The organism is Kitasatospora sp. NPDC058048 (assembly GCF_042885555.1).
Classification (GTDB): domain Bacteria; phylum Actinomycetota; class Actinomycetes; order Streptomycetales; family Streptomycetaceae; genus Kitasatospora; species Kitasatospora lactacystinica.
Genome location: NZ_JBHVRT010000009.1, coordinates 1 through 54,253, shown reverse-complemented (window position 1 = coordinate 54,253; position 54,253 = coordinate 1). Strand labels below are relative to the sequence as shown.

The 54,253-nt window shown below is 74.1% G+C and carries 56 protein-coding genes and 1 pseudogene (1 of these 57 cut by a window edge); 39 read left to right on the top strand and 18 right to left on the bottom strand.

The genetic code is table 11. The annotated features are described in order from the left end of the window. Both lnt and fxsA read left to right on the top strand, forming a co-directional pair. A protein-coding gene (lnt, locus tag ACFVVA_RS12060; RefSeq protein WP_387688397.1) for an apolipoprotein N-acyltransferase crosses the window boundary here: on the top strand, window positions 1-641 show its final stretch. The gene continues 958 nt to the left of window position 1, outside the view; the window shows 641 of its 1,599 coding nt (coding positions 959-1,599); the start codon falls outside the window, past its left edge; the stop codon is at window positions 639-641. Between the two features lie 125 nt (window positions 642-766). Continuing rightward, window positions 767-1,345 carry an FxsA family membrane protein gene (gene fxsA / locus ACFVVA_RS12055; RefSeq protein ID WP_387688395.1) on the top strand — a complete coding sequence of 193 codons (579 nt, stop codon included), beginning with the start codon at window positions 767-769 and terminating at the stop codon, window positions 1,343-1,345. 181 nt (window positions 1,346-1,526) lie between these two features. Here fxsA and ACFVVA_RS12050 read toward each other — a convergent pair whose 3' ends face one another. From ACFVVA_RS12050 to ACFVVA_RS12040, 3 genes are all read right to left on the bottom strand, one after another. Beyond that, window positions 1,527-1,901: an RNA polymerase-binding protein RbpA gene (locus tag ACFVVA_RS12050; protein WP_049655293.1), complete on the bottom strand. Its 375-nt coding sequence runs from the start codon at window positions 1,899-1,901 to the stop codon at window positions 1,527-1,529. Between the two features lie 323 nt (window positions 1,902-2,224). After that, a complete protein-coding gene (locus ACFVVA_RS12045; protein ID WP_387688392.1) occupies window positions 2,225-3,832 on the bottom strand; it encodes a hypothetical protein in 1,608 nt (535 codons plus the stop codon). A gap of 110 nt (window positions 3,833-3,942) precedes the next feature. Next, complete coding sequence (locus ACFVVA_RS12040) at window positions 3,943-4,137, bottom strand: hypothetical protein (RefSeq protein WP_359827363.1); 195 nt, start codon at window positions 4,135-4,137, stop codon at window positions 3,943-3,945. A gap of 396 nt (window positions 4,138-4,533) precedes the next feature. Here ACFVVA_RS12040 and ACFVVA_RS12035 point away from each other — a divergent pair, with 396 nt between their 5' ends. The 4 genes from ACFVVA_RS12035 to ACFVVA_RS12020 all read left to right on the top strand — a co-directional run bounded on the left by ACFVVA_RS12035 (window position 4,534) and on the right by ACFVVA_RS12020 (window position 7,220). Continuing rightward, complete coding sequence (locus ACFVVA_RS12035; RefSeq protein ID WP_387688390.1) at window positions 4,534-4,950, top strand: ankyrin repeat domain-containing protein; 417 nt, start codon at window positions 4,534-4,536, stop codon at window positions 4,948-4,950. Window positions 4,951-4,973: 23 nt separating this feature from the next. After that, window positions 4,974-5,489 carry a GNAT family N-acetyltransferase gene (locus tag ACFVVA_RS12030; protein ID WP_387688388.1) on the top strand — a complete coding sequence of 172 codons (516 nt, stop codon included), beginning with the start codon at window positions 4,974-4,976 and terminating at the stop codon, window positions 5,487-5,489. 48 nt (window positions 5,490-5,537) lie between these two features. Continuing rightward, a complete protein-coding gene (locus tag ACFVVA_RS12025) occupies window positions 5,538-6,611 on the top strand; it encodes a serine hydrolase domain-containing protein (RefSeq protein ID WP_387688386.1) in 1,074 nt (357 codons plus the stop codon). Between the two features lie 108 nt (window positions 6,612-6,719). Continuing rightward, a complete protein-coding gene (locus tag ACFVVA_RS12020) occupies window positions 6,720-7,220 on the top strand; it encodes an NUDIX domain-containing protein (protein ID WP_387688384.1) in 501 nt (166 codons plus the stop codon). A 7-nt stretch (window positions 7,221-7,227) separates the two neighbouring features. Here the strand turns inward: ACFVVA_RS12020 and ACFVVA_RS12015 are convergent, their stop codons facing one another. From ACFVVA_RS12015 to ACFVVA_RS12005, 3 genes are all read right to left on the bottom strand, one after another. Then, the gene (locus ACFVVA_RS12015; protein WP_387688382.1) at window positions 7,228-7,884 is read right to left on the bottom strand and encodes a vitamin K epoxide reductase family protein; all 657 of its coding nucleotides are present in this window, start codon (window positions 7,882-7,884) and stop codon (window positions 7,228-7,230) included. A gap of 106 nt (window positions 7,885-7,990) precedes the next feature. Next, window positions 7,991-8,803, bottom strand: coding sequence for a thioredoxin domain-containing protein (locus ACFVVA_RS12010; protein WP_387688380.1), 813 nt, complete (start codon window positions 8,801-8,803; stop codon window positions 7,991-7,993). 152 nt (window positions 8,804-8,955) lie between these two features. Continuing rightward, window positions 8,956-9,630, bottom strand: coding sequence for a hypothetical protein (locus ACFVVA_RS12005; RefSeq protein WP_359909048.1), 675 nt, complete (start codon window positions 9,628-9,630; stop codon window positions 8,956-8,958). Window positions 9,631-9,849: 219 nt separating this feature from the next. Here ACFVVA_RS12005 and ACFVVA_RS12000 point away from each other — a divergent pair, with 219 nt between their 5' ends. Then, a complete protein-coding gene (locus ACFVVA_RS12000) occupies window positions 9,850-10,728 on the top strand; it encodes a CHAD domain-containing protein (RefSeq protein WP_387688377.1) in 879 nt (292 codons plus the stop codon). 68 nt (window positions 10,729-10,796) lie between these two features. Here the strand turns inward: ACFVVA_RS12000 and ACFVVA_RS11995 are convergent, their stop codons facing one another. After that, the gene (locus ACFVVA_RS11995) at window positions 10,797-11,651 is read right to left on the bottom strand and encodes a helix-turn-helix domain-containing protein (protein ID WP_387688375.1); all 855 of its coding nucleotides are present in this window, start codon (window positions 11,649-11,651) and stop codon (window positions 10,797-10,799) included. A 118-nt stretch (window positions 11,652-11,769) separates the two neighbouring features. On the opposite strand from ACFVVA_RS11995, the gene ACFVVA_RS11990 reads away from it, so the two are divergent. Next, window positions 11,770-12,543 carry an SDR family NAD(P)-dependent oxidoreductase gene (locus ACFVVA_RS11990; RefSeq protein WP_387688373.1) on the top strand — a complete coding sequence of 258 codons (774 nt, stop codon included), beginning with the start codon at window positions 11,770-11,772 and terminating at the stop codon, window positions 12,541-12,543. A 50-nt stretch (window positions 12,544-12,593) separates the two neighbouring features. Here the strand turns inward: ACFVVA_RS11990 and ACFVVA_RS11985 are convergent, their stop codons facing one another. Continuing rightward, window positions 12,594-13,394 (bottom strand): uracil-DNA glycosylase, encoded by an 801-nt coding sequence (locus ACFVVA_RS11985; protein ID WP_387688371.1) that lies wholly within the window; start codon window positions 13,392-13,394, stop codon window positions 12,594-12,596. 149 nt (window positions 13,395-13,543) lie between these two features. On the opposite strand from ACFVVA_RS11985, the gene ACFVVA_RS11980 reads away from it, so the two are divergent. Both ACFVVA_RS11980 and ACFVVA_RS11975 read left to right on the top strand, forming a co-directional pair. Then, the gene (locus ACFVVA_RS11980; protein ID WP_387688750.1) at window positions 13,544-14,605 is read left to right on the top strand and encodes a slipin family protein; all 1,062 of its coding nucleotides are present in this window, start codon (window positions 13,544-13,546) and stop codon (window positions 14,603-14,605) included. Between the two features lie 80 nt (window positions 14,606-14,685). Continuing rightward, complete coding sequence (locus ACFVVA_RS11975; protein WP_359909066.1) at window positions 14,686-15,135, top strand: CBS domain-containing protein; 450 nt, start codon at window positions 14,686-14,688, stop codon at window positions 15,133-15,135. Between the two features lie 51 nt (window positions 15,136-15,186). Here ACFVVA_RS11975 and ACFVVA_RS11970 read toward each other — a convergent pair whose 3' ends face one another. After that, entirely contained in the window at window positions 15,187-15,624 is a 438-nt protein-coding gene (locus tag ACFVVA_RS11970; protein WP_387688369.1) for a PaaI family thioesterase, read from the bottom strand. A gap of 32 nt (window positions 15,625-15,656) precedes the next feature. Continuing rightward, the gene (locus tag ACFVVA_RS11965) at window positions 15,657-16,280 is read right to left on the bottom strand and encodes a TetR/AcrR family transcriptional regulator (RefSeq protein ID WP_387688367.1); all 624 of its coding nucleotides are present in this window, start codon (window positions 16,278-16,280) and stop codon (window positions 15,657-15,659) included. A 74-nt stretch (window positions 16,281-16,354) separates the two neighbouring features. Between ACFVVA_RS11965 and ACFVVA_RS11960 the strand changes: the two genes are divergently transcribed. Beyond that, entirely contained in the window at window positions 16,355-16,858 is a 504-nt protein-coding gene (locus tag ACFVVA_RS11960; RefSeq protein ID WP_387688365.1) for a DUF1453 domain-containing protein, read from the top strand. Between the two features lie 42 nt (window positions 16,859-16,900). Then, complete coding sequence (locus ACFVVA_RS11955) at window positions 16,901-17,434, top strand: hypothetical protein (protein WP_387688363.1); 534 nt, start codon at window positions 16,901-16,903, stop codon at window positions 17,432-17,434. A 21-nt stretch (window positions 17,435-17,455) separates the two neighbouring features. Here the strand turns inward: ACFVVA_RS11955 and ACFVVA_RS11950 are convergent, their stop codons facing one another. Beyond that, entirely contained in the window at window positions 17,456-20,347 is a 2,892-nt protein-coding gene (locus ACFVVA_RS11950; RefSeq protein ID WP_387688361.1) for an FAD-binding and (Fe-S)-binding domain-containing protein, read from the bottom strand. A gap of 113 nt (window positions 20,348-20,460) precedes the next feature. Here ACFVVA_RS11950 and ACFVVA_RS11945 point away from each other — a divergent pair, with 113 nt between their 5' ends. After that, window positions 20,461-21,087 carry a hypothetical protein gene (locus ACFVVA_RS11945; RefSeq protein ID WP_387688359.1) on the top strand — a complete coding sequence of 209 codons (627 nt, stop codon included), beginning with the start codon at window positions 20,461-20,463 and terminating at the stop codon, window positions 21,085-21,087. Between the two features lie 6 nt (window positions 21,088-21,093). On the opposite strand, the gene ACFVVA_RS11940 is transcribed toward ACFVVA_RS11945, so the two are convergent. The 3 genes from ACFVVA_RS11940 to ACFVVA_RS11930 all read right to left on the bottom strand — a co-directional run bounded on the left by ACFVVA_RS11940 (window position 21,094) and on the right by ACFVVA_RS11930 (window position 24,343). Further along, window positions 21,094-22,098 (bottom strand): glycosyltransferase family 2 protein, encoded by a 1,005-nt coding sequence (locus ACFVVA_RS11940; protein ID WP_387688357.1) that lies wholly within the window; start codon window positions 22,096-22,098, stop codon window positions 21,094-21,096. A 218-nt stretch (window positions 22,099-22,316) separates the two neighbouring features. Further along, on the bottom strand, window positions 22,317-22,970 hold the full coding sequence (locus ACFVVA_RS11935; RefSeq protein WP_387688355.1) for a transglycosylase SLT domain-containing protein: 654 nt from the start codon (window positions 22,968-22,970) through the stop codon (window positions 22,317-22,319). 536 nt (window positions 22,971-23,506) lie between these two features. After that, a complete protein-coding gene (locus tag ACFVVA_RS11930) occupies window positions 23,507-24,343 on the bottom strand; it encodes an EI24 domain-containing protein (protein WP_387688353.1) in 837 nt (278 codons plus the stop codon). Window positions 24,344-24,483: 140 nt separating this feature from the next. On the opposite strand from ACFVVA_RS11930, the gene ACFVVA_RS11925 reads away from it, so the two are divergent. Continuing rightward, complete coding sequence (locus tag ACFVVA_RS11925; RefSeq protein ID WP_387688351.1) at window positions 24,484-25,272, top strand: S1 family peptidase; 789 nt, start codon at window positions 24,484-24,486, stop codon at window positions 25,270-25,272. A gap of 171 nt (window positions 25,273-25,443) precedes the next feature. Here ACFVVA_RS11925 and ACFVVA_RS11920 read toward each other — a convergent pair whose 3' ends face one another. The 3 genes from ACFVVA_RS11920 to ACFVVA_RS11910 all read right to left on the bottom strand — a co-directional run bounded on the left by ACFVVA_RS11920 (window position 25,444) and on the right by ACFVVA_RS11910 (window position 28,761). After that, a complete protein-coding gene (locus tag ACFVVA_RS11920; protein WP_387688349.1) occupies window positions 25,444-26,637 on the bottom strand; it encodes a helix-turn-helix domain-containing protein in 1,194 nt (397 codons plus the stop codon). Window positions 26,638-26,819: 182 nt separating this feature from the next. Then, entirely contained in the window at window positions 26,820-28,259 is a 1,440-nt protein-coding gene (locus tag ACFVVA_RS11915) for an amino acid permease (protein ID WP_387688347.1), read from the bottom strand. Between the two features lie 265 nt (window positions 28,260-28,524). Beyond that, window positions 28,525-28,761 (bottom strand): hypothetical protein, encoded by a 237-nt coding sequence (locus ACFVVA_RS11910; protein WP_387688345.1) that lies wholly within the window; start codon window positions 28,759-28,761, stop codon window positions 28,525-28,527. 146 nt (window positions 28,762-28,907) lie between these two features. Between ACFVVA_RS11910 and ACFVVA_RS11905 the strand changes: the two genes are divergently transcribed. Continuing rightward, a complete protein-coding gene (locus tag ACFVVA_RS11905; RefSeq protein WP_387688343.1) occupies window positions 28,908-29,933 on the top strand; it encodes a Ku protein in 1,026 nt (341 codons plus the stop codon). Window positions 29,934-29,989: 56 nt separating this feature from the next. Further along, window positions 29,990-30,289 carry a hypothetical protein gene (locus tag ACFVVA_RS11900; protein ID WP_359909114.1) on the top strand — a complete coding sequence of 100 codons (300 nt, stop codon included), beginning with the start codon at window positions 29,990-29,992 and terminating at the stop codon, window positions 30,287-30,289. 36 nt (window positions 30,290-30,325) lie between these two features. On the opposite strand, the pseudogene ACFVVA_RS11895 reads toward ACFVVA_RS11900, so the two are convergent. Further along, window positions 30,326-30,544: pseudogene (locus ACFVVA_RS11895) on the bottom strand (aldehyde dehydrogenase family protein); the annotation flags it as partial. 535 nt (window positions 30,545-31,079) lie between these two features. Here ACFVVA_RS11895 and ACFVVA_RS11890 point away from each other — a divergent pair. The 23 genes from ACFVVA_RS11890 to ACFVVA_RS11780 all read left to right on the top strand — a co-directional run. Continuing rightward, entirely contained in the window at window positions 31,080-32,006 is a 927-nt protein-coding gene (locus tag ACFVVA_RS11890; RefSeq protein WP_387688340.1) for an alpha/beta hydrolase, read from the top strand. A gap of 486 nt (window positions 32,007-32,492) precedes the next feature. After that, on the top strand, window positions 32,493-33,431 hold the full coding sequence (locus ACFVVA_RS11885) for a transcriptional regulator (RefSeq protein WP_387688338.1): 939 nt from the start codon (window positions 32,493-32,495) through the stop codon (window positions 33,429-33,431). A gap of 418 nt (window positions 33,432-33,849) precedes the next feature. Next, window positions 33,850-34,797, top strand: coding sequence for an ACP S-malonyltransferase (locus ACFVVA_RS11880; RefSeq protein ID WP_387688336.1), 948 nt, complete (start codon window positions 33,850-33,852; stop codon window positions 34,795-34,797). Further along, complete coding sequence (locus ACFVVA_RS11875; protein WP_387688334.1) at window positions 34,794-35,546, top strand: thioesterase II family protein; 753 nt, start codon at window positions 34,794-34,796, stop codon at window positions 35,544-35,546. Before ACFVVA_RS11880 ends, ACFVVA_RS11875 begins: the two co-directional genes overlap by 4 nt. Window positions 35,547-35,702: 156 nt before the next feature. Next, window positions 35,703-35,912, top strand: a complete 210-nt coding sequence (locus tag ACFVVA_RS11870; protein WP_387688332.1) for an IclR family transcriptional regulator C-terminal domain-containing protein — start codon at window positions 35,703-35,705, stop codon at window positions 35,910-35,912. Window positions 35,913-36,143: 231 nt separating this feature from the next. Next, window positions 36,144-36,398, top strand: a complete 255-nt coding sequence (locus tag ACFVVA_RS11865) for an acyl carrier protein (protein ID WP_363383345.1) — start codon at window positions 36,144-36,146, stop codon at window positions 36,396-36,398. A gap of 59 nt (window positions 36,399-36,457) precedes the next feature. Continuing rightward, window positions 36,458-37,723: a beta-ketoacyl-[acyl-carrier-protein] synthase family protein gene (locus ACFVVA_RS11860; RefSeq protein ID WP_387688330.1), complete on the top strand. Its 1,266-nt coding sequence runs from the start codon at window positions 36,458-36,460 to the stop codon at window positions 37,721-37,723. Then, on the top strand, window positions 37,720-38,853 hold the full coding sequence (locus ACFVVA_RS11855) for a beta-ketoacyl-[acyl-carrier-protein] synthase family protein (protein ID WP_387688748.1): 1,134 nt from the start codon (window positions 37,720-37,722) through the stop codon (window positions 38,851-38,853). The genes ACFVVA_RS11860 and ACFVVA_RS11855 overlap by 4 nt, the downstream gene beginning before the upstream one ends. Further along, window positions 38,850-39,776, top strand: a complete 927-nt coding sequence (locus ACFVVA_RS11850) for a beta-ketoacyl synthase N-terminal-like domain-containing protein (RefSeq protein ID WP_387688328.1) — start codon at window positions 38,850-38,852, stop codon at window positions 39,774-39,776. Before ACFVVA_RS11855 ends, ACFVVA_RS11850 begins: the two co-directional genes overlap by 4 nt. Next, the gene (locus ACFVVA_RS11845; RefSeq protein ID WP_387688326.1) at window positions 39,776-40,612 is read left to right on the top strand and encodes an alpha/beta fold hydrolase; all 837 of its coding nucleotides are present in this window, start codon (window positions 39,776-39,778) and stop codon (window positions 40,610-40,612) included. The genes ACFVVA_RS11850 and ACFVVA_RS11845 overlap by 1 nt, the downstream gene beginning before the upstream one ends. Next, window positions 40,612-41,583 carry a hypothetical protein gene (locus tag ACFVVA_RS11840; RefSeq protein ID WP_387688324.1) on the top strand — a complete coding sequence of 324 codons (972 nt, stop codon included), beginning with the start codon at window positions 40,612-40,614 and terminating at the stop codon, window positions 41,581-41,583. The genes ACFVVA_RS11845 and ACFVVA_RS11840 overlap by 1 nt, the downstream gene beginning before the upstream one ends. Then, a complete protein-coding gene (locus tag ACFVVA_RS11835; RefSeq protein ID WP_387688322.1) occupies window positions 41,580-41,936 on the top strand; it encodes a hypothetical protein in 357 nt (118 codons plus the stop codon). Before ACFVVA_RS11840 ends, ACFVVA_RS11835 begins: the two co-directional genes overlap by 4 nt. Continuing rightward, window positions 41,936-42,343, top strand: coding sequence for a hypothetical protein (locus tag ACFVVA_RS11830; RefSeq protein ID WP_387688320.1), 408 nt, complete (start codon window positions 41,936-41,938; stop codon window positions 42,341-42,343). Before ACFVVA_RS11835 ends, ACFVVA_RS11830 begins: the two co-directional genes overlap by 1 nt. Further along, complete coding sequence (locus ACFVVA_RS11825; protein WP_387688318.1) at window positions 42,343-42,756, top strand: hypothetical protein; 414 nt, start codon at window positions 42,343-42,345, stop codon at window positions 42,754-42,756. The genes ACFVVA_RS11830 and ACFVVA_RS11825 overlap by 1 nt, the downstream gene beginning before the upstream one ends. 76 nt (window positions 42,757-42,832) lie before the next feature. Beyond that, window positions 42,833-43,936, top strand: coding sequence for a beta-ketoacyl synthase N-terminal-like domain-containing protein (locus ACFVVA_RS11820; protein WP_387688316.1), 1,104 nt, complete (start codon window positions 42,833-42,835; stop codon window positions 43,934-43,936). 61 nt (window positions 43,937-43,997) lie between these two features. Then, window positions 43,998-44,258 carry an acyl carrier protein gene (locus ACFVVA_RS11815; RefSeq protein WP_387688314.1) on the top strand — a complete coding sequence of 87 codons (261 nt, stop codon included), beginning with the start codon at window positions 43,998-44,000 and terminating at the stop codon, window positions 44,256-44,258. Beyond that, window positions 44,258-44,668, top strand: coding sequence for a hypothetical protein (locus ACFVVA_RS11810; RefSeq protein WP_387688312.1), 411 nt, complete (start codon window positions 44,258-44,260; stop codon window positions 44,666-44,668). The genes ACFVVA_RS11815 and ACFVVA_RS11810 overlap by 1 nt, the downstream gene beginning before the upstream one ends. After that, a complete protein-coding gene (locus tag ACFVVA_RS11805) occupies window positions 44,665-45,153 on the top strand; it encodes a beta-hydroxyacyl-ACP dehydratase (RefSeq protein WP_363383330.1) in 489 nt (162 codons plus the stop codon). Before ACFVVA_RS11810 ends, ACFVVA_RS11805 begins: the two co-directional genes overlap by 4 nt. Before the next feature lie 29 nt (window positions 45,154-45,182). After that, window positions 45,183-45,929 carry a 3-oxoacyl-[acyl-carrier-protein] reductase gene (fabG, locus tag ACFVVA_RS11800; protein WP_387688310.1) on the top strand — a complete coding sequence of 249 codons (747 nt, stop codon included), beginning with the start codon at window positions 45,183-45,185 and terminating at the stop codon, window positions 45,927-45,929. A 29-nt stretch (window positions 45,930-45,958) separates the two neighbouring features. After that, the gene (locus ACFVVA_RS11795) at window positions 45,959-46,594 is read left to right on the top strand and encodes a DsbA family protein (protein ID WP_363383327.1); all 636 of its coding nucleotides are present in this window, start codon (window positions 45,959-45,961) and stop codon (window positions 46,592-46,594) included. Window positions 46,595-46,644: 50 nt separating this feature from the next. Further along, window positions 46,645-46,857, top strand: coding sequence for an MbtH family protein (locus ACFVVA_RS11790; RefSeq protein WP_363383325.1), 213 nt, complete (start codon window positions 46,645-46,647; stop codon window positions 46,855-46,857). A gap of 314 nt (window positions 46,858-47,171) precedes the next feature. Beyond that, window positions 47,172-51,095: an amino acid adenylation domain-containing protein gene (locus ACFVVA_RS11785; RefSeq protein ID WP_387688307.1), complete on the top strand. Its 3,924-nt coding sequence runs from the start codon at window positions 47,172-47,174 to the stop codon at window positions 51,093-51,095. Between the two features lie 81 nt (window positions 51,096-51,176). Further along, a partial coding sequence (locus ACFVVA_RS11780; protein ID WP_387688305.1) for an amino acid adenylation domain-containing protein occupies window positions 51,177-54,253 on the top strand: 3,077 nt, incomplete at its 3' end.

The following is a 54,253-nucleotide window of genomic DNA, read 5'->3' as shown; positions in this document are numbered from 1 at the left end:
CGACCCTGGTCGGCACCCTGGTGGACGGCCCGGACGCGCAGCACGTCCAGAACGAGGGCATCGTCTGGGACCCGGTCACCGGCCCCGGCGCCTCCTACACCAAGCAGCACCCCGTCCCGTTCGGCGAGTACGTGCCCTTCCGCGCCCAGCTGATGACGGTGATCACCCGCCTCCAGCGGGTCGCCCGGGACTTCTACCCCGGCGACCACAACGGTGTGATGCAGCTCGGCCCGGCCAGGATCGGCGACGTGATCTGCTTCGAGGTCGCGTACGACGAGATCGTCCGCGACACCGTGGACAGCGGCGCCCGGGTCCTGGTCGTCCAGACCAACAACGCGACCTACGCGAAGACCGGGCAGCCCGAGCAGCAGCTGGCGATGAGCCGGCTGCGGGCCGTCGAGCACGGCCGGGCGGTGCTGATCGCCGCCACCAGCGGCATCAGCGCGGTGATCGCCCCGGACGGCAGCGTCCAGCAGCGCACCGAGGAGCTGACCGCGGCCGAGCTGTCGGCGACCGTCCCGCTGCGCGACGGCACCACCGTCGCCGACCGGGTCGGCGCCGCCCCGGAGTGGACGCTGGCCGTCGGCGGCCTGCTGGCCTGCGGCGCGGCCCTGCTGGCCGGACGGCGCCGGAAGGCGTAGGGCGCGCCACCCGGGCCCGGCCGCCGGAACACCGGCGGCGCGGGAATCGTTGAAGCAGGTGGTGCCGTAGCCGGCCCGGACCTCCCGTGCGGCGCGCAGAGCACCGCTTGGAGTGGATTCGTACCGTGACCCAGCAAGCTACCCCCACCCGTCCGGCCCCGCGCAGCAGGCTCCGCCGGGTGCTGCCGCTGCTGATCACCGCCTGGCTGGTGCTGGAGATCTGGCTGCTGGTCCAGGTCGGCTCCTGGCTGGGCGGCTTCACCGTCGTGCTGCTGCTCGTCGCGGGCGTCCTGATCGGCGGCTCGCTGATCAAGCGGGCCGGGCTGAAGGCGCTGTCGGCGGCGATCGAGCAGAGCAAGAATCCGCAGTCCCAGCAGCCGCAGACCGGCACCAGCATGACCGTGCTGGGCGGCCTGCTGCTGATCGTCCCCGGCTTCCTGTCCGACCTGCTGGCCCTGACCCTGCTCTTCCCGCCCACCCGGGCCCTGTGGCGGGTGCTCGGCCGCCGGGTCGCGGACAAGGCGCTGCGCAGCGCCTCGGTAGCCGGCGCCGACCCGTTCGCGGACGCGATGCGGCTGCAGGAGCAGCTGCGCATCCACCGTCCGGACGGCAAGGTGATCCAGGGCGAGGTCGTGGACCCGGAGGCCGGTCCGCGCGGCCCGCAGGGCCCGGACACCACCTACCGCCCGCCGATCGCCGGCTGACCCGCCCGTTCCGACGGGAGCCCCCGGGGCGTGGAGAACCCGCCCCCGGGGGCTCCTCGCGTGCACGGCACGGCCCGGCGGACGGCTCCGGGAAGGCGGGCGCGGCGCCGGACAACGCGAAAGGGACCCTGGTGACCAGGGTCCCTTTTCGCGTCCTCCCGCTCGGGGCGGGAGAGAGGTGTCAGGCGCTCTTACGGGTGTCTCGCGGGTGCACCGCGAGGTTCATCCCACCGGAGCGGAGCACGGCCAGCCGTTCGGCCAGCACCTCCTCCAACTCCTCGCGCGTCCGGCGCTCCATCAGCATGTCCCAATGGGTGCGCGTCGGCTTGATCTTCTTCTCCTCCGGCTCGTCGCCGTCGAGAAGTGCCGCCTCCTGGCCGCAGAAGCGGCATTCCCAGGTCGCGGGGATCTCCGCCTCGACCGAGAAAGGAACCTCGAAACGGTGTCCGTTCTGACATGCGTACTCGACGGTCTGGCGGGGAGCCAGATCGATACCACGGTCGGTCTCGTAGCTAGTGGCCCCGAGTCGCGTGCCGCGGAGAGCTCGCTCGCTCATGAATCGTGCCTCCCGGGCTTATGGCCCACAGGACTAGTGGTCGCTGTTCTTCGTCGTTCGGTCAACGCTCGGCTTCCGACGAAGATTCCCGTCCCGGGACATGCGTCGTCTTGTAGTGCCGCCCCTGTTTGTACCCACCCGCGCCCGATTTGTCACATCTGGCCGGTGATATCACCCCAGGTGTCACCTATTTCACATCTGGTGATCGAGCGGACTTTCCGTGACGAGCGTACCGGGACGGGATTCGGAGCCGGGCGCCGACCCCTGCCGGGAGCCGAGAACCGGCCGGGGAGGAGGCCCAGGGAGGCGGCCCGGCCCGGCCGTCAGGAGATCGGCCGTGAACGGATCATCGGCTCGCCCTTGGCCAGGTCGACCGGACGGGCCGGATCGGCCGCGGGCACCACCGGCGGGCGGTCCGGGCGCGGCGGCTCGGCGGCGGCCGCCTCGGTGCGGGTGTCCCGGTGCGGCAGCAGTGCGATCACCGCGTCCCGCAGCGCGGCCGGGGCCTCGTCGTCCAGCGGATCGACGGTGGCGGGCACCTGGAGCCGGACCGGGGCGCCGTTGCCGATCCGGGCGTAGCCGCGCCCGATCGGGGCGCGGGCGGCGGGCACGATGTCCAGCGGCGCGCCGAGCGCTTCGCGCCCCTCGTCCGGGCCGGCCGGGCCGAGCACCACGCGGGCCCGGGTGGTGGCGCGGACGGTGGCGGTGATCCGGTCCCGGGCCTCCAGGTCGTCGGCGACCACCACGGTGACCCGGGCGGCCCGGCCGTGGCGCAGCGGGAGCTCCAGGAGGTCCTGCGGGTCGGGGCGGCCCTCGGCCCGGGCGAGCTCGCTCAGCTCGGTGGGGTGGTCCAGCAGCAGCCACAGCGGCCGGGTGACGTCCTCGGGCGGGGCGGTCCCGGCGTGCCGGGCGGCGTTGAGCGCGGCGAGCCTGCGCTCGGTCTCGCCGACGGCCCAGTCCAGGGCGGCCAGCGCGCCGTGCAGGCTGGTCTCCACGGTGTGCACGCCGGGCCGGTTCACCAGGCAGGCGTGCTCGCCGGTGCCCGCACCGTCGACCACCACCAGGTCGGCGTACGGGAGGGCCTGGAGCGCCACCGAGCGCAGCAGGCTGGAGGTGCCGTAGCCGGTGACGCCGAGCACCAGCAGGTGCGGCTCGGCGGAGCGCGGGCCGGTGCGCCAGACCACCGGCGGCTGCTGGACGGTGGTGCCGCCCCGGACGACCGGGATGGTCCGGGCGGTGCCGTCCTCGTCGGTGAAGCCCAGCACGATCTCGCCGGGGGCCGCCACGAAGCGCTGGGCGGCGATGTCGGCGGCCAGCGGGGCGAGGGCGGTGATCCGCAGCCGGTTGGACTCCTCGTCCCAGTCGAAGCGGTACTCGCGGGCCCGGCCGGCCTTGCCCTGGACGACCTGCTCGATCCGGGCCCGGGCGGCCGGCTCGGTGTCGGTGAAGTAGGCGGGGTAGGTCATCTCCAGCCGGGAGAGCCGGCCCTCGCCGTCGAAGTCCCACGCGCTGAAGGCGTTCTTGTGGCTGCCCTCGAAGTGGTACAGCGGGTTGGCGTCCTCGGGTCCGCACAGGTACGGGGTGAGCGCCGAGTAGAGGGCGGCGAGCTTGACGTCGGCGACGTCCGGGGCGGGCGGTGCGGGCGTCGCCCTGGGGGTCCGGCCGGCCCAGGCGGCGCTGGCCATCAGGGTGATCAGGGCGAACAGCAGGCCGTGCGGCAGCAGGTAGACGCCGATCAGCAGGGCGGCGGTCAGGAACAGCGTCGGCCCGCGGCGGTCCTTGGGGGTGGCCTGCCAGCGGGACTTGGCCCAGTCCACGTGGTGGCGCAGGCCGCGGCCGATCACGGAGAGCGGGGCGAACATGTCGGAGGCGTGGTCCCCGGCGGTCCGGGCGATCGTGCGGCCCTTGGTGAGGTGGCGGTGGAGCGGCATTCCTTGACTCCCCGAACGGCGGGACGGGTGGGGTGGCGGGGGTGGGCAACGACGGGGCCCGGGGCGGTGGGATCCGCGCCCGGGCCGGTACGGAGGAGATCTGGACGCGGTCAGAACTTGATGCCGCTGAGCAGGCTGGCGAGGCTCGCGCCGCCCGCGGTGATGCTCGGTGCGATCGAGGAGCCCGCGATGTAGAAGCCGAAGAGGGCGCAGACGATGGCGTGGGAGACCTTTAGTCCGTCCCGGCGGAAGAAGAGAAAGGCGATGGTGCCGAACAGGACGATGCCGGAAATCGAGAGGATCACGTTCCGCTCCTCAGGAAGGGGGACAAGCAGGGGCGTTACAGAAAGTGCACCAATCGTGACAAAAAGTAATAGATGATGGAACGGTGCAAATGGGTGGTTCTGCCGTCCAATACCGTTCCGGTGGCCGGGTGGCGGTATGCGGCCCGGCCGGGGTGGGGCCGGGTGCCGAGGGGATTCGATGTGCCGAGGCATTCCCGGGCGGAGGGCGGGAAGTTTCCGGGGGGTCCGGGAAGTTCGCTCGAATGGCTGCGCAACGCGCGCGGCCGTGTGTCGTGGCGGGCGCGGGCCGTCATCCGGATTCCGGACGCCCGCTGGCCCGTTCCGGCGCCGGCCGCTACCGTGCCCTGGGCGCAGCCCCGAGACCGCCCGACGACCCGACCGGAAAGGCCGCCCGCCATGACCGACGCCGCCAGCCAGCAGCCCGCCGACGCCCCCGACGCCGAGGTGATCGCGCTCGCCGGGAAGCTCTTCGACGCCGCCCGGGCCGGGGAGACCGAGACCCTGTCCGCCTACCTGGACGCCGGGGCCCCGGCCGACCTCACCAACGGCCGCGGCGACACCCTGGTGATGCTCGCCGCGTACCACGGCCACGCCGCGACGGTGGCGGAGCTGCTCCGGTACGGCGCCGACCCGAACCTCGCCAACGACCACGGGCAGACCCCGCTGGCCGGGGCCGTCTTCAAGGGCGCCACGGACGTGCTGGACGTCCTGCTGGCCGGCGGCGCCGACCCGCGGGCCGGCGCCCCGAGCGCCGTGGACACCGCCCGGATGTTCGGCAAGGACGACCTGGTCGCCCGGTTCGAGGCCCGCTGAGCGGGGATCGTAGGCTTTTCGACATGAGCACCAGCACCGCCCGGGACACCGGCACCGTCGAGTTCCGCATCACCGGCTACGCCCACCCCGACGCCCAGACCCTGTCGGCCGAGGTGCAGCAGGAGTACGTGCGCCGCTACGGCGACCCGGACGAGACCGTCATGCGCTCCGAGGACTTCGAGGCACCGGCCGGCCTGTTCATGATCGCCTACCTGGACGGCCGTCCGGTCGCCTGCGGCGGCTGGCGGGCCAAGCAGGCCGGCCCGGACGGCCTGCGCGACGGCGACGCGGAGCTGAAGCGGATGTTCGTGGTCCCCGCGGCCCGCGGCCGCGGCCTGGCCCGCGCGGTGCTGGGCCGCCTGGAGCGGACCGCGATCGAGGCCGGGCGGACCCGCTTCATCCTGGAGACCGGCACCGAGCAGCCCGAGGCCGTCGCGCTGTACCGCTCCGAGGGCTACGACGCGATCCGGAAGTTCGGCATCTACAAGGAGCACGCGCAGAGCATCTGCCTCGGCAAGGAGCTGGCCGCGGCGGTCTGAGCGACCGCTGCGCGGGGAAGGCTCCCGTCGGCCCGAAGGGGGAGACGGATGAGTCACCGAGCACCCGGAGCCGACCGGCTCCCCGACCCGGCCGCGCCCGGCGGGGAGCTGGACCGGCTGGTCGGGGAGGGCGCGCGCGCCGTCGGGGCGGGAGCCGTCTGGGCCGTCGGCGACGCCGGCGGCACGCTCGGCGGCGGCAGCCACGGTGTGCTCGGGCAGGGGCCGTACGCGCGGCTGCGGCCCGGACCCGACACGCTGTACGACCTCGCCAGCCTCACCAAGGTCGTCGCGCTCTGGCCCTGCGCGGGGGTGCTGCGGCAATCCGGGCGGCTCCCGCTGGACGAGCCGCTCGGCCGCTGGTGGCCGCCGGCCGCCGGACACCCCGCCGGCGAGGTGACGATCCGTCAACTCCTCGCCCACACCGCGGGGATGCTCCCGTACACCCGCTTCGAGCAGCTCTACGGACGCGACCCCGCGGCGATCCGGGCCGGAGTGCTCGCCGCCCCGCTGCACCGCCCGCCGGGCACGGTCGTCGAGTACACCGACCGCGCCGCCGTCCTGCTCGCCCACCTGGTCGAGGACCTCGGCGGCGCGCCGCTGGACGAGCTCGCCGCGCGCTGGGTCTGGGGGCCGCTCGGCATGACCGACACCCGGTACGGCCCGCTCGGCGGCGCGCTCGCCGCCCGCACCGCGCCCACCGAGTACGAGGAGGGCGCCGGCACCCACCTGTGCGGCGTCGTCCACGACCCCTCCGCCCGGCTGCTCGGCGGGGTCTCCGGCAACGCCGGGGCCTTCTCCACCGCCCGCGACCTCGCCCGCTTCCTCACCGCGCTGCTCGCCCCGCCGCCCGGGGCGCCCTGGGGCGAGCCGTGGATCGACGAATCGCTGCGCGAGCACACCGGCGGCCTCGCCCCCGCCCGCGGCCTGTCCTGGCTGCACGCTCCCGGCACCGACCCGGCCGAGGGCACCTTCGTCCACTACGGCTTCACCGGCACCGGCTTCTGGGTCTCCCGCAGGCTCGGCCGCTGGGCCCTGCTGCTCACCAACAAGGTGCACTACGACCGGGGGATCCAGCAGCTCACCGACCTGCGCAACGCCTTCCGGCGGGCCGTGTTCGGATAGGCGTCCCCACCGGCACTCATTCGGGTGGATTAGGAGCCGACCGGCTTTCCCGGGGCCGCGATCGCGGCAGAGTGGCCGCGAGGACGGGAACCCGGCGGAGGAGGCGCGATGACGGACACCTGGGCACTCTCGGAGGAGGAGTGGCTCGCCGGGATGGTGCGCGCCTACGTCGGCTGCAGCGTCCTGCTCACCGACGGGGCGGGCCGGGTCCTGCTGCTGAAGGCCAGCTACCGCGACCAGTGGCAGTTCCCCGGCGGCGGGATGGACCGGGGGGAGGGGCCCGCCGAGTGCGCGGCCCGCGAACTGTACGAGGAGACCGGGCTGTTGGCCGGGCCGCTGCGGCTGCTCGTCGTGGAGTGGCGCGACTCGATCCCCGACCAGGGCGAACACGCCCACCCCGCCGTGCAGTTCATGTTCGACGGCGGGACGGTCGCGGACGGCACGGCGGTCCGGGCGCAGGCCGAGGAGGTCGCCGACCACGGCTGGGTCACCCCGGCCCGGGCGGCCGTCCTGCTGCAGCCCGGTGCGGCGCGCCGGCTCACCGCGGCCCTGGAGGCCCGGCGGACCGGCGCCGCCGCACTGCTGCACTCGGACGGGTACGTGGGGTGACGGGCGGTCAGAGCAGCGTGCTCCAGTAGGACCAGAACCGGTTGAGGACCAGCAGCGCGATCACCGCCGCCCACAGCACCGGCAGCGCCCAGTGGTAGCGCGCCGCCTCCCGGACGACCACCCCCGCCCGCGGGCCCGCCGGGATCACGCCCGTGCGCAGGTTGTGCAGCGTCGTGTACCAGAACAGCACCACCACCGTGGCCCACACCACCATGCAGTACGGGCACAGCGCGCCGATGTCGTACAGCGCCTGGTAGATCAGCCAGTGCGCGAACACCACGCCCAGCGCGGTGCCCGCGTTCAGGCCCAGCCAGAACCAGCGCCGGTACCCGGCACCGGCGAGCAGCCCCGCGCCGATCGCCGTCAGCGCGCCGAAGGCGGCCAGCCCGAGCAGCGGGTTCGGGAAGCCGAAGACCTCCGCCTGCTCGGTGCGCATCACCGAACCGCAGCTGATGATCGGGTTGATGTTGCAGCTGGGGACGTAGGAGGGGTTCTCCAGGATGCGGAGCTTGTCGAAGGTCAGGACGGCCGAGGCGGCCAGCCCGACCAGGCCGCCCAGGAACAGCAGGAGGGCGTAGGCCCGGCTCGCGCCGATCGGGGCCCGGGCGGCGGCGGCGGAGTCGGGAGCGGAGCGGGACGGGTGCACGGTGGTAGCGGCGGTCATGACAGCACACTCCGGTGGCTGGCTGGGAGGAGCCGGCCCGGCCGGGAGTTCGGCCGGGCCGGGTGGTGCCGTACGGTGCGGTGGTGCGCGGGGGCGGAGGCGCGGCCTACTGGAGGCCGGCGGCCTGCTTCACCTGCGCGGTGAACTGCTCGGCCGGGACCACGGCGTTGCCGGCGAACAGGGTGATCTGCTTGCCGTCCACCTTGACGGTCGGCGTGCCGGTCACCCCGCTGCCGTTGAACGCGTCGGAGACCTTGGCCGCCCACGGGGCGTAGGTCTTGTCGGTCACCGCCTTCACGAAGGCGTCCGTCTTCAGCCCGGGCACCTGGCCGGCCAGGTCCAGGATGTGGTCGACGTCGCCGAAGCCGTCCTCGCGCTCGTCCGGCTGGTTGGCGTACAGCACGTCGTGGAAGGCCTTGAACTTGTCCACGCCCTCGTTCAGCGCGGCGCCGGCCGCGGCCAGCGCGGTGCGCGAGCCCTTGCCGCCGAGGTTCTTGTCCAGGAACGCCGCCAGGTGGAACTCCACCTTGATCCGGCCGTCCTCGGTGAGCTTCTTGACGGTCTCGCCGTTGGCCACCTCGAAGTGCTTGCAGACCGGGCAGCGGAAGTCCTCGTAGATCTCCATGGTGTGCGGGGCGTCGGCCTTGCCGTAGGTGATCACCGTGCCGTTCGGGCCGGAGGCGTTGGCGGGGGTGACCAGCGGGGCCGACGCGGCGGCGGAGGACTTGTCGTTCTTGTCCGAGGCCGAGTTGATCGCGACGGCGACACCGCCCGCGAGGGCCAGCACGACGACCGCGGAGACCGTCACGACGATCCGCTGACGGCGCTTGGCGGCCTGCTGCTCGCGGCGCTGCGCCTCCTGGATCCGCTCACGGGCACTGATGCGCTTGGCCTGCTGCTTGCTGGGGGCCTGAGCCATGGGGAAGTCAACTCCTGTACGCGGCGCGCGGGTGCGCGCGGGGAGCCGCACCGGGTGCGGCGGGGTCGGTGAACGCGGGAGTCGTGCGCACTGCCTGCGGGCGTACCGGGGCCGTCCGGCCGGGTACGGGGGTGATCAGATCGGGACGGTGATCAGCAGGCAGGCGCGAAGGCGGGCGGGCCGCGCCGGGGCGCCGGGCTCAGCACCACGTCCTCGCGGCGCGGCCGGGCACGGTCCGACACCGGCAGCGGCACCCGCAGCACCGGACGCACCGGCGCGGGGAGCAGCAGGACGACCAGGGCGCGCAGCGGGCCGGCCAGCGACTGGCGCAGCGCGCACAGCGCCCGGGCCAGGCCGGACAGGGCGGCGTCGCCCATCCGCAGCCAGGCCGAGGCGGCGAGGGCGATCACCACGTGCACCAGCAGGAGCAGCAGCTGGGTCGCGGCGGGGGCCAACTGCCCGGCGTGGCCCAGCGGGCCGCTCAGCAGCGAGCCGTCCACCGAACCGCCGCCGCAGACCAGCAGGTTCACCCCGCGGGCGGGCACCTGACCGGCCAGCACCGGCGAACAGCCGGCCTGGCCCAGGTTGAACGTGGTGTTGAGCAGCAGCTCGACCGGCACCATCACGCCGGAGATGTGCAGCATCCGCCGTTCCCCGCCGGCCAGGACGGCCGCGACCAGGAAGACGACGGCACCGGCCGAGGCCACCAGCGACAGCGGCAGCGGGCGGCCCGTGATGACGACCTGGCCCAACGCGGCCATCGGCACGGCGAGCGCGGTGAACACCGCGGCCCGCAGGGCCCTGGTCGCACGGGAGGAGGTCGTCACGCTCCGGAGTATGTCATGGCGCTCGTATCCGGCACGAGGGCCCGTAGGTCCCTGGTCCGGCTGACGCGCGATCAGTAGCCTGCGGGGTTCGACAGCGGGCTCGACGGCGGGCCCGGCCGCCCGCGGGGTCGCCCGCCCGGCTGCCGCGCGGTCGACAGCGGCCCGACGCGGATTAGCCTGGAAGGCGTTCCCGCTGACCCGACGAGGGGGCGAGCGTCCATGGCGAGACCCGACACCACGGTGGGGCAGGTGCTGCTGGCCCGCCTGGAGACGCAGGCGGCAGTGCTGGCCGGCCTGGACGACGCCGTCCGGGCGGACGAGCCGGACGCCGTGCACCGGATGCGGGTCGCCTGCCGGCGGCTGCGCAGCGCCCTGCAGACCTTCCGGCGGCTGGTCGCCCCCGGAGCGACCGACGAGCTGGTCGCCGAGCTGCGCTGGCTCGGCGGCGTCCTGGGCAGGGCGCGGGACCGCGAGGTGCTGGCCGCACGGCTGGCCGCCGAGGCCCGCGAGCTGCCCGCCGGGTGCGGCCCGCAGCGGGTCGCCGCAGCGCTGGACCGGTGGGGCGAGGCCGAGTACCGCGCCATCTGGCCCGAGGTGGTCGCCGCCCTGGACAGCCCCCGCCGCCGGGCGCTCGGCGAGGCTCTCGCCGGCTTCCTCGCGGACCCGCCGCTGCGCCGGCGTGCCGCCCGCAGCGCCGTCCCGGAGCTCTCCCGCATCGCCGCCCGCGAGCAGCGGCGTACGGCCGGGCGGGTCGGGGCGGCCCTTGCCGCCGCCCCCGACGAGCGGACCCGCGCGCTCCACGAGGCCCGCAAGGCGGCCAAGCGCGCCCGCTACGCCGGCGAGGCCGCCGCCCCGGCGGCCGGCGCCCGGGCCGAGCGCTACGCGAAGCGGATGAAGGCCGTCCAGGAGGTGCTGGGCGAGCACCAGGACGCCGTGGTGGCCGCGACCGCCCTCGCGACCCACGCGGTCACCGGTGGCGAGCCGTTCGGGTACGGCGCCCTGTACGGGCGTCAGCTGGCGTCGGCCGAGGCCGCCCGGCGGCGGCTGCCGGACGTCTGGCGGCGGGCGGGCAAGCGGAAGCTGGCCCGGTTCGGGTAGGGCGTGTCCCGCGGATCTCCGCTCGCCGCCGGGTGCGCGAAGAGTCGCGGCCACCCACGGGGCGGCGGCTACCCCGGGGCGGCGGCGGTCCGGGGCCGGTCCCCGCCGGCCGCCGCGAAGGCGTGCCGGGTGGGGCTGTCGGGCGGGGCGAGGAAGGCGAAGAGGTGGCGGCCGTCCTCGGGGAGGGGCAGGACGGTGTAGTCGAGGACGGTGGCGGCGAGGGCCGGGTGGCGGACGTGGAGGCGGCCGGGACGGGGCGGGGCGGCGCGGTGGCGGTCCCAGAGCTCGGCGAAGACGGGGCTGTCGGCCGACAGCCGGTGGACCAGGGCGAGCAGGGCGCGGTCGCGGGGACGGTCGGCGTGCTGGGCGCGCAGTGAGGCGACCAGGTCGGCGCCGATCGAGCCCTCGGCGGCCGTGTTGCCTTGCGAGCGGTCCCGGTACGGGCAGCAGAACACCTGCCAGAGCAGGTTCCGTTCACGGGCCGGCCGTCGTTCCGGCCCGGCCAGCAGCAGGGCGGCGGGCCGGTTCCAGGCCAGCAGGTCGAAGGTGGGGCCGGTGACGAAGGCGGGCGCGGCGTCCAGGGTGTCCAGCAGGGCGAGGGTGGTCGCGGGGAGCGCCGGGGCTTCGGCGGGCGGCGGAGCCGGGCGGTGCGGGCGGGCGGCCAGCCGGTGCAGGTAGCCGCGCTCGGGGGCGGTCAGTTGCAGGGCCTCGGCGAGGCCGTCGAGGACCGGGCCGGTCGGCACCCGCTGGCGGCCCTGTTCCAGGCGGGCGTAGTAGTCGGCCGAGATCCCGGCGCGGGCGGCGACCTCCTCGCGGCGCAGTCCGGGGGTACGGCGGCGTCCGGAGGCGGGCAGGCCGGCGTCGGCGGGCGCGAGTCGGGCGCGGCGGGCGCGGAGGAAGGCGCCCAGCGGGGTCTCGGGCATGCGCGTCAGGCTGCCACAGCTCGCCCGGGACAGCCAGGACCTGGCTGTCCCAGGAAGCCGGTTCCCGGGGAGCGCCCGGCCGCTGGTGGGCCGGCGGGTACGGCGGCAGGCTCGCCGCATGGGACTTCTCGACGACAAGGTCACGATCGTCACCGGCGCCGGGCGGGGCATTGGCGCGGCCGCCGCCCGGCTGTTCGCCCGGGAGGGCGCGCTGCTGGTGCTCGCCGCCCGCTCCGGCACCGAGGTGGAGGAGCTGGCCACCGAGTTGCGTGCCACCGGGGCCGAAGCGGTGGCGGTCGCCGCCGATCTGACCACGGCCGCCGGTGCGCAGCGGACGGTGGACACCGCGCTGCAGGCCTTCGGCCGGCTGGACGCGGCCTTCGACAATGCGGGCAACGGCCTGCCGCCGGCCCCGCTCACCGAGCGTTCGGAGTCGGAGTGGGACGACACCCACGCGCTCAACCTGCGCGGCACCTGGCTCTGCCTGCGGGCCCAGCTGCGGGCGATGACGGAGGCCGGGCGCGGCGGCGCGGTGGTGCTCAACTCCGGTGTGGGGGCGCTGGTCGGGGGCTTCGGCGACGGCGCCCAGCAGGCCGCCAAGCACGGCCTGAGCGGTCTGGTGAAGGCGGCCACCGCCGATCTCGCCCGGCACGGCATCAGGGTCAACGCCGTCGCGCCAGGGGTGGTGCGCACGCCGGGCACCGAGCCGTTCTTCGGGTCCGGGCCGGAGTTCGCCGCGCTGGTGGAGCGCTCCACGCCGCTGGGCCGGCCGGGTACGGACGAGGAGGTGGCGCAGGCGGCCGCCTGGCTGCTGAGCGACCGGGCCTCGTACGTCGCGGGTGTGACGCTGCCGGTGGACGGCGGGATCACGGCCACCCGGCGGTTCGACTGACCGGGCCGCGCGAGCGCGGTTGAGCGGGCGAGGCCATCGATGGGGGCGGGCTACCGGGGGTCGAGCCCCGCCGAGCGGGCCGCCTCGCGCAGCAGGTCCCGGAGCATCGCGGTGGTCAGCCGGCCGGTGTTCGTGTTGCGCGGGCTCACGTGGTAGCAGCCGTACATCCGCAGGTCCGGGCCGCCGTCGAGGGCCGGGAAGACGGCCAGGGCGGCGTGGCCGAAGGCGGGGCGGGGGCGGGGGACCCGCCAGCCGGCGTCCGCGATCACCGGCAGCATCGCCTGCCAGGCGAAGCCGCCGAGGGCGACGACGGTGCGCACGGTGGGGCGCATCAGCTCCAGCTCCCGGGTGATCCAGGGCCGGCAGGTGTCGCGTTCGGCCGTGCTGGGCCTGTTGTCCGGCGGGGCGCAGCGGACCGGGTCGGTGATCCGGACGCCGGACAGCTCCAGGCCGTCGCCGTGGCGGACGGACTCGGGGCGGTTGGCGAACCCGAGCTCGTACAGGGCGGCGTAGAGCAGGTCGCCGGAGGGGTCGCCGGTGAAGATCCGGCCGGTGCGGTTGGCGCCGTGGGCGGCTGGGGCGAGGCCGACCAGGACGAGCGGGGCGTCCGGCGGCCCGAAGCCCGGGACGGGGCGGGCCCAGTAGTCCCAGTCCCGGTAGGCGCGGCGCTTGGTCCGGGCGGTCTCCTCGCGCCACTGGACCAGGCGCGGGCAGGCCCGGCAGCCGGTGACGACGCGGTCCAGCGCGGCGAGTCCGCCGGCCCGGACGGCCGCCCCGGCGGGATGGCGGGGATCGTCGGGATCGAAGGCGGGGTCGTCGGCGGGCGAGGAGGACGCGGCCACGGTCGGCATGGCCAGGATCCTAGGGCGTGGGACGTTCGCTCCGGCGCGGACCGGGCAGGCGTAGCGTGGAATCAGTTGCTCCGGCGGTCCCCGGCCGGTCAGGGTCGGCGCAGGCCGGACACGCCGGTGTGCGCGCAGGCCGCGAGGAGGCCGCCATGATCGTCGATGCGGTGCTGGGGGCCCTCGGAGCGCTGGCCGGGCTGGGGGCGATCTGGGCGGGCCTGAGCATCAGGGTCGTCCAGCAGTTCCAGAAGGGCGTGGTGTTCCGCTTCGGGAAGGTGCGCGACGAGGTGCGCGATCCCGGGCTGGTGGCGCTGATGCCGATCGCGGACCGGCTGCGCAAGGTGAACGTGCAGATCGTGACGATGCCGATCCCGGCGCAGGAGGGCATCACCCGGGACAACGTGACCGTGCGGGTGGACGCGGTGGTCTACTTCCGGGTGGAGGACCCGGTGAAGGCCACGGTCAACGTGCAGGACTACAACTTCGCGATCTCCCAGGTCGCGCAGACCTCGCTGCGCTCGATCATCGGCAAGAGCGAGCTGGACGACCTGCTGGCCAACCGGGAACCGATCAACCAGGGGCTGGAGTTGATGATCGACAGTCCGGCGCTGGGCTGGGGCATCGAGATCGACCGGGTGGAGATCAAGGACGTCGCGCTGCCGGAGTCGATGAAGCGCTCGATCGCCCGGCAGGCGGAGGCTGAGCGGGAGCGGCGGGCCCGGATCATCACGGCGGACGGCGAGTACCAGGCCTCGGAGCGGCTGTCGGACGCCGCGGCGGTGATGAGCAAGACCCCGGCCGCGCTCCAACTGCGGCTGTTGCAGACCGTGGTGGAGGTGGCCGCGGAGAAGAACTCGACGCTGGTGCTGCCCTTCCCGGTGGAGCTGCTGCGCTTCCTGGACAGTGCGACGGAGGTCCAGCAGCGGAACCTGCTGACGGCTGCCGCGGTCGCGGCCGGGGCGAAGGCCGTGGAGGAGGCGGTGGAGAGCGGCGAGGTGTCGGAGGAGGAGCTCGAACCGGAGCAGACCAGGCACGAACCCCCGCCCCTGGAGGAGGTGTTGGAGAAGTCGCCGCTGATCGGTCCGGAGTCGCCGGACGGCCGGGTCGGGCAGGGCGGCCGGGTCGAGGAGAGCGGCCGGGTCGAGCAGGGCAGCGGGGTCGAGCAGGGCAGCGGGGCCGAGCAGGGTGGCCGTACCGGCCCGGCCGGGGGCGGCTGAGCGCGCCGGCCCCGGTGGCGTCGGTCACCGGCCCGGACCACGATGGACGGGGGAAGGGAAGCCAGGCCAGGAGGCGGACCATGACCATAGCCAGCGACATCATGCACCCGGGCGCCGAGTGCATCCGCGAGCACGAGACGCTCGCGGCCGCCGCCCGGATCATGCGGGAACGCCATGTGGGCGCCCTGCCCATCTGCGGGCCGGGCGACAAGCTGCTGGGGATCGTGACCGACCGCGACATCGTGCTGCGCTGCGTCGCCGAGGGCCGTGACCCGGCGTCGGTGACGGCGGGCGAGCTGGCGCAGGGGCGCCCGATGACGGTGGAGGCGGACGAGGACTGCGAACAGGTGCTGCGGGTGATGGAGCAGTACCAGGTGCGCCGGCTGCCGGTGATCAACCACCCCGAGCACAAGCTGGTCGGCATGATCAGCGAGGCGGACATCGCGCGCGGTCTGCCGCGGGCGCGGGTCGCCGAGTTCGTCTCGGCGGTGTGCGCGGAGCAGGAGCCCGCGGGGGCCGCCCAGGGCTGACACCGTCGAGCGCCCGCGGGCGCGGAAGCCGGATGCCGGATGCCGGGCGGGTCATCCCAGGGCGTAGACGGCGGTGGCGTGCGCGGCGGGATCCTCGGTGCCCCCGGTGCCCCCGGCGCCTTCGGTGCCCTCGGTGACGAGGGTGATGTCGAGGAAGGCGAGCCGGCGGCCGAGCCTGGTGATCCTGGCGTGCACCAGGACGTCCCGGGCGAGGACCGCGCGCTGGAAGGTGGTGGACTGCTGGACGGTGGTCATCGGGCCGAATCCGCCGCGGGCCGCGCACAGCGCGATCACGCAGGCCGTGTCGGCGGCGGCCATCAGTACCTGGCCGGACAGCGCGCCGCCCTCGCGGGCGAGCCGGTCGGACCAGGGCAGCCGCAGGACGGCGTGCTGCTCGCCGGCCTCGACGGTCGACAGGCCCAGGTCCTGCACCCAGGGCGCGAAGTGGTCGGCCAGAATCCTGTCCGCCTCGGCGGTGGTGAGGGTCATCGCGCCATTGTGCCGGGGGTGTTGGCGCGGTGTCAGGAGGCCGGAGCGGCCAGGGTGTCGAGGTGGCGGCGCAGCACCGCGCGCAGCTCGTCCGGGCCGATCAGGTCGGGGTGCTGGACGGCCTGGAGGGTGAGGCCGTCCAGCAGGGCGGAGAGCCGGCGGGTCTCTACGTCGAGGTCGAGGCCGGGGGCCAGGCCGCCGGAGCGCTCGGACTCGGTGAGGACGCGGCGGACCAGGCCGTCGAGTCCGGCCTGCATCTCGGCGGCGCGGGGCCGCAGGTCGGGCCGGGTCCGGGCGGCGGTGACGAAGGAGAGCCAGAGCGCGGACTCCTCCCGGCGTCCGGCGTCCAGGGGGAGGGTCTCGGCGAGCAGCCGGACGGTCCGTTCGCGCCGGTCGGTGCCGGCGGTGGCCGGGTTGAGCAGGACGGCGGCGTGGGTCCCGATGCGGGCCTCGATCCGGTGGGCCAGCTCGCCCATCGCGAAGATCATCAGCTCCGAGCCGCCGGCGAAGTAGTGCCGTACCGAGCCGATGGCCAGTCCGGCCTCCTCGGCGACGTTGCGCAGGGAGGCGTGCTCCAGCCCTTCCCGGGCCGCGACGCGCAGGACGGCGTCGGCGACGGCCTGGCGGCGCTCGGCGGGGTCGACGATCTTCGGCATGTTGCCGTTATAGCACGGGCGAGCTAAATTGCTGATTTAGCACGGTCGAGCTACAAAACTTCGGGGGAGTGGGAATGGACAACTGGGTCTACGTGGGGCTGGTCGCCGCCGTGGTCGTGGTGGTGGTGATCAGGCGGCTGCGCGGCGAGCCGCTCAACGCCCGCGACCTCTTCGCGGCGCCGGTGATCCTCACCGGCCTCGGCGTGTGGGCGCTCGCCCAGCGGCGCGGCCTCGGCGCGGCCGACTACGGCTGGATCGCGGCGGGTGCCGCGCTCGGCCTCGCGCTGGGGGCGGTGCGCGGCGCCACCATCCAGGTCCACGAGCGGGAGGGCGTGCTGTGGCAGCGCTACACCGGGCGGACCTTGCTGGTCGCGGCGCTCTCGCTCGCCGTGATGGCCTGCTTCGCCGCGCTCGCCGGGCACTTCGGCCTGGCCCCGGATGCCAGGCCGGTCCAGCTGTCGATCGGTGTGGGCTTCCTGGGGGAAGCCCTGGTGGTGGGCTGGCGCGGGGTCTCCTCAGGCACTCCGTTCGCGCCCGAGCGGCGGGGTTCGAGCCCCCTCGATCGACTCCGGCGGTAACTTTGGTTGTCAGAATGGGACTTGGTAACTAAAGTTGTCGGCATGACGATCGCGGAGATCACCCATGAGGAACAGGCCGAGCTGGCCAAGGCCCTTCTCGACGCCCTCGGCCCCCTTGCCGCCGCCGTGCGCGCCCGCGCGACCGGCCTGCCCGCGGAGCGGATGTGGGACGCCGAGCCGGTCGAGGCCGCCCTCTCGGTGCTGTCCGCCTGGAAGCTGGTGGACGCCGAGGTCAAGCGGCTCACCGCGGGCGCGGCCGCCACCGCGGGCTCCTACGGCGCCGGGTACGAACAGCTCGGCGCGGCCTGGGGCATCACCCGGCAGGGTGCCCGGAAGAAGTGGCCGGAGGCCGTCAGCCGTCCGGTGGCGCGCCCGGGATCGCTTCGACTGTTCGGCGGAACAGCCGAGTTGATCGAGGACGCGGCCGCCGGCGGCTGGCGCTGGACGGCCACCGGCGCCGACGGCACGACCGGCGGGGCCGCCGTCGGCCACCCGACCCGGGAGGAGGCCGCGGCGCACGCCGGGGCCTTCCTCGCGGCGCACGCACCCGGCAAGGAGCCGCAGGGCACCCGATAGGGCGTGCCGGAGGCGCCCTCGTCACCTCCCGGGCCGCAGCTCCCGGGCGATCAGCTCCGCCAGGTGCAGAGCCTGCCGCCCGTCGGCGAGTTGGGAGATCTGGGTACGGCAGCTGAAGCCGTCCGCGAGGACCACCGTTCGCGGCCCGGCGGCCCGCACCTCGGGCAGCAGCACCCGCTCCGCGATGGCCTCGGACACCTCGAAGTGGCCCCGCGCGAAGCCGAAGTCGCCCGCCAGGCCGCAGCAGCCGGAGTCCAGCACCCGGTTGTTCAGGCCGAGCCGGGCCTCCACCCGGCGGTCGGCGGCGCTGCCGAGCACCGCGTGCTGGTGGCAGTGCGTCTGGGTGACGGCGTCCAGCGGGATCCGGGGGAGCGGGGCGTCCGGGGCGTACTCGTCGAGGAACTCGGCGAAGGTGCGGGTGCGGTCGGCGAGCGGGCGGCCCTGTGCGCCGAGCAGCCGGGGCAGGTCCTCGCGCAGCATCGCGGTGCAGCTGGGGTCCAGGCCGACCACGGGGGTGTCGGCCTGGATCCCGGCTCCCGTCAGCGCCCGCAGGCTGCGCCGCAACACCCGGCGGGCGGTTCCGAGTTGGCCGGTGGAGTACCAGGTGAGGCCGCAGCAGACCGGTCCTGCGGGCAGCCGGACGTCGAAGCCCAGGTGCTCCAGCACCTCCACGGCCGAGCGCAGCACGTTCGGCTGGAGGTGGTCGGAGAAGGTGTCCGGCCACAGCAGCACCGGCCGGGCGCCCGCCGGGGCCGGGTGGGCGGCGCGGTGCCGCCGGTACCAGGCGGTGAAGGTCTCCGGCGGGAGGACGGGCAGCACCCGGCGCGGGTCGATCCCGCCGAGCCGTTTGATCGGCCCGCCGGCCCGGGAGCGGGCGAGCGTGTTGGCCGCCCCGGGGGCGAGCGCGACGGCCCGCAGCCAGAGCGGCAGCCAGCCCATCGAGTAGTGCGCGAGCGGCCGCGGCCGGTGCCGGTAGTGCTGGTACAGGAACTCGGACTTGTAGGTCGCCATGTCGACGTGGACCGGGCAGTCGCTCGCGCAGCCCTTGCAGCTCAGACAGAGGTCCAGCGCCTCCCGGACCTCCTCCGAACGCCAGCCGTCCGGGACGGCGTCCCCGCGCAGCATCTCGGCGAGCAGCCGGGCCCGCCCCCGGGTGGAGTGCCGCTCCTCGCCGGTGGCCAGGTAGCTCGGGCACATCACCCCGCTGCCCGGGGCCACGCACTTGGCGACGCCCACGCAGCGGTGCACCGCCTTGACCAGGCTGCCGCCGTCCTGTTCGTACGGGAGGGCCAGCGGCAGCGTGCGGCGCGGGGCGGTGACGAAGCGCAGGTCGGCGTCGAGCGGGCGGGGATCGACCAGGGCGCCCGGGTTGAGCAGGTTCTCCGGGTCCCAGATCCGCTTGAACTCGCCGAAGAGGCCGATGACTTCGGGTGGGTACATGCGTGGCAGCAGCTCGGCCCGGGCCTGGCCGTCGCCGTGCTCGCCGGAGAGCGAACCGCCGTACGAGACCGCCAGATCGGCCGCCTGCTCCAGGAACTCCCGGAAGACCAGCACCCCTTGGGGTTCGTCCAGCGGGAAATCGATCCGCAGGTGCACGCAGCCGTCGCCGAAGTGCCCGTACGGGACGCCGCGCAGGCTGTGCCGGCGCAGCAGGGCGCGCAGGTCCCGCAGGTAGTCGCCGAGCCGCTCGGGCGGGACGGCGGAGTCCTCCCAGCCGGGCCAGGCCTCGCCGCCCCCGGGCAGCCGGGTGACGATTCCCGCGCCGGCCTCCCGGACGGCCCACAGCTGGCGCTGCTCGACCGGGTCGGTGACCAGGGCGACGGAGGCCGAGCGCTCGCGGCGCACCGCGTCGCCCAGCCGGCGGGCGGCCTGGTAGGCGGCCAACGGGGTGTCGCCGCCGGTCTCCAGGAACAGCCAGCACTCGCCGGCGGGCAACCGGTCCAGGGCGGGCGGGCGCGGGCCGGCGGCGAGCAGCGCGGCGATCAGGTCGGCCGCCATGCCCTCGGCGGTCAGCGGACCGTACGGGAGCAGCGCCGGGACGGCGTCGGCGGCGGCGCCCTCGTCGGGGTAGCCGGCCACCACCAGGGCCCGCGCGGGCGGGTCCTCGACCAGGCGGACGGTGGCGCCGAGCAGCAGCGCGCAGGTGCCCTCGGTGCCGGTGAGCGCCCGGGCCAGGTCGTGGCCGTGCTCGGGCAGCAGCGCGTCCAGCGGGTAGCCGGAGGTGCGGCGGGGCAGTTGCGGCATGCCCTGCCGGATGACGGCGAGGTTGCGGTCGGTGAACTCCTGCAGCTCGGTGTGGAGTTCGCCGATCCGCCCGGGCCGTGCGGCGAGCGCGGCGCGCTCCGCGGCGGTGAGCCGCCCGCCGACGGTCAGCTCGGTGCCGTCCGCGAGCAGCAACTCCAGCCGCTCGACGTTGTCGGCGGTGCGCCCCCAGGCCAGCGAGTGCGAGCCGCAGGAGTCGTTGCCGATCATGCCGCCGAGGGTGCAGCGGCTGTGCGTGGACGGGTCGGGGCCGAAGCGCAGCCCGTGGGGCCGGGCGGCGCGCTGGAGGTCGTCCAGCACGGTGCCGGGCTGGACGCGCGCGGTGCGGGCCCGCGGGTCGAGCTCCAGCACCGCGCCGAGGTGGCGGCGGAAGTCCAGCACCACCGCCCCCGGGCCGATCGCCTGCCCGCCGATGCTGGTCCCGGCCCCGCGCGCCACCACCGGCACCCGGTGCTCGCGGCAGAGCGCCAGCGCGGTGCGCACGTCGTCGAGGTCGGCGGGCTTGACCACGCCGAGCGGCAACTGCCGGTAGTTGGAGGCGTCCTGACTGTAGACGGTGCGTTCGGCGGCGCCGAAGCGGACCTCGCCGCGCAGTACGGCGGACAGCGCGCGGGCCAGCTCGGCCCCGGGGGCGGCGGACGGACGGCTCACCAGGGACCTCCCAGGAGTACGGCTCCGCCGATGATCGCAGCCGTACCGCCGCACCGGTACCGGGCACGACGGGGGTACCGCCGACAGGGTGTCCTGTGGCACGCTCGGCGGTCATGATCGAAGAACCCGCGGCCGCGGACCCGGCCGGCCCCGACGCCTACCTCGCCCGCCTCCCGATCGGCGAGCCGCTGCCCTTCCCGGCGGACGGCGCGCCCTCCTGGGAGATCTTCCCGTACGAGGGCGAGCTGACCGTCCGGGAACTCCGGGCGCCGGAGCTGCCCGAACCGCCCCGGAACGGCGAGGACGGCCCGGAGAGCTGCCCGGACTGTGCCCGGCCGGACACCGACTTCCTGTGGACGGACGAGCACTGGCGGCTCGGCACCACCGACGAGCCGGACGGGCTGCCCGCCACGCTGCTCCTGTGGCCGCGCGCCCACCACGACCTGCTGGACCTGCCGGCCGAACTCTCCGCGGGGCTGGGCCCGATGCTCCAGAGGGTGGAGCGGGCCGTACGGTCGCTCGGCGGCATCGGCCGGGTCCACGTGAACCGCTGGGGCGACGGTTCCGCGCACCTGCACCTGTGGCTGCTCGCCCGGCCGGAGGGGATGTCGCAGCTGCGCGGCTCGACCCTGCCGCTGTGGATGGACGTGCTGCCGCCGATGCCCGCCGGGGTCCGGGCCGAGCGGGCCCGCCGGATCGCCGCCGCGATGGCCGCCGAGGGCGGCGTGGCGCAGATCTGAGCGGGGTCATTTCCGCCCGGTGAGCGTGCCCCGCGCGATGTGGGAGAGCTTGGCCACCTCGAAGGCCGGGTAGGCGCCGCCCGCCAGCAGCGAGAACTTGATCCCCTCGCGGCCGCCCGGCCGGCGGTGGCCGGGCGGCTGGAAGCGGCGGTGGTGCTCGGCGGCGCGGTGGAAGAACTGCGGCCGCTCGGCACGGGTGACGCAGCCGGCCAGGTCGAAGACGAACAGGTAGTGCCGGATCATCCGGACGAACAGCGCGTCGCGCACCGCGTACAGGTGCGGCTGCTCCTCCAGCAGGGCGAAGCTGCGCTCGTACTGCTCGAACAGGTCGAAGACGCTGCTGCCCGGGCCGCCCGCCGGGTGGACGGTCTCCCGGCGGCGCAGCTGCACGCACTCGCGTGCCAGCACGGCGGCCTTCCGGGCGCCGAGCAGCGCGGCGTGGGCGACCGGGACCTCCTCGTAGCGGCCGGGCGGGAAGGCCAGGCCCAGTTCGGCCCAGTGGCCGCGGCGGATCAGCCGGTCCCAGATCAGCGGCGGCGCGCCGAACAGGGCGGGCCGGTCGAAGGGGGCGAACGGTTCGGGGCCGGCCTCGGCGAGCAGGGCCTCGGCCCCGCCCGGCCAGTCCCGGTCCTGGTGCCGGCGGGAGTGGCCGAACAGCAGCACGTCCACCGGGCCGGTCTGCTCGAGCCGGTCGGCGAGCGTCCGGAGCGCGTCCCGGGGCAGCAGGTGGTCGGCGTCCAGAAACAGCAGGTACTCGCCGCTCGCCCGGGCCGCGCCCGCGTTCCGGGCGGCCCCGACCCCGACCGCCGCGGTCAGGTGCAGCACCGACACCCGTGGGTACCGGGCCGCGTACGCGTCGGCGAGCCCGCCGGCCGCCCCGGGGGACCGGTCGGCGACGACGATCACCTCGACGTCGGCCAGGGACTGGGCGAGCAGCGAGTCCAGGCAGTCGGCGAGCTGTTCGTGCTGGTCGTAGGCGGGGAGCACGACGCTGATCAGGGGTGAGGGCATGACGCCGGAGCGTAAGAGGGCCTGCGGACCGTCGCAAAGCCCTGACGGTCCGTAATTCCGATCAATCAGTGGCAAACCGTACGAGTGCGCGCCATATCTTCACGCCGCCTTCCGGACGTGTCCACGCCCGTACCGGCTCCCGGCCTGCGGGAACGCGCGCCGGGGCCCGCGACGCGGGGTGCGTCACGGGCCCGGGGGAGCCGAACCGGTGGTCCGGTCTAGTACCAGTGGTGGGCCTGCCAGAACGACCAGGCGGCGCAGGGGCTGCCGTAGCGGGTGTTCATGTAGTTCAGGCCCCACTTGATCTGGGTGGCCGGGTTGGTGCGCCAGTCGGCGCCCGCGGAGGCCATCTTGGAGCCGGGCAGGGCCTGGACCAGGCCGTAGGCGCCGGAGGAGGCGTTGACCGCGAGCGGGTTCCAGCTGCTCTCGCGGAACACGATGTTGCTGAAGCACTGGAGCTGGCCGGCGGGGACGATCTGCGCGGCGATCTGCTGCGGGGTGCCGGAGTAGGCGGCCGGGGCGCTGGTGAGGTCCTGGCGCTCCTGGGAGCGGGAGGCGGCGGCCTCGGCGTCGGCCTTGGCCTTGGCGTCCGCCTGGGCCTGCGCCTCGGCCTGGGCCTGGGCGGCGGCGTCCGCCGCGGCCTTGGCCTGGGCCTCCTGGGCGGCCTGTTCGGCGGCAGCGGCAGTGGCGGCGGCGTCGGCCGGGACCTGGTCGGCGACCGGCTGGCTGTCCACCGAGACGGCGGCCACGGGGGCGGCCCCGATCGCGTTCCCGGCCTGCGGGATGGCGAGGGCGGCGGTGGCGGCGCTCGCGACCACGAGGGTGGCGACACCGGTGATCAGGGAGTTGCGGCGGGCATGGCTGAGCTGCATGGGGCGGGCGATCCTTCTCCGTCGGGGGCCGTGCCGGTGGCACCGGGGGCGGGGCGTCGCACGGGCTCCGGGCGGGCGGGGCTCGTGCGGCCGCCCTGGGCGGCCGTGGCGCCCCGGCGGCGGGGGCGGGCGGGCCGTGCGGCGGCGGAGGTGGTCGGCTGCGCTGCCTGGCGACGGGCCATTCTTGGCAGGGCCGAGGACGGGTGGCAAAGGCGTTCGCTACTACGCGGCATCGTGGTTGCGGGGCGGCCGCGGCGGGCTTCGATGATGGCTTTGGTGGTAATTGTCCGAATTGCACACCTGAGGTGGAGGCCGGGTCGGCGGCGACGGATCGCAGGGCCGGCAGCCGTGGTGGCCTGTGTTCTTCAGGCGGGGCGGGGTCGTGGGCGGTCCGGCCCGGGTGCCCCGGCGGCGCCGGGCGGGGCGTTCGAGGGGGCCCGTCCACTATCGGGGATCGTGGATGGCGATCCTCCTGTGGGCGGGCTCACACGCGGGCGGGGGCGAGGTCGGCGCAGCGTGACCGGCCGGTGACGGCCTCAGGGGGTCGCGTACGGGTTGCCCGGAACGGGCCGCGCGGTGGCGGTGGGGACGTCGGGGGCCGGGCCCGGCGGCTCCTCCTCCTTCTCCTCCTCCGGTGCGGTCGGGACGAGGTCGCGGGCCAGCAGGGTGGCCCCGGCGACGGCCCCCGGCATGGCGAACACGGTGACCAGCGGCACCAGGAAGGCCAGCACCAGCGGCGTGCCGAAGCCCAGCGCCAGCCCGAGCCGGGCGCGCAGCAGCCGGATCCGCTCCGGCTGCGGCACCCGGCGCCGCTGCAGGGCGACGGCCGTCAGCTCGACGGTCAGGAAGAAGCCGGACACCAGGAAGCCGAGCGCGGGGACCACCGTCTGCCCGACCAGGGGGATGAATCCGCAGGCGAACAGTGCCACGCCGAACGCGGCCACCCGCGCCAGCACGTACACGCTGTCGCGCACCGCGATCAGCAGCTCCCGCCAGAGCGCGGTGTCCGGCGGGGTGGGCGCGCCGCCCTCGGTCTCGTCGACCGCGGCGCAGAGCGCCTCGTAGAAGGGCTGTCCGACCAGCAGGGTGACGGCTGTGAAGGTGAGCAGGGAGAACAGCAGGCCGCCGCCGAAGACGACCGCCGCGAGCGCGTCGCGCAGCAGGCCCCGCCAGGGAGTGCCCCAGTGGTCGGCGAACGGGGTGGCCCAGTCCGCGAGGTCCCGGGACCAGGCGCCGAGGAAGGCGAGCGCGACGACGTAGCCGACCAGCGCGAGCAGGGCCGGCAGCATGCCGAAGCCCCACCAGCGGCCGTGCCGGCCCACCCACTTCTGGCCCTCGACCAGGTACTTCATCCCCGCCGCAAGATCTCGCATGGGCGATCACCCTAGGGCTTCCGTACCCGGAACCGCGCATTGCCGTGTTCCTGCCAGTTCCGACCGGCAAGGGCCACCCCCTCCTGCCGCGCCGCCCGCCGGGCCACTCTCGGTCTTCCCCCACCTGCAAGGAGGATCTGATGAAGCGTCAATTCGGCAGAGTCGTCGGCCTGCTGGCCGGCCTGGTGCTCGGCGCCGGCATGCTCGTGCTGCCCGCCGCCGCCTCGCCCGCGCCGTCGCCGAGCGTGGTCGGCGGCACGCGGGCGACGCAGGGCGAGTTCCCGTTCATGGTGCGGCTCTCGATGGGCTGCGGCGGCGCGCTGTACACCTCGCAGATCGTGCTCACCGCCGCCCACTGCGTCGACGGCACCGGTGCCGACAGCAGCATCACCGTCACCGCGGGAGCGGTCGACCTGAACAGCGGCAGCGCGATCAAGGTCCGCTCCTCGTACGTGTACCAGTCGCCCTCCTTCACCGGCGCCGAGAACGGCGACGACTGGGCGCTGATCAAGCTGGCCTCACCGGTGAACAGCAGCCTGGTCAGCACCCTGCCGATCGCCACCTCCACCGCCTACGACACGGGCACCTTCACCATCATGGGGTGGGGTGCCGCGCGCGAGGGCGGCGGCCAGCAGCGGTACCTGCTCAAGGCCTCCGTGCCGTTCGTCGACGACGCCACCTGCGCCCGCGCCTATCCGGGCCTGAACACCGCCGGCTCGCTCTGCGCGGGGTACGTCGCCCAGGGCGGCGTCGACACCTGCCAGGGTGACTCCGGTGGCCCGATGGTCCGCAAGGACGCGGCGGGCCGCTGGGTCCAGGTCGGCATCGTCAGCTGGGGCAACGGCTGCGCCCGCGCGGGCTACCCGGGTGTCTACAGCCAGGTGAGCACGTACGCGGCCGACATCGCGGCGGCGGCGGCCGGCCTCTGAGCCGACCCGCCGGGCCCGGTCCGACCGGTGCGGCAGGGCCGGCCACCACTCCCGCAGGTGGTGGCCGGTCCTGCTGTTCCGCGGCGGACCGGGCGCCGCCGTGTCAGGGCAGGCGCAGCCGTGTCCCGGCCGGGGCCGCCGGGTCCGGGCCGGGGGGCTCGGTCCGGGCGTTCACCTGCGCAGCCACTCCCCGGCCCGCCGCTGCTCGCGGGCGATGCGGCCGGTGGTGGTCGGAGGCAGCCGGGCGAGCAGGGCGAGGGCGGCGTCGGCGTGACCGGCGAGGGCGTGGGCGCCGGCGAGGCGGGCGGTGACCAGGGCGTGGTCGCGCGGGTGGGCGGCCCGGTCGAGGAGCCGCAGGGCCGCCTCCAGCCGGGCCGCCGCGGTGCGGGCGTGGGCGGTGCGGCCGGTGCGAAGGGCGAGGTCCCGGTGGCAGGTGCCGTGGGCGACGGCCAGGACCAGCTCGGCGCGCACCGTCCAGGGCGTCGGCACGCCGGTGAGCAGTGCGGCGCCGGTCAGCCGCCGGGCGTCGGCCAGCGTCCGGTCGGCCTGCGCCGCCCGGCCGGCCAGTGCGTGGGCGTGGGCCTGGACGAGGGCGGCCCAGGCCCGCAGCCCCGGCAGGGGAGGGGCGGTGGTTCGGGCGGCCTCGGCCAGGGCGAGTGCGGTGGCCGGGTCGCCGAGCCACCAGTACAGGGCGCTCTGGCGGACGAGCAGGCAGGCCGCGGTGGCCCGGTCGCCGGTCGCGCGGGCCCACTCCAGCCCGGTGGCGTACCAGCCGAGCGCGCGAGCGGGGCGGTCGCCCTCGAAGTGGGCCCAGCCGGCGAGCTCGGCGTACTGGGCGGCGAGCGAACGGTCGGCGGCGGGGGCCTCGCGGGGGCCGGGGCGCCGCCCGCCGAGCAGGGTGTGGGCGTGGTGCTCCAGGACGGCGGCCAGCTCCTCGCCACCGATCCGGCCCGCGGCGGCGCGGTAGGCGGCGAGCAGGTGGGCGAGCACCTCGACGGTGGCGGCGTCCGGTGGTGCGGCGCGGGCGGCGGGCGGTGTCCGGGCGGAGGCGCGTTCGCCGAGGCGTTCGCGCTCCTGCCGGACGGTCTGCCAGAGTTCGGCCAGCTCGCCGTCGGCGAGCAGGAGTTCGTCGGCCCGGGCGGGCATCCCCGGCGGCGGCCAGCGGCGGGCGTTCTCCACCCGGCTGATCAGCGAGTCGTGGTAGCCGAGCAGCCGGCCGAACTCGGCCTGGCTGAGGCCGCGGGCCTCGCGCCAGTGGCGCAGCCGGCGGCCGAAGCGCAGGCGGGCGGACTCGGGTTCCGTACGGGGCGGCGGCGGCGGGGGTGGCGGGGCCGGGGGCGGTGGGGGCGGCGCGGGAGTGGGCAAGGGCGGCACGGGGTCTCCCGGAGGGGGCGGGGGAGCGCTCGTGGGGGAGCGTCATGCCCTGGTATCCCCGTTGACGTGCCTTGGTCAAACGAGAGGGGCGGGTGGCGGGCCGGGAACGGCGCCGGGCCCGGGAGCCTCCGCAACGGCTCCCGGGCCCGGCGTTCCCGCGCGGGGCGGACGGGTCAGGAGCCCGCCGCCACCGCGGCCCGCCGCCGTCGGCCCACCACGGCCGAGGCCGCCAGCACGATGGCTGCGGCGACCAGCGACAGGTACATCTGCTTGCGCCCGTCGGCGTCGGTGAACATGTACGCCATGACGAACCCGATCATGCCCATGGCCGTCCAGGTCAGGTACGGGTACAGCCACATCCGGACGGTGTGCCGCTCGGGCATCTCGCGCTCGATGATCTTTCGCATCCGCAGCTGGGTGGCGCAGATCACCAGCCAGACGAAGAGCGCCACGGCGCCGGAGGAGTTGAGCAGGAAGGCGAACACGGTGTCCGGCGAGGTGTAGTTGAAGAAGACCGCGACGAAGCCGAAGACCACCGAGGAGAGGATGGCCACCCGCGGCACGCCGCGCGAGGTCACGGTGGCGAAGGCCTTGGGCGCGTCCCCGCGCTGGCCGAGCGAGAAGGCCATCCGGGAGGCCGTGTACATCCCGGAGTTGAGGCAGGACAGCACCGCCGTCAGCACGATCACGTCCATCACCTGGCCGGCGCCCGGGATGCCGATGTGGTCCAGCACCGCCACGTACGGGCTGGACTTGACGTCGGCGGAGTCCCACGGGAGCAGGGTGACCACGAGCAGGATCGAGCCCAGGTAGAAGATCCCGATGCGCCAGATGACGCTGTTGGTGGCCTTGCTGACCGCCTTCTCCGGGTCCTCCGACTCGCCGGCGGCCAGGGTGACGATCTCGCTGCCCATGAAGGCGAAGACCACGGTGAGCATGCCGGTGAACACCGCGCCCACCCCGTGCGGCAGGAAGCCGCCGTGACCGGTGAGGTTGCTGGCGCCGACCGCGTGGGTGCCCGGCAGCAGACCGAAGGCGGCGAGGGTGCCGATCACCAGGAACGCGGCGATCGCGACCACCTTGATCCCGGCGAACCAGAACTCGAACTCGCCGTAGGAGGCGACCGAGAAGAGGTTGGTGGCGGTCAGCACCGCCATCACTATCAGCGCCCAGCCCCACTGCGGCACGCCGGGCACCCAGTTGTTGAGGATCTTCGCGCCGGCGGTCGCCTCGACCGCGAGCACCACGACCCAGAAGAACCAGTACAGCCAGCCGATGGAGAAGCCGGCCCAGCGGCCGAGCGCGCGGTCCGCGTACGCCGAGAAGGAGCCGCTCTGCGGGTCGGCCGCGGCCATCTCGCCGAGCATCCGCATCACGAGCACGACCAGCGCGCCGGCCAGCGCGTACGAGAGCAGGATGCCCGGGCCGGTGGTCGCGATGCCCGCGCCGGAGCCGACGAAGAGGCCGGCGCCGATCACGCCGCCGATGGCGATCATCGACAGGTGGCGGTTCTTGAGTCCGGCCTTCAGGTGGTTGTCGCCGCCCTCTCCGGTCGGACCCGGCTGGTGGGGGAGCCTGGTGGCCGTCGTGGGCTTGGTGGTGTCCGCACTCATCAAGGTGCCCTGTGCCTTTCCAGCGCGGTGTGACCCTCGACTCGTCTCGCCGGAGGGTGGGGGACTTGCCCGCGCATTGCGTCGCAACCTAACTTCTACGCCCGAGTATCGGAACAATGCTTTGATAACTGTTCGCTTACCGGACGTAAAAAGCCTGGTCAGGGTGGGTGGAAAGGTGGCGTGGAAACCTCAGATCTGACGCATCGTCAGTATTCGAAAAGGTTGCCAAGCCCTGTTGGGGCTCAAATCGCCCGCACCTGCGCGGTCAGATCGGCCGCGCGTCGAGGACGGTGATCGCGGCCCCGTCCGCCGGTCGCCCGGTCAGCCGGGCGGCCAGGATCCGGGGGATGTCCTCCTCCTGCGAGTATCCGGGCAGGACGGTCACCTCCGCGCGCCGTGTGCCGGGCTCGCCCCGCACCGCGTACGTCACCAGGTAGCCGTACCGCTCCGGCGGCGGCGCCTGGTCCGGGTCCTGCCGGTCCTGCCGGCTCCGGACGGTCATCCGCATCGACCTCCTCGGCCCATTGTCGGCGCGGTGTGGACGATCCGCGCGAATCCGGGCAGAGTGGGACTCTCGGGACATGCCGCAGGAGCATCCCGAGCGTGCTCGGCGCCGGCCGGTTCCGGGCGCCGGTCAGGAGCGACCCCATGCAGACCACCTGGAAGGGGACGATCAGCTTCGGGCTGGTCAGCATCCCCGTCCACCTGTACTCCGCGACCCAGGAGCACGACGTCCCGCTGCACCAGGTGCACGCCAAGGACGGCGGCCGGGTGCGGATGAAGCGGTACTGCGAGCAGGAGGAGAAGGAGGTCCCGTACGCGGAGATCGCCAAGGGCTACGAGTCCCCCGACGGGCGGACCGTCACGCTCTCCGACGAGGACCTCGCCGACCTGCCGCTGCCCAGCAAGAAGATCATCGACGTGCTGGCCTTCGTGGACGAGGGCGAGATCGATCCGCTGATGTTCTCCAAGGCCTACTACGTGGGCGTCGCCGACAAGGCCGCCGCCAAGCCGTACGCGCTGCTGCGCGACGCGCTCACCGAGTCCGGGCAGATCGCCGTCACCAAGATCGCGCTGCGCACCCGGGAGTCGCCCGCGGTGCTGCGGGTGCACGACAACACCCTGGTGCTCCAGACCTGCATCTGGCCCGACGAGGTCCGCCCGGTGGCCGGCATCGCGCCCGAGGGGGACGTCACCGTCCGGCCGCAGGAGCTCAAGATGGCGCGGTCGCTGATGGACACCCTCTCCGAGGACTTCGACCTGGCCCAGCTCCACGACGACTACCAGCAGGCGCTGCAGCAGGTGATCACCGCGCGGCTGGACGGCGTGGAGGTCCCGCACGAGGAGGAGCCGGGCGAGGCGCCGGACAACGTGATCGACCTGATGGAGGCGCTGCGCAGCAGCCTCAAGCAGGCCAAGGGCGGGCGGGGCGCCGAGGGCGCCGGAGCCGGGGAGGCCGGCGCCGAGGAGGAGCCCGCGCCGCGCAAGCGCGCCCCGGCGAGGAAGACCGCCCCGAAGGCGGGCCCGAAGTCCTCCGAGAAGTCCTCCGAGAAGACCGCCGAGAAAGCCGCCGCGAAAGCCGCCGCGAAGACCTCCGGGACGGGCGCCACGAGGAGCCCGGCGGCGAAGAGGGCCACCACCCGGAAGTCCTCGGCCCCCCGCAAGGCCTCCTGACCCTCCCGGGTCAGGCGTTCCTCCCATCCAGCCGTCCAGCCTTGGAGGCGATCCCGATGGACCTGCTGACGTACCAGGAAGTCGAAGCCCAGGCCGACGCCGCCGAGGGCCCCGAAGCCCGCAGGGCCCGGGGTTTCGGGCACCGCGTCTGGCACTGGCTGCTCAGCCTCAGCCCCACCGTGGTGACGTTCATGATCGCGCTCTCGATCGGCCTCTGCATGGTGGCCGTCCAGGTGAGCCTGCTGCCGGTGCTGGTGCCGATGGCGATCTTCTGGGGCCTGACGCTCATCGCGATGGGCGGCGTGATCGCCCGCTGGATGACCCCCGGGCCGGGCCGGCACCGCATGGCGTCCTGACCCGGCCGGGACGGGCACGGGGCCGGGTGGTCCGGCTCAGCCGATCCACACCGTGGTGACGTTGCAGAACTCCCGGATCCCGTGCCCGGACAGCTCCCGCCCGAACCCGGAGCGCTTGACGCCGCCGAACGGCAGCGCCGGGTGGGAGGCCGTCATGCCGTTGAAGAACACCCCGCCGGCCTGGATGTCCCGGACGAAGCGCTCCCGCTCGGCCTCGTTGGTGGTCCAGACGTTGGAGCTGAGCCCGAACGGGGTTCGGTGCCCTCGTCCGCCGGGTCGCCAGCCCTCAGCGCGCGCATCGCGTCGGCGAAGGCGGCGGGGGGTGGTCGGGACAGCGGGGGCCCGCGGCGTGCGGACGCCCGGCGTGCCGAGGCTGTGCATTGAGTCCTCCCGGTCCGGGGGCCCGCCCGGTCCCCGGTTTCCGACCTTACGGAACGCAGGTATCGCACCGATCGATGAGTCCACCCGATTGACAGCAATGTGCCGAAACCAACCGGACGGTCGGCAATCTGCTGCAGGATCCGGCAATTCTGCCGTTCCGGCCCCGGGCCGGGGCGTGGTGTCAGCTTCATGCCCGGTTCTCGTCCGGTCGGCGACGCGCGGCGGGCCCGCTGCTCTACTGGTCGGCACTTCGAATCGCCGGCTCCCGTACCGGGTGATCCGCCACCGTCGACCGCGACGGTGCCGATCGCCTCGGGAGGGTCAATCTGTCGTGACCACGTCCGAAATCTGGTGCGCATTCCGGAGCGGATTCCGGCAATCACCCGCGACCGGATGGGGACTTTCGCCGATGGCGACCACTGACGCTGCCCGTGTGTACCGGGAATTCGACCGGGTCGAACTGGCCGTGGCCTATTCCCCGAGTTCCCGCATTGAGGACCTGCCCGGCGAGCTGGCGGCCTATGCCAGGCACAGCGCCGCCGCCCGCGCGCGGCTGACCGTCCGTCGGGACCTGCGGTACGGGCCCGAGGCACCCGAACTGCTGGACTTCTTCCCGGCGGCCGTCCCGGGTGCGCCGCTGCAGGTGTTCGTCCACGGCGGCTACTGGCAGGAGCTCGGCAAGGCGGACGCGGCGTTCGCCGCGCCGGACTTCGTGGACCGGGGAGCCGCCTTCGCCGCCGTGGGCTACGGGCTGGCGCCTGCTCACCCGCTGGACGACATCGTCGCGATGGTGCGCCGCGCGGTGCGCTGGCTGGCCGTCAACGCGCCCGCGCTGGGCGTCGATCCGCGCCGCATCCACCTCAGCGGCAGCTCGGCCGGGGCGCACCTGGCGGTGATGGCGCTGCTGGACCCGGCGGGCGGGGTGGACGGGCGGATCGCCGGCGCGAGCCTGCTCAGCGGCGTCTACGACCTTGAGCCGATCCGGCTGACGTACGTCAACGACGCGCTCGGCCTGGACGCGTCCGACGCGTACCGCAACAGCCCGTTGCACCACCTCCGACCCGGCCTGCCACCGCTGGTGATCGCCCGGGGTGACAACGAGACGGGGGAGTTCGGCCGTCAGCACGAGGACTTCGCCGAGGTGGCGCGCCGGGTGGGTGCGCCGGTGGTCAGCATCGTGGAGCCGGCGCGGCACCACTTCGACCTGCCCTTCGACCTGGGCCGCCCGGAGTCCCGGCTGGGGGCCGCGGTGTTGGCGCAGATGGGGCTGCCGAGATACCCGGCGGGGCGACGGGCGGGGGGGTCGGGGGTGTCGACGATTTCCCGGACCGAGTGATTCGGCCACGATGGCTGGAACAGTACCGTCCGGACATCGTATGTTGCCCCGGAAGCCACTACCAGGGAGGTTGACGTTCTGTTAGCGGTCTTATCCGGAGAAATTTTTGTTGATCGTTCACCGACCGCGAGTGCGTTGACGGAGCATCGGCGTGAGCGTTAGCGTTCGCCTCGAATTCGGGATGATCACCCCGGTTCACCTCCCGTCGTCTTTTCGTCGCCCAATCACGGGATCGCCGCCCGCGCGCGTGGCCGGCGGGGGGAGAGCGATACGCTCCGTAGTCAAATGATCTGACTGGGGAGTTTTTCGGGGCGGAGGATCCCAACGTGACCGGGATCACCTGGACGACGCGTTCGTCGAGCCGGGGAGCACCGGAGTTCAGCCGGACATGACGGGGATGTCAATGAGCAGCTTGTTAGTCGTATTCGGATCTCCAGATGACGGTCAGCCGGAATTCCGGAGCCCGCTGTGGAGGCTGGTGCGTTGATGGATTTGATACTGCCTCGGGACGAGCAACCGCCGACGGCCGGTGCTGCAGTAGTGGGGGACGAGGTCGTCCAGGCGTTGCTGGAGGTCCGCACCCTCGTCGAAGCGACCGTGGCCAGGCACCGCGACCGCAGGGCGAGCCAGTCGCCGGTGGTGCTGGTGCCGGCGGACGACGGCACGGTGCTGGACACGGTCGGGGAGATGATCGCGGGGGCCGAGCGGTCGGTCGACGTGATCTTCGCGAGCGACGTGGTGCACGCCAGGGCGATCCACCGTGCGCTGCACGGGCTGTTGTCCGCCAAGGGCGACGGGGTGAAGCTCCGGCTGCTCTGTCCGCCCGCGACGTTCGACCGCGAGTTCCTGCGGGTCCACTCGGCGCGCGGGCGGCAGCTGGAGGTGCGGCTGGCCAGGATGCCGATGCTGGAGGCCGTCCTGGTCGACGACAGGTCGGCGCTGGTGTGCGTGGAGTCGACGGCGGGCACGCGCGAGGCTTCGGTGATTCGGGCCGCCTCGTTGCTGTGCACGCTGTACACCCTGTTCACCGGGGTGTGGCGGCACGCCGTACCGGCCAGCGAGCACGTCGACTTCGGCGACCGGGCCCGGACGGAGTTCGCGGTCCGCATCCTGGGCTGGCTGAACGCGGGGGTCACCGACGAGGTGGCGGCCCGCGAGTTGTCGGTCTCGGTGCGCACCTACCGCCGGTACGTCGCCGAGATCATGGAGCTGCTGCGCGCCAACTCCCGGTTCCAGGCCGGGGCCAGGGCCTTCGAACTGGGCCTGCTCCCGGTCAACTCGCAACACCCGGGCCACCCCGGGCCGCCGGCAGCGAAGAGCAGTCGGCCGGCGGAACGGCCGTGGGAGATCACGGGCCGCCCGGTGGAGGACGCCGGCCGCCACGCCACGGGCGGCCTGCCCGCGGCGCCGCGCCTGCTCCGGTAGATCCCGGGCGTCACGACCCCCCGGTGCCCCGGCACTGGGGGGTCGGTCGCGTTTTCGCCGGGTCCCGGAACATTGTCGGGCAACAACCCCCGGCCCGGAATTCCGGCCCGGCCCCTGGCAGCTTCCTGTAGCCGCCGTTGCGGCCCGCCACCGGCGGCGGTTAGAAATGGTCCGGGAATTCCGCCCGACGCCGTGCCCCGGCGAATTTCGGGCACCCGGGAGCGGAATTCCCCGTCGGTGTCGCCCGGGTCCCTGACGGGGCCCCACCCCGGCCCCGCCGTGCAGGACGCGAGCGGCCCGACGGAACCGATGGCGGAGGCCCGCGGCCCCGATTCCCCGTGAGGGGTCCGGGCCTCCGCCCGGGCACGCGCCGGTCCGGTCCGGTCCGGCGCCGACACAGGGTGTGGAGGGTGGATCCGTGAGTCCGGAACCGATCGGTTTGGTGTTCCCCGGGCAGGGGACGCAACGGCAGGCGATGGGCGCGCCGTGGCGCGACACCGAGTCCTGGGCGCTGGTGGAGGAGATCTCCCGGCACGCCGGCGAGGACGTCGAGGAACTGCTGCTGCGCACCGACGCCGAGCGGCTGCGCCGCACCGACCTGGCCCAGCTGGCGGTCTTCGGGGTGACGATGGTGGCCCACGACCAGGCCCGCCGGGCCGGCCTGCTGACCGGCGTGGCCGGCTGCGCCGGACACAGCCTGGGTGAGTACTCCGCGCTGGTCGCCGCCGGCGCGCTCAGCCTGGCGGACGGCGCCGCTCTGGTGGCCGCGCGCGGACGGGCGATGCGCGCGGCGGCCGAGGCGGCGGACGGCACCATGGGCGCGCTGGTCGCCGCCCCGCTGGAGCGGGTGACCGAGTTGGTCGACGGGCTGCGCGCGGCCGGGGTGCCGATCTGGGTGGCGAACGTCAACGCCCCGGGCCAGGTGGTGCTGTCCGGCTCGCGCGCGGGCGTGGAGCGGGCCGCGCTGGAGGCGCCGGGCATCGGCGGCAAGCTGATCACCCTGCCGGTCGGCGGCGCCTTCCACAGCCCGTTCATGGCGCCCGCCGCCGAGCGGCTGGCCGACGCCCTGGCCGACGTCCGGTTCGCGGCCCGGCACACGCCGGTGGTCGCCAACACCGACGCCCGGCCGTACCACGGGGACGGCGACTGGCGGGAGCTGGCGGTGCGCCAGCTGACCTCCCCGGTGCGCTGGGAGGAGAGCGTGCGCACCCTCACCGATCGGCTGGGCTGCGCCCGGCTGATCGAGCTCGGCCCGGGCCGCACGCTCACCGGGATGATCCGCCGGATCCGCCCGGACACCGAGGTGATTGCGGTGGACGGCCCGGAGGCCCTGACCGCCCTGGCCGCCCGGGAGGCGCTGGCATGACCGGCCCCGACGCCCGCCCCGGCAGCTGGTTCCGCCGTCATCCGGCGCCGGACGGCCGGCCCGCCCGGCGCCTGGTCTGCCTGCCGCACGCGGGCGGTTCGGCCGGCCTGTTCCACCCCTGGGCCGGCCGGCTCGGCCCCGGCGTCGAGCTGCTGGCCGCCCGCTACCCCGGCCGCCAGGAGCGGATCGCCGAACCCTGCGCGCAGAGCATGCCGGAGCTCGCGGACGCCCTGACCGCCGCCCTGCTGCCCGAACTCGACCTGCCGATCGCCCTGTTCGGCCACAGCATGGGCGCCTCGCTGGCGTACGAGGTCGCGCTGCGGCTGGAGCGGCTGCATGGTGTGCGCCCGTACGGCCTCTACGTCTCGGCCCGCCGGGCGCCGCACCTGGTCCGGCCGAAGCCGGTTTACCTGGGCGGTGACCGGGCGATCGTCGAGGAGGTTCGCCGACTGGGCGGCACCGACGCGGAGCTGTTGGCCGATCCCGACCTGTACGAGCTGGTGATGCCCGCCATCCGGGCAGACTTCCGGATCGTCGGCACCTACCACCCGCAGCCCGGGCATCCGGTGCACTGCCCGGTGGCCGGCTACCTGGGCGACGGTGACCCGGAGGTCGGGCCGGAGGACCTGCGGGGCTGGTCGGAGGTGACCGCCGGCGGGTTCGAGCTGGTGGTGCTGCCCGGCGACCACTTCTACCTGAACCGGCAGCGGGACGCGCTGGTGCGCGACCTGGCCGAAAGACTGGCCTGAACCGATGACCGGCACGACGGCGGGCCGAGCGGCGGCCGGACCGGACACCAGCGGGGTCGGCGTCCTCGACAAGACCTCGCAGCTGCTCGGCGCGCCGGCCCGCGGCCCGGCCTCACTGCGGACCCTGACCGAGATCACCGGCCTGACCCGCCCGGGGTGCCCCGGCAGGGCTGGGCGCAGAGCCTGGCGGCGGGCGAGGCCGGGGTCGCCTCGCTGGCCGCGCCGGTGCGCGGGCTCGGCGACCGGGTGGTCGCCGCGGTGACCTTGGACGGGCCGGTGGCGACCCTGACCCGGACCCCGGCCCTGCGCTTCGCCGGCGCCCTGACGGACGCCGCCGTCCGGCTCTCCGAGGGCCTGGTCCGGTAAGTTCCGGCCCCCGCCGGACCGGGGCCGGGCGGCCCTGGCAGCTTGCTGCAGCGGTTCTTGCGGGCACTCGAACAGGATTGTTAGAAATTGTCCTGCGGAGCCCCGGCGGAATCCCGGCGCGAATTCGACCCGTCCGGCCGGCAGGCCCGGTGCATTCGAATTCACCGGCGCATCCGATTTCATCCGACTTAATTTCGCGTTCATTCGCGTCACTCGAGAGGTAGCGGAATCATGACCACCAGCACGCGTGCCGACCGCCTTGCGACCATCAAGGAAATCGTCTGCGACATCCTGGAGATCGAGGAGGACGAGGTCACCGAGACCAGCCTCTTCAAGGAGGACCACGGCGCGGACTCGCTGCGCGCGATCGAGATCCTGGCCGCGCTGGAGAAGGAGTTCGGCGTCGTCATCAACCAGACCGAGCTGCCCCGCATGGTCAACCTGGACGGCGTCTACGCGGTCGTGGCGGAGCCGGCCGGCTGGTAGCCGTCGGCCCGTGCGGGCACGGGCGGCAGGCCAGCAGTCAGGCGGATCGGGAGGTCGGAATGTCGGCACAAAACGGCGTTGACCCGGAGGGGGAAGGGCCGCACCGGGTGGTCCTCACCGGGCTCGGTGTGGTCTCCAGCATCGGGCTGGGGGCGGCGGAGTTCCTGCGGGGGCTGCGCGAAGGACGGAGCGGGGCCAAGCCCATCACGGTGTTCGACACCGAGGGGTACGCCCACGCCAATGGTTGCGAGGTGGTGGGCTTCGACCCGAAGGAGTGGGTCCGCCGCCTCGACGCCGAACAGCTCGGCCGGGCCACCCAGTTCTCGGTGGCCGCCGCCCGGATGGCGCTGGAGGACGCCGGCCTGGACGCGGGCGAACTGCGCGAACGGCGCGGGCTGATCTCCATCGGCACCACCGACGGCGAGTCCTACGACCTGGACCAACTCGTCCAGGCCGAACTGGAGTCGGGCCCGGAACAGATCGACCCGGCGGCCGCCCGCCGGGTGCCGGCCGGCCGCCTGTCGGCCGCCGTCGCCCAGGAACTGGGCCTGGAGAACGTCGAGGCGGTGACCGTCCCCACCGCCTGCGGGGCGGGCAACTACGCGATCGGCAACGGCTTCGACGCGGTGCGCTCCGGCGAGGCGGAGTTCGCCTTCTGCGGCGGCGCCGACGCGATGTGCCGCAAGACCTTCACCGGCTTCTACCGGCTGGGCACCATCGCTCCGGACCGCTGCCAGCCCTTCGACGTCGACCGCAAGGGCATCCTCACCGGTGAGGGCGCGGGCGTGCTCGTCCTGGAGCGCCTGGAGTCCGCGCTCGCCCGCGGGGCGCGGATCTACGCCGAGGTGCTCGGCTACGGGCTCAACTGCGACGCGTACCACCAGGTCGCGCCGAACCAGGCGAGCCTGGCCCGGTGCATGGAACTGGCCCTGGAGAACGCCGGGGTGAAGCGCGAGGAGGTCGACCTGATCTCCGCGCACGGCACCGGCACCAAGGCCAACGACGTCACCGAGGTCGCCGCCATCCGGGAGGTGTTCGGCGCGCAGGCGCCGCGCACCGTCTCGATGAAGTCGATGCTCGGCCACTCGATGGGCGCCGCCAGCGCGCTCGCCGCGATCGGCTGCGCGCTGGCTATCGCCAACCGCTTCGTCCCACCGACCATCAACCACGTCACCACCGACCCGGAGTGCGACGTGGACTGCGTGCCCAACGAGGCCGTCGAGGCCGACCTGCGGATCGTCCAGAACAACGGCCTGGCCTTCGGGGGCAACAACGCGGTGGTGCTCCTCGGCAAGTACGACGGACAGGAGGAGAGCCCGTGCTGAGCCACGCCATCACCGGCATGGGCGCGGTGGCCAGCACCGGCCGCGGCGTCGACGAGCTCTTCGAGAGCCTGTGCGCGGGCCGCACCGGCCGGGCCGAACTGCGCGGCTTCGACCGCAGCCGGTTCCGCGCCCAGTACGCCTACGAGGTCGACGACCGCCCGGAGCCCGGGCAGGACGAGCCGGGCCGGGCCACCGAGCTGCTGAGCGCGGCGATCGCCGAGGCCGTGCGGGACGCGGGCCTCGACGAGGACCTGAGCGGCGTGCCGGTGCTGATCGGCACCGGCCTGCGCGAACTGCGCTCGGCCGAACTCTGGTGGCGCGAGGACACCAAGTTCTCCGACGCCGGGCTGCACTTCGGCACCGCGCTGCGCGAGCGGTTCGGAGCCGACCACACCCACACCTTCTCCAACGCCTGCTCCGCCTCGCTGTACGCGCTCGCGCTCGGCTCCGACCTGCTCGAGCAGGGCGGGGCGGACACCGTCGTGGTGGCCGGCGTGGACGTGCTCACCGAGAGCATGTACGGCCTGCTGGAGCGCGTCCACCCGGCCCCGCCGGACCGGGTGCGGCCCTTCGACCGCAACCGCACCGGGGTGCTGATGGGAGACGGTGCCGGCGCCGTGGTGCTGCGCCGCACGGACGGCGGGCGCCCGGCGCACGGCCGGCTGCGCGGCGTGGCCGTCAACTGCGACGCCTACCACGTCACCGCGCCCGACGCGGCCGGCATCGCCGAGGCGATGCGCACCGCCCACCGTCTCGCCGGGGTCGGGCCCGCCGACGTCGACCTGGTGATGGCGCACGGCACCGGCACCCTGCTCAACGACGAGGCCGAGGCGACCGCGCTGGCCGAGGTGTTCGGTGCGGACGCCGGCCGGCCGCTGGTCACCGCCGTCAAGTCGATGACCGGGCACACCTCCGGCGCGTCCGGTCTGCTCAACCTGATCATCGGCCTGCGGGCCCTGAACGAGGGTCGGGTCCCGCCGACCGTGGGACTGGAGGACCCGGTGGACGAGGCCGCGGAGTTCCGCTTCGTGATCGGCGAGGCCGCCACCGAAGAGCTGCGGGTGGCCCAGCTGAACGCCTTCGGCTTCGGCGGGATCAACGCCGTCGCGATCGTGGAGGCCGGCCGGTGAGCGCGACCGTCGTGGTGAGCGGCGCCGCCGTCCTGCTGCCCGGCGCGGACTCCGTGCGGGCGCTGCTGGCCGGCCCCGAGCAGGGCGCGCCCGCCGTCGTCCCGGCCGACCTGGTCGGCCGCAAGGGACTGCGCTACAAGGACCGCGCCACCCAACTCGGGTACGCGCTGGCAGCCCTCGTGCTGGCCGACGCCGGGCTCACCGGCGAGGACGGCACCGCGGCCGGCACCGGCGTGGTCGCCAGCTCCAACTTCGGCAACCTGGACACCGTCACCCGCGCCCTGGACACCATCCGCGCGGAGACCGTCACCGGTACCAGCCCGATGGACCTGCCGAACGCCTCCAGCAATGTCATCGCCTCCTCGGTGGCGATCCGGCACGGGCTGCGCGGCCCCAACCTGATGGTTTGCAACGGCCCGACCTCCGGCCTGGACGCCGTGCACTGGGCGGCCACCCTGCTGCGGGCCGGCCGGGCGGAGCGGATGCTGGTGCTCGGCGTCGAACCGGACAGCGAGGTGGTCCGCCGGCTCACTGGCGGCCACCCCGGCATCGACGGCGGCGCGGCCCTGCTGCTCGAGCGGGAGGACGCCGTCCACGCGCGGGGCGGCACCGTCCGCGCGGTGCTCGGCGGCTACGCCCGCGCCGGCGCCGTCCGGGACGTCCTGGACCGGCTCGCCGCCGAGGGCGAGCCCGCCCGCTGCGAGGCACCGGCCGGGCTCGACGCCGCCCTGCTGCCCGGGGTTCCCCGGGCCGGGCTGCCCGAGCACTGCGGCGAGGCCTCCGGCGCGCTCGGCGTGGTGCAGTGCGCGGCCGCCGTCGGCTGGTTCGAGGACGGCGGCAGCGGTCCGGTGTACGCGCTGACCGGCGGCGCCGGCGCCGACGCCGGCGCCGGGTTGGCGCTGCTGGCCCCCGGGACGCCCTGATGCCCACCGACGGCAACGCGCCCGTCGTGGTCCGGAAGCTGGCGGGCAGCGGGCGGCGCACCCTGCTGGTGCACGGCCTCGGTGCCAACGCCAGCGTCTGGGACACCTGCGCCGGCCCGCTGGCGGCCGGCCACGAACTCTGGACCGCCCAACTCCCCTGGCGGGGCGAGGGCGTGGACGACTGGGCGCGCGGCCCCGAGCTCGGCCACTGGCTGGCCGAGGCGCTGCGGCTGGTGCCGGGCGGCGCCGAGGTCGTCGTCGCCCACTCGATGTCGGCCAACGTGCTGCTCGACCTGCTCGACCGGGAGAGCCGCCGGGGCACGGACCCCTTCACCCGCTTCGGGATCCGTGCCCTGGTCCTGGTCTCCCCGTTCTACCGGGGCTCGGCCGAGGACTTCGACTGGCCGACCATCAGCTACTACCTGAACGACTTCCACCTGATCCTGGAGGAAGGCCTCAGGGCCCACTCGGGGGGCCGGCTCGGCGCGGACATCCAGCGCGCCATGGCCCACCGGGTGCGCGACCGGATCGGGCCGTACGGCTGGCTCCGGTTCTTCGACCTCTACCTGGGCACCCCCGGCCTGCAGACCGGCCGGATCGCCGTCCCGTGCCTGGTGTTCGGCGGCGGGCGCGACTTCGCCGCGCCGCCCGGTGAGGCCCGGGCACTGGCGGCCGCACTGCCCGACGCCCGGCTGCGCGTCCTGCCCACCGGGCACTTCCCGATGATCGAGCGGCCCGAGGAATTCGCCGCCGAGATCCGGGAGTTCCTCAACTCGATCCCGGCCGGAGACCCGCAGCACGGGCCCGGCCCCCGGACAGTCCTGGAGCACCACTGATGACCATCGTGACCGACACCACCGTCAAGGAGCTGCTGACCACCGTCAGCACCACGCAGGTCCGCCCCCGCTACGAGGGGTCCAACATCTGCACCTGGATCGGCTTCAAGCACGTCAACTACCTCGTCGAGGAGGCCGTGCTGGACCACTTCCGGCAGGCCGGCCTGCCGGCCCGCGCGCTGTACGAGGAGTACGGCCTCGGCCTGGACCTGGTCACCATCGACACCCGCATCCTGCACGCCTTCCACATGGACGATGTGGCCGAGGCCGAGGTCGTGCCGTGGACCAAGGACGAGGACGGCACGATCGGCTTCAAGGTCACCATCCGCTTCGAGCGGAACGGCGAGGTCCACAAGGCCGTCACGTCCAAGGTCCGGGTCTCGCTGCGGATCGACACCTACCTGGAGGCCGCCGGCGACGTCCCGGAGCAGCTGGCCCGCTTCGCCGTCGCCAAGCTCGGCGACGACCTGGAGCGGCAGGAGCCGGCCGCCGCGCCCGCCGAGGAGGAGATCCTGGCCGCGCTCACCGAGGGCCGCAACGCCTACGCGTGGAAGTGGAACATCCCGTACCCGTACTGCCACTTCACCGAGCGCATCCAGATGTCCGGCTACCTGCGTCTGATGGAGGAGGGCAAGGACCGCTTCGTCGCCGACCGCGGCATCTCCATCAAGACCCTGCTGGACGACCGCAAGTGGATCCCGGTCGTGCCGCGCTCCGACATCCGCATCCTCGACGAGGCGCTGATGGAGGAGGACCTCTACATCGTCTACTCCGTCGAGGACGTCTTCAAGGATTTCACCTACACCTCGCGGATGGACTTCTACGTGCTGCGCGACGGCGCGCTGGTCAAGACCGCGACCGGCAGCATCGTGCACGGCTACGCGGTGATCGAGAACCGCCGTGACTGGAGCCTGGTCAACTTCGACCAGCGCGTCGTGGACGCGATCAACGGCGAGGTGCGGGAGTCGTGACCGACGCCTGGGCCACCGTCGGGCCGGGCACGCCGTGGTACCTGCTGGTCGAGAGCCAGGGCCACAGCGCCCCGCAGGAGGCGGGCTTCCGCCGCGACGCGCTCGCCCAGGCCGAGGCGGGCCGACCCGTTCTGATGTTCCTCGTCCAGGACGGCGTCGCGCTCGCCCTGCCGGGCAGCGACGCCACCCTGGACGACTTCCAGCGGGCCGGCGGCCGACTGGTCGCCGACGACTTCTCGCTCACCCAGCGCGGCCTGGACGGGCGCGCGCTGCGCCCGACCGTCCGGGTCACCGGGATGGGCGAGATGGCGGAGTGGATGCTGGACCCGGACGTCAAGGTGGTGTGGCACTGATGGCCCGCCGCATCCCGCCCACCGACCTGCTCATCACCCTGATGGGCACCCCGCACACGGACGACAAGGTCACCACCGTGCTGCGCCTCGCCCAGGCCGTGCTGGAGCGCGGAGCCAGCGTCCAGATCTGGACCTGCGGCTACGCGACCCTGATCACCCAGCAGGGCCTGGGCGAGGACAAGCCGCGCAACCTCGCCGACTGGAACACCTCGTACCCCAGCACGGTGGGGCTGGTCCGGAGCATGCTCCGCGCGTACCCGGACCGGCTGTACTGGTACGGCTGCCGTTTCTGCAGCGACGACCGGGGCGCCGTCGACCACCTGCCCGAAGTCGTCCTCAGGCCCCCGGCCGGCTACGCCGCGAACGTGGCGGCGGCCGACAAGACCGTCATGGTCGGAGTGATCTGATGGACAGTCAGTCATCGGCCGAGGGTCGGACCCTGGCCGTCGTCGAACGCGCCCACCGGGGCGCGCTGGAGAAGCAGTTCTTCGACGCGCTCTACCTCGCCACCGAACTGAACCGCCAACTCGGCGGCCTGGACGTGCTGTTGCGCGGCCAGGCGGCCACCCATGCGGTGCGGGCCCGGCCGCTGCCGGAGCTGCGGCTCGGCGACACCACCGTCACCACCCTCGCCGACCCGCGGAGCGGCCTGCGCACGCTCATCGAGGCCGGGGTACGGGTCTGGGTCGAGGAGTCGGCGCTGGCCGCCTTCGGCTTCACCGGCCCGCTGGACGGCGTGCTGTTGGACGGCGTGCGGATCGCGGCGGACGGCGAACTCGCCCTGCGCTGGCCGGAGTACCGGATGGTCTGCTTCCTGTGAGCGCGGGGCCCGAGCGCGGGCCCCGCTCACCCCACCGAAACCGCACTGAACCAAACCGAAAGGAGTCGGAGCGGGTATGACTAGCACCCGGACCGGCGCGCGACGCCCGGTCATCACCGCCTGGTCGGCGGTGTCGCCGTTCGGGATCGGCCGGGCCGCCTTCGCCCAGGGCCTGCGCGAACGGCGCGCCACCGCGACCGCCCTGGCACCGGAACTCGCCCGGACCTCCGACGGCACCGCCTGCGTCGTCCCCGGCTTCGACCCGCGCACCGTGCTCGGCCGCAAGGGCACCCGGTCGATGGACCGGGTCACCGGCCTCGCCGTCACCGCGGTCGGCGCGCTGCTCGACGACGGCGGGCGCAACCGCGCGGTCGGCACCGGCGAGCGCGCCGCGCTCGCCCTCGGCACCACCACCGGCAGCGCCCAGAGCATGCTGGACTTCACCCGGGACTCCTTCACCGGCGAGATGCCGTTCTTCGTCGACCCGGCCAAGTTCCCCAACACCGTGATGAACTGCGCCGCCGGCCAGTGTGCCATCTGGTACCAGCTCAAGGGCCCCAACGCGACCATCGCCGGCGGCCGGGTGGCCGGCCTGCACGCACTCAGCTACTCCCGCCGCCTGCTCGGCGCCGGGCGGGCGCAGACCGTGTTGTGCGGCGCGGCCGAGGAGTTCTCCGCGGCCCGCGCCTGGCTGGAGCACCACGCCGCCGAGGGCGCCGGCGCGGCCGCGCTCGGCGAGGGCTGCGCCGTCCTGCTCGTCGAACCGCCGGCCGACGAGGGCGCCGAACAGCCGGTGCTGGCCGAGGTGCTGGCCGTCGAACTCGGCGTGGCCCTGGATGGCGACGTCCGGCCCGCGCTGGCCCGGACGCTGCGCCGGGCGCTGGACCAGGCCGGGATCGAGCCCGGCCGGGTGGCCGTGGTCGCCCGTTCCGGGGCCCCCGGGCCGGAGGGCGACGCGGAGTGCGCCGCTCTGCACGAGGTGCTGGGCGGCGCGGATGCCGTCGACCTCACCCCGGCCGAGCTGATCGGCGACACCGGCGCGGCCGCCGCCGCCTTCCAGGCAGCCGCGCTGCTCGCGTACGCCGAGGACCGGGCGGGCGCCGCGGCCGGGCAGATCGGCCTGATCACCTCGGTGGACCGCGCCGGGTCGGTCGGCTGCGCCGTGCTGGGCCTGCGCTGACGATTCCCGTCAGCCGAACGAACGCCAACAACGCATCAACGGAAAGAAAGAGGGCCGACCGATGACGAGCGCACCGCTCGCTGTGCTGGACCTGGAGGAGCTGCGCGAGGTGGTCGCGAAGGTCCTCGACATCGAGGTGGACGAACTCACCGACGACGCCGACTTCATGGACGACCTGGAGGTCGACTCGCTGATGGCCCTGGAGGTCGTCGTGGTGCTGGAGAAGAAGTACGGCGTGAAGATCCCCGAGACCGAGCTGAAGCAGTTCACCTGCCTCGCCAAGGCGTACGAACTGCTGCTGGCGAAGGTGCGGGCGAGCTGATGGTGCTCGCCACCGCACGCCCGGTGCCGGCGCGGGCCACACCGCTGGCCGGTCCGGTCGAGGTGGTCGCGGCGGACTGGCCGCGCGCCGCCGTCCGGTTCACCGTCGCGGCCGGGGAGCCGGTGCTGCCCGGCCACTACCCGGGCTTCCCGATCTTCCCCGGGGTCTGCCTGCTCGATCTCACCCACGCCGCGGTGCTCGCCACCGCCGCCGACACGGACCCGGTACCCGAGCTCGCCGAGGTGGAGTCGACCCGGTTCACCGGCCCGGTCTACCCCGGCGACGTCCTCGGCGTCGAGCTCGACTGGCGCGAGAAGGACGGCGGCCGGCAGTGCCGCGCGGTGATCCGCTCGCCCCGCGGTGACGCCGCCAAGCTGCGGCTGCGCTACACCGGCGAGGTGACCCGATGACCGGACAGGCGCAGATCCGCGCCCGGCTGCCGCACCGCTTCCCGATGCTGCTGGTCGACCGGGTGCTCGAGCTCGAACCCGGCCGGCACCTCACCGCGGTCAAGGCGGTGACCTGCAACGAGCCCTGGTACGCCGAGCTCGGCCCGGACACCCCCGAGGAAGGCTTCGGCTACCCGCAGTCGCTGCTGGTCGAGTCCTGGTGTCAGAGCGCCGGGCTGCTCGCCACCTGGGACGACCCCAACCCCGACGTGCTCACCGGGCAGGTGATGCTGTTCGGCAGCATGTCCGGGGTGGTCTTCCACCACCCGGTGCTGCCTGGGGACGTCCTGGAGCACCGGGTGCGGATCTCCCGCGCGGTCGGCGACACCGTGATCTTCGAGGGCGAGAGCCTGGTCGCCGGCCGGCCGGTTCTGACCGTGGGCTCCGTGGTGGTCGCGATGCGACCGGCCGAGGTGCTGCGCCCGAACCCGGGGGCAGAGGCGTGAAGTCGACCCACGACACCGATGGAGGAGCGATGGAGGAGAACACCTCGCGGGTGGCGCTGGTCACCGGGGGATCGCGCGGGATCGGCCGCGCCACCGTGCTGGCGCTGGCCCGGGACGGCTTCGACGTGGCGTTCTGCTACCGGGCCGACGAGGAGGCCGCGCGCCGGCTGGAGGAGGAGGCCGCGCAGACCGGCGTCCGGGTGCTGGCCCGGAAGACGGACGTGACCGCCGCCGCCCCGGTGCGCGAGCTGGTCGCCGAGGTCGAGGAGAACCTCGGCCCGGTCGACGCGCTGGTCACCGCGGCCGGCATCACCCGGGACAACCCCCTGGTGCTGATGACCGACGAGCAGTGGCAGGAGGTCATCGACACCAACCTGGGCGGCGTCTACCACGTCTGCCGCGCCGTGGTGTTCGGCATGATGAAGCGCAAGTCCGGCGCCATCGTGAACATCTCCTCGGTCGCCGGGGTGTACGGGCACGCCACCCAGTCCAACTACTCGGCGTCCAAGGCCGGGATCATCGGCTTCTCCCGCGCGCTGGCCAAGGAGACCGGCCGGTACGGGATCCGGGTCAACACCGTCGCGCCGGGCTTCATCGAGACCGACATGACGGCGGCCATCGAGGGCCGGGCGCTCAAGGACGTCATGGCGTCCATCCCGCTCAAGCGGATGGGCCGGGCCGAGGAGGTCGCCGACCTGGTCGGCTACCTGGTCTCGGACCGAGCGCAGTACGTCACCGGCGCCGTGCTGCAGATCGACGGCGGCATCACCATCTGACCAGCCGAACCACCGAGAGAGGCGGCACCATGGCGCGCAAACCGCCGCGCTGGTACTTCTCGTTCCGCAGCCCGTACTCCTGGATGGCCTACCGCGACCTGATCGGGCGCTACCCGGACGTCGCCGAGGCGGTCCAGTGGCTGCCGTTCTGGGAGCCGGACGAGCAGCACCACGAGCACCTGGAACACAGCGGCGTGCGGCTGCCGTACGTCCCGATGTCCCGGGAGAAGCACCTGTACATCCTTCAGGACGTCCGGCGGCTCGCCCGTGAGCGCGAGCTGGAGATGGTCTGGCCGGTGGACCGCGAACCCCGCTGGGAGGTCTCCCACCTGGCCTACCTGGTGGCCGAGGAGCACGGCCGGGGCCGGGAGTTCATCGACCGGGTCTACCGCGCCCGCTGGCAGGACGGCCTGGACATCTCCGACCCTGCCGTGATCGCCGCCCTCGGCCCCGAGCTCGGCCTCGACCCCGACCTGCTCGGCGGCGCGAGCGCCGACCCGGCCGTCCGCGAGCGCGGCCTGACCGCGCTGGCCGCGGTGCACCGCGACGGCGTCTTCGGCGTGCCGTACTTCATCGACGGCTTCGAGAAGTTCTGGGGTGTGGACCGGCTGCCCGGCTTCGTCGCCTCGGTGCGGGCCCGCACCGCCACCGGCGTCACCGCCTGACCGCACCGCACCACCACCAGCCCGCATCAACGGAAGAGGAACCCGACACCATGGCCACCAACCCCTTCGAGGACGACAGCGCCTCCTACTACGTCCTCGTCAACGAGGAGAACCAGCACTCGCTGTGGCCGGTCTTCGCCGAGGTGCCGGCCGGCTGGACGGTCGTGCACGGTCAGGCGGGCCGGCAGGAGTGCCTGGACTACGTCAACGAGAACTGGATCGACATGCGCCCCCGCAGCCTGGTCACGGCGATGGGGGAATGATCCCCGGCGAACTCGTGCCCGGCCCGTGCATTTCGCGCGGGCCGGGCGTCGTCGTGCATGGGAATGCCGGATCCGGACGCGCGCCGGGGGCCGTTCGGCCCCCCGTTGGCAGCTTGATGCACCGAGGATTGTGACCCCCCCTCGTGAGTGCCACAGTGGTCCGTAGCTGCCCCGAACGGACCTGTCGGCTTCCTGCGAGACATTGCCGGGCCGTCCCGGGGCCTATGACGAATCTCCCAAGAATTCGATTTCCGGGATTCCGCGACAGCGGTTCGATCCCGCTCGAAACGACGGCCAGGGGTGGAACGAAAAGCATGTTCGGCGGAGACAGGACAGCCCTGACAGCCGCTCAGGCGGGAATTTGGTTCGCCCAGCAACTGGACCCCGACAATCCGGTCTTCAACGCCGCCGAATACCTGGAGATCCGGGGCGGCGTCGACGCGGCGCTGCTGGAGACCGCGCTGCGGCAGGTGGTCACCGAGGCCGAGACCCTGCGGGTGCGGATCGAGCAGGACGGCGAGCAGCTGTGGCAGACGGTCGGGCCGGTGCCCGGCCGGGTGCTGGAGGTCGTCGACCTCACCGGCGAGCCGGATCCCGAGGCCGCCGCCCTCGCCCGGATGCGCCAGGCCATGGCCGTCCCCGTCGATCCCGGCCGCGACCCGCTGTTCCGTTTCGAACTGCTGAAGGTCGCCGCCGAACGGCACCTGTGGTTCTACTGCTACCACCACGTGGTGGTGGACGGTTTCACCGTCGCCCTGCTCGCCCGGCGCGCCGCGGAGGTCTACACCGCGCTCGCCACCGGTGAGCCCTGCCCGGCGAACCCGTTCGGCCCGCTGGCCGACCTGGTCGCCGCCGACCAGGAGTACCGGGCCTCCGCGCTGTTCACCGAGGACCGCGACTGGTGGGCCGACAAGCTCGCCGACTGCCCGGAGCCGGCCGGCCTGGCCGCGCGCAAGCCCGTCCTTGCGCACGGACTGGTGCGCCGCACCGCCTTCCTGCCCGCCGAGCACCTGGACGCGCTGCGCGACACCGCCCGCGAGGCCGGAGCCACCTGGCCCGCCGTCGTCGCCACCGCCGCCGCTCTCTACCTCCAGCGCGCCACCGGTGCCGCCGAGGTGGTGCTCGGCCTGCCGGTCGCCACCCGGCTCGGCCGGGCCGCCCGCACCCTGCCCGGCATGGTCTCCAACGTCGTGCCGGTGCGGATCGTGATCGACCCCGCCACCACCCACGCCGAGGCCCTGCGGCAGGTCAGCGCCGAACTGCGCGGCGCGCTCAAGCACCAGCGTTACCGCTACGAGGACCTGCGCCGCGACCGCCGGCTGCTCGCCGACGACCAGCGGCTCACCGGGCCCGAGATCAACATCATGATGTTCGACTACGACCTGTGCTTCGGGCCGCACCGAGCCGTCGTGCACAACCTGTCGATCGGCCCCTCCGACGACCTCTCGATGATCGTCTACGACCGCTCGGACGGCCGCGGCCTCCAAGTCGACTTCGACGCCAACCCCGAGCTGTACACCGAGGCCGAACTCGCCGCCCACCAGGACCGCTTCCTCGGCTTCCTGGCCAACCTTGCCGCCACCGGTCCGGAGCAGCCGGTCGGCCGCACCGACCTGCTCGGCGCCGCCGAGCGCGAGCTCGTCCTCGACACCCACAACGACACCGCCCACGACGTCCCGCCGGCCACCCTGACCGACCTGCTGGCCGACCGGGCCGCCGCCTGCCCCGAGGCCGTCGCGCTCGCCTTCGAGGGCCGCACCCTCAGCTACCGCGAACTGCACGAACGTGCCGACCGGCTCGCCCACCTGCTGGCCGGGCGCGGCGCCGGTCCCGAGCGGCGGGTCGCCCTCGCCGTGCCCCGCTCCGAGGAGCTGGTCGTCGCGTTGCTCGCCGTGCTCAAGACCGGCGCCGCCTACCTGCCCGTCGACCCGGACTACCCCGCCGAGCGGATCAACCTGCTGCTGACGGACGCCCGGCCCACCCTGCTGCTCACCACCACGGCCGTCCACGACCGGCTCCCGGCCGACCTTCCCGTCCCGCACCTGCTGCTGGACGACCCCGGCCTTGCCCCGCGGCTCGCCGAGTGCCCCGCCGGGCCGCCGGCCGTCCGCCGGCACCCGGACCACCCGGCGTACGTCATCTACACCTCCGGCTCCACCGGCCGCCCCAAGGGCGTCCTGGTCCCGCACCGGGGCATCGTCAACCGACTGCTCTGGATGCAGGACGCGTACGGGCTGCGCGCCGACGACCGGGTGCTGCAGAAGACCCCGTCCGGCTTCGACGTCTCCGTCTGGGAGTTCTTCTGGCCGCTGATCCAGGGCGCCACCCTGGTGCTGGCCCGGCCCGAGGGCCACAAGGACCCGGCCTACCTCGCCGAGCTGATCCGTGAGCAGGGCGTCACCACCGCGCACTTCGTGCCGTCCATGCTCCAGGTCTTCCTCCAGGAGCCGGCCGCAGCCCGGTGCACCGGCCTGCGCCGGGTGATCACCAGTGGCGAGGCGCTGCCCGAGGAGACCCAGCGCCGGCTCCTGGGCCTGCTCCCCGGCACCGAACTGCACAACCTGTACGGCCCCACCGAAGCCTCCGTCGACGTCACCGCCTGGCCGTGCGCCGACCGTCCCGGCCCGGTGCCGATCGGCCGTCCGGTCTGGAACACCCGCGTCTACGTCCTGGACGCCGGCCTGCGCCCGGCAGCCCCCGGCGCGCCCGGCGAGCTGTACCTGGCCGGTGTCCAGCTGGCCCGTGGCTACCTCGACCGTCAGGGCCTGACCGCCGAGCGCTTCGTCGCCGACCCGTACGGCCCGCCCTGCTCCCGGATGTACCGCACCGGCGACCTCGCGAGCTGGGGCGAGGACGGCGCGCTGCGCTACCTCGGCCGCACCGACGACCAGGTGAAGATCCGCGGCTTCCGGATCGAACTCGGCGAGATCGAGGCCGTGCTGGCCCAGCACCCGCAGCTCGCGGCGGTCGCCGTACTGGCCCGCGAGGACCGCCCCGGTGACCGCCGGCTGGTCGGCTACCTGGTGCCCGTCCCCGGCACCGCCCCCGACCACGCCGAGGTCCGCGCCCACCTGGCCGCCCGGCTGCCCGACCACCAGGTGCCCGCCGCCCTCGTCACCCTCGACCGGCTGCCCGTCACCCCCAACGGCAAGCTCGACCGCAAGGCCCTGCCCGCACCCGACCTCGCCGCCGCCGTCTCCTCGCGCGGCCCGCGCACCCCGCGCGAGGAGATCGTCTGCGAGCTGTTCGCCGAAGTGCTCGGCCTGCCCCGGATCGGCGTCGACGACAACTTCTTCGACCTCGGCGGACACTCCCTGCTCGCCACCCGCCTGATCAACCGCGTCCGCGAGACCTTCGGCGTCCAGCTCACCATCCGCAGCCTCTTCGAGGCCCCCACCCCGGCGCTGTACGGCGCACGGCTCGACGACGACAGCCGCAGCGAGGACCCGCTCGACGTCCTGCTGCCGCTGCGGCCGTACGGCGAACGCCCCGCGCTGTTCTGCGTGCACCCGGCCGGCGGGCTCAGCTGGTGCTACGCCGGGCTGATCAAGCACCTCGGCGCCGGGCACCCGGTCTACGGCCTGCAGGCGCGCGGCCTCGACGGCGGCGGCGAACTGCCGGGCAGCTTCGAGGAGATGGCGCAGGATTACCTGCGGCAGATCCGCAAGGTCCAGCCGACCGGGCCGTACCACCTGCTCGGCTACTCCTCCGGCGGCATCGCGGCCCACGTGATCGCCTCCCAGCTGGAGCGCGAGGGCGAACAGGTCGGGCTGCTCGCCATCCTGGACACCTATCCCGGCCAGACCCTGGCCGAGCTCGGCGAGCAGGAGATCCTGGCCGACCTGCTGCGCTGGGTCGGCTACGACCGGCGCCGACTCGGCCGCAAGCCGCTGGAGTTCGACCAGGTGGTCGAGCTGCTGCGCAAGCTCGGCAGCTCGCTGGCCAGCCTGGAGCGGCACCACATCGAGGCGATCGGCCGGGTCTACGCCAACAACCGCGAGCTGGTGCACGAGTTCGAGCCCGCGCGGTACGGCGGGGACGCGGTGGTGATCGTCGCCTCGCGCGACAAGGTCGACATCTCGCCCACCCCGGACACCTGGAGCCCGTACGTGGCCGGGCGGATCACCCCGTACTACCTGGAGCGCAACCACAACGACCTGATGAAGCCCGGTGCGCTCGCCGAGATCGGCCGGATCCTCGCCGACGAGCTGCGCGCCCTCGAGGCCCGGGGTCTCTGACCTCGGCCCCGGCCCGTTGGCCCGGGCCGTGCCCGCAGCTCCTCCTGACGCAACACCGAACCGTTCGAGGGTGGATAAACCATGTCCGAAACCGGGAACGCCCGGGTGCCCCTGCCCGCCGCCGACATCACCGACCTGATCGCGGCCCAGGCGGCGCGCACCCCGGACGCCGTCGCCGTGCTCAGCGGCGGGCGGCAGCTGACCCACGCCGAGCTGGACGCCCGGACCAACCGGCTCGCCCGGTTGCTGGTGCGGCACGGGGTCGGTCCCGAGCGGTTCGTCGCGGTGGCGCTGCCCCGCACGGTGGACCAGATGGTCGTGCTGCTCGCCGTGCTCAAGACCGGCGCCGCGTACGTGCCGCTGGACCCGGACTACCCGGCGGACCGGGTCAGCTACATCCTCCAGGAATCCTCGCCCGCAATTGTGTTGACGGATCGTCAGTTCGGGATGCCGGACGCGGGTGCGCCCGTGCTGTACCTCGACGAGGCACTGGCCGCCGCCGAGGAGCTGCCCTCCGGTCCGCTGACCGGGAGGAAGCTGCACCCCACCAACCCGGCGTACGCGATCTACACCTCGGGCTCCACCGGGCGGCCGAAGGGTGTGGTGATCCAGCGCTCCGGGCTGCTCAACCTCCTGCTCGGGATGGCCGAGCTCTTCCCGATGGCCGAGACGGACCGGATGGCCGCCGTCACCACCATCGCCTTCGACATCGCCGAACTGGAGCACTACCTGCCGCTGCTGGCCGGCGCCGGCGTGGTGATCGCGTCGCGCGAGACCGTTCGCGACCCGGCCCGGCTGGCCGAGTTGATCGCCGGCGCCGGCGTGACCCACCTTCAGGCCACCCCCGCGCTCTTCCAGGCCATGGCCGCCGAACAGCCGGACTCCCTGCGGGGGTTGCAGATGATGGTCGGCGGCGAGGCGCTGTCGCCCGCGCTCGCCGACGCCATGGCCGGGCTCGGCGACCGCGTCACCAACGTCTACGGGCCGACCGAGACCAGCATCTGGTCCACCACCGCCGAGGTGACCGTCGGCGGCGGCCGGCCGGCCATCGGGCGGCCGATCCGCAACACCTGGGTGCGGGTGCTGGACGCCGCGCTGCGGCCCGTCCGCGACGGCGAGACCGGCGAGCTGTACCTCGCGGGCGACGGCCTGGCGCGCGGCTACCTGGGCCGCCCCGGTCTGACCTCCGAGCGCTTCCTCGCGGACCCGTACGGCCCGGCCGGCACGCGGATGTACCGCACCGGCGACCTGGTGCGCCAGGACGCGGACGGCCTGCTGCACTACCTCGGCCGGGTCGACGACCAGGTGAAGATCCGCGGCTTCCGGATCGAGCTCGGCGAGATCGAGTCGGTGCTGGCCCGGCACGAGTCCGTCGCCCAGGCCGCCGTGGTGGCCCGGGAGGACCGGCACGGCGACAAGATGCTCGTCGCCCATCTGATCCCGGCGGCCGGCGACGAGCTGCCGGAGGAAGCAGAACTGCGTTCGTACATCGGTGAGTTGCTCCCGGACCACATGATTCCGGCGGCGTTCGTCGGGATGGACGCGTTCCCGATCACCCCGAACGGCAAGCTGGACCGCAAGGCCCTGCCCGCGCCCGACTTCGGCGCCGCCCGGACGGCCCGGCGGCCCCGGACGCCGCACGAGGAACTGCTCTGCGCGATGTTCGCGGACCTGCTCGGCGTGCCGGACCTCGGCATCGACGACGACTTCTTCAAGTTCGGCGGGCACTCGCTGCTCGCCACCCGCCTGGTCGGCCGCGTCCGGGCGGCGCTCGGCGTCGAACTCGCCGTCCGTACGGTCTTCGAGGCGCCCACCGTCGTGGCCCTGGCCGCGCGGCTCGCCGACGCGGGCACCGCCCGCCCGGCGGTCGAGGCCCTGGCCGCCCGGCCGGAGCGGGTGCTGCTGTCGTACGCGCAGCGGCGGCTCTGGTTCCTGCACCGGCTGGAGGGGCCGAGCGCCACCTACAACCTGCCGTACGCGCTGCGGCTCTCGGGCGCGCTGGACCGGGCCGCGCTGGCGCAGGCGCTGGCGGACGTGGTCGGGCGGCACGAGAGCCTGCGCACGGTGTTCCCCGAGGACGGGGGCGTGCCGTACCAGCGGGTGCTGGAGGGCGTGGCGCCGGAGTTCACGGTCGAGGAGACCGCCGAGGCGGAGCTGACGGGGGCGCTGTCGGCGGCCGCCGGGGTCGGCTTCGAGCTGGAGACTGAAATCCCGGTGCGCGCCCGGCTGTTCGCGATCGGCGAGACCGACCATGTGCTGCTGCTGACCATCCACCACATCGCCGCGGACGGCTGGTCGCTGGCGCCGCTGGGTGCGGACCTCGCGGCGGCGTACGCGGCCCGCCTGAACGGCGTGGCCCCGCAGTGGGCGCCGCTGCCCGTCCAGTACGCCGACTTCACCCTCTGGCAGCGCGAGCTGCTCGGTGAGGAGGGCGACCCGGAGAGCGTGATCGCCCGGCAGCTGGAGTTCTGGAAGAGTGAACTGGCTGGCGCCCCCGAGCAGGTGGAACTCCCGACGGACCGGCCGCGTCCGGCGGTGGCGACCTACCGGGGCGGCAACGTGCCGTTCGCCGTGCCGGCCGAGGTGCACCAGGGCCTGCTGGCGCTGGCGCGCACGGAGCGGTCGACGCTGTTCATGGTGGTGCAGGCCGGTCTGGCCACGCTGCTGAACCGGCTGGGGGCGGGGGAGGACCTGCCGATCGGCGGCGCCGTCGCGGGCCGCTCCGACGAGGCGCTGGACGAGCTGGTCGGCTTCTTCGTGAACACGGTGGTGCTGCGGACGGACGCGTCGGGCGACCCGACCTTCCGCGAGCTGCTGGGCCGGGTCCGGGAGTCGGACCTGGCGGCGTTCGCGCACCAGGACGTGCCGTTCGAGCGGCTGGTGGACGCGGTCAGCCCGGACCGTTCGCTGGCCCGGCACCCGCTGTTCCAGGTGATGCTGGTCCTGCAGAACAACCAGCAGGCCCGCTTCGAACTCCCGGGGATCCAGGCCGGCCTGGACCGGGTGGACGCGGGCGTGGCGAAGTTCGACCTCGCCTTCGAGCTGACCGAGCGGGCCGGGGGTGGGATCGAGGGTCTGGTCGAGTACGCGACCGACCTGTTCGACCACGGTACGGTGGAGCGGATCGTCGAGCGGTTCGTGCGGGTGCTGTCGGGCGT

Bases quoted from the DNA above. Each gene is read 5' to 3' on its own strand.
- ACFVVA_RS12050 (WP_049655293.1), bottom strand. From the start codon at position 1,901: ATGAGCGAGCGAGCTCTCCGCGGCACGCGACTCGGGGCCACTAGCTAC.
- ACFVVA_RS12045 (WP_387688392.1), bottom strand. From the start codon at position 3,832: ATGCCGCTCCACCGCCACCTCACCAAGGGCCGCACGATCGCCCGGACC.
- ACFVVA_RS12035 (WP_387688390.1), top strand. From the start codon at position 4,534: ATGACCGACGCCGCCAGCCAGCAGCCCGCCGACGCCCCCGACGCCGAG.
- ACFVVA_RS12030 (WP_387688388.1), top strand. From the start codon at position 4,974: ATGAGCACCAGCACCGCCCGGGACACCGGCACCGTCGAGTTCCGCATC.
- ACFVVA_RS12025 (WP_387688386.1), top strand. From the start codon at position 5,538: ATGAGTCACCGAGCACCCGGAGCCGACCGGCTCCCCGACCCGGCCGCG.
- ACFVVA_RS12020 (WP_387688384.1), top strand. From the start codon at position 6,720: ATGACGGACACCTGGGCACTCTCGGAGGAGGAGTGGCTCGCCGGGATG.
- ACFVVA_RS12015 (WP_387688382.1), bottom strand. From the start codon at position 7,884: ATGACCGCCGCTACCACCGTGCACCCGTCCCGCTCCGCTCCCGACTCC.
- ACFVVA_RS12010 (WP_387688380.1), bottom strand. From the start codon at position 8,803: ATGGCTCAGGCCCCCAGCAAGCAGCAGGCCAAGCGCATCAGTGCCCGT.
- ACFVVA_RS12000 (WP_387688377.1), top strand. From the start codon at position 9,850: ATGGCGAGACCCGACACCACGGTGGGGCAGGTGCTGCTGGCCCGCCTG.
- ACFVVA_RS11995 (WP_387688375.1), bottom strand. From the start codon at position 11,651: ATGCCCGAGACCCCGCTGGGCGCCTTCCTCCGCGCCCGCCGCGCCCGA.
- ACFVVA_RS11990 (WP_387688373.1), top strand. From the start codon at position 11,770: ATGGGACTTCTCGACGACAAGGTCACGATCGTCACCGGCGCCGGGCGG.
- ACFVVA_RS11985 (WP_387688371.1), bottom strand. From the start codon at position 13,394: ATGCCGACCGTGGCCGCGTCCTCCTCGCCCGCCGACGACCCCGCCTTC.
- ACFVVA_RS11975 (WP_359909066.1), top strand. From the start codon at position 14,686: ATGACCATAGCCAGCGACATCATGCACCCGGGCGCCGAGTGCATCCGC.
- ACFVVA_RS11970 (WP_387688369.1), bottom strand. From the start codon at position 15,624: ATGACCCTCACCACCGCCGAGGCGGACAGGATTCTGGCCGACCACTTC.
- ACFVVA_RS11965 (WP_387688367.1), bottom strand. From the start codon at position 16,280: ATGCCGAAGATCGTCGACCCCGCCGAGCGCCGCCAGGCCGTCGCCGAC.
- ACFVVA_RS11960 (WP_387688365.1), top strand. From the start codon at position 16,355: ATGGACAACTGGGTCTACGTGGGGCTGGTCGCCGCCGTGGTCGTGGTG.
- ACFVVA_RS11955 (WP_387688363.1), top strand. From the start codon at position 16,901: ATGACGATCGCGGAGATCACCCATGAGGAACAGGCCGAGCTGGCCAAG.
- ACFVVA_RS11945 (WP_387688359.1), top strand. From the start codon at position 20,461: ATGATCGAAGAACCCGCGGCCGCGGACCCGGCCGGCCCCGACGCCTAC.
- ACFVVA_RS11940 (WP_387688357.1), bottom strand. From the start codon at position 22,098: ATGCCCTCACCCCTGATCAGCGTCGTGCTCCCCGCCTACGACCAGCAC.
- ACFVVA_RS11935 (WP_387688355.1), bottom strand. From the start codon at position 22,970: ATGCAGCTCAGCCATGCCCGCCGCAACTCCCTGATCACCGGTGTCGCC.
- ACFVVA_RS11930 (WP_387688353.1), bottom strand. From the start codon at position 24,343: ATGCGAGATCTTGCGGCGGGGATGAAGTACCTGGTCGAGGGCCAGAAG.
- ACFVVA_RS11925 (WP_387688351.1), top strand. From the start codon at position 24,484: ATGAAGCGTCAATTCGGCAGAGTCGTCGGCCTGCTGGCCGGCCTGGTG.
- ACFVVA_RS11915 (WP_387688347.1), bottom strand. From the start codon at position 28,259: ATGAGTGCGGACACCACCAAGCCCACGACGGCCACCAGGCTCCCCCAC.
- ACFVVA_RS11910 (WP_387688345.1), bottom strand. From the start codon at position 28,761: ATGACCGTCCGGAGCCGGCAGGACCGGCAGGACCCGGACCAGGCGCCG.
- ACFVVA_RS11905 (WP_387688343.1), top strand. From the start codon at position 28,908: ATGCAGACCACCTGGAAGGGGACGATCAGCTTCGGGCTGGTCAGCATC.
- ACFVVA_RS11900 (WP_359909114.1), top strand. From the start codon at position 29,990: ATGGACCTGCTGACGTACCAGGAAGTCGAAGCCCAGGCCGACGCCGCC.
- ACFVVA_RS11890 (WP_387688340.1), top strand. From the start codon at position 31,080: ATGGCGACCACTGACGCTGCCCGTGTGTACCGGGAATTCGACCGGGTC.
- ACFVVA_RS11885 (WP_387688338.1), top strand. From the start codon at position 32,493: ATGGATTTGATACTGCCTCGGGACGAGCAACCGCCGACGGCCGGTGCT.
- ACFVVA_RS11875 (WP_387688334.1), top strand. From the start codon at position 34,794: ATGACCGGCCCCGACGCCCGCCCCGGCAGCTGGTTCCGCCGTCATCCG.
- ACFVVA_RS11865 (WP_363383345.1), top strand. From the start codon at position 36,144: ATGACCACCAGCACGCGTGCCGACCGCCTTGCGACCATCAAGGAAATC.
- ACFVVA_RS11860 (WP_387688330.1), top strand. From the start codon at position 36,458: ATGTCGGCACAAAACGGCGTTGACCCGGAGGGGGAAGGGCCGCACCGG.
- ACFVVA_RS11845 (WP_387688326.1), top strand. From the start codon at position 39,776: ATGCCCACCGACGGCAACGCGCCCGTCGTGGTCCGGAAGCTGGCGGGC.
- ACFVVA_RS11840 (WP_387688324.1), top strand. From the start codon at position 40,612: ATGACCATCGTGACCGACACCACCGTCAAGGAGCTGCTGACCACCGTC.
- ACFVVA_RS11830 (WP_387688320.1), top strand. From the start codon at position 41,936: ATGGCCCGCCGCATCCCGCCCACCGACCTGCTCATCACCCTGATGGGC.
- ACFVVA_RS11825 (WP_387688318.1), top strand. From the start codon at position 42,343: ATGGACAGTCAGTCATCGGCCGAGGGTCGGACCCTGGCCGTCGTCGAA.
- ACFVVA_RS11820 (WP_387688316.1), top strand. From the start codon at position 42,833: ATGACTAGCACCCGGACCGGCGCGCGACGCCCGGTCATCACCGCCTGG.
- ACFVVA_RS11815 (WP_387688314.1), top strand. From the start codon at position 43,998: ATGACGAGCGCACCGCTCGCTGTGCTGGACCTGGAGGAGCTGCGCGAG.
- ACFVVA_RS11810 (WP_387688312.1), top strand. From the start codon at position 44,258: ATGGTGCTCGCCACCGCACGCCCGGTGCCGGCGCGGGCCACACCGCTG.
- ACFVVA_RS11805 (WP_363383330.1), top strand. From the start codon at position 44,665: ATGACCGGACAGGCGCAGATCCGCGCCCGGCTGCCGCACCGCTTCCCG.
- fabG (WP_387688310.1), top strand. From the start codon at position 45,183: ATGGAGGAGAACACCTCGCGGGTGGCGCTGGTCACCGGGGGATCGCGC.
- ACFVVA_RS11795 (WP_363383327.1), top strand. From the start codon at position 45,959: ATGGCGCGCAAACCGCCGCGCTGGTACTTCTCGTTCCGCAGCCCGTAC.
- ACFVVA_RS11790 (WP_363383325.1), top strand. From the start codon at position 46,645: ATGGCCACCAACCCCTTCGAGGACGACAGCGCCTCCTACTACGTCCTC.
- ACFVVA_RS11785 (WP_387688307.1), top strand. From the start codon at position 47,172: ATGTTCGGCGGAGACAGGACAGCCCTGACAGCCGCTCAGGCGGGAATT.